The organism is Kitasatospora sp. NPDC004723 (assembly GCF_040609255.1).
Classification (GTDB): Bacteria; Actinomycetota; Actinomycetes; order Streptomycetales; family Streptomycetaceae; genus Kitasatospora.
Genome location: NZ_JBEXJT010000013.1, coordinates 114,369 through 172,039, shown reverse-complemented (window position 1 = coordinate 172,039; position 57,671 = coordinate 114,369). Strand labels below are relative to the sequence as shown.

The following is a 57,671-nucleotide window of genomic DNA, read 5'->3' as shown; positions in this document are numbered from 1 at the left end:
GCTCCAGGACCTCCTGACGGAACCGCACGCCGGCCGCGGTGCCGAGGGCGAGCAGGCCGATCACCCGGTTGCGGGCGGTCAGCGGCAGGACGACGGTCTCGCCGAGCAGGCCGGTGAGGCCGGGGTCGTCGGTGAAGCCGTTGCCGTCGGCGGTGTCGGACGGGGCGTCCCAGAAACGGGTGCCGTGGGTGGGGCCGGACTCCGGGGCGGGCGTCTTGTCCAGCAGGGCGCGCAGCGGGTCGATGAGGTCCTCGTCCTCGTGCAGGACGAAGGCGAGCGAGGCGGGGGCGCCGTGGTCGCCGTTGGTGTAGACGGCGCACCAGGAGGCGAGGGTGGGGACGGCCATCTGGGCCATCAGGGCGAGCGTCTGCTCGTGTTCGAGGGTGCCGGCCAGCAGGTCGGAGGCCTCGACGAGGAAGGAGAGCGAGCCCCGGCGCAGTCGTTCGAGTTCGGCGAGCCGGGTGGACTCGACGGCCAGGGCGAGCCGGTCGGCGGCGAACTGGAGGCGCAGCGCGTCCTCGTTGTCGTAGCGGCCGGGGGCGCCGGTGGCGATGCCGAGCGAGCCGATCAGCCGGCCCTCGACCTTGAGCGGCACGGTGAGCAGCGAGCGCAGTCCGCTGTTGTCGAGGACGGGCAGGCCGGTGGGCCGGGTGGCGAGGTCCTCGTGGACGGAGGGGAGGCGGGGTGAGTCGTAGCGGTTGCCGGTGTCGACCGGGAAGCGGCTGTGCGGGCGCGGCGCGGTGGGCAGGCCGGTGCTGGCGCGCAGTTCGAACTCGGCCTCGTCCTCGGTGGTGAGCAGCAGGTAGGCGGCGTCGGCGTCGAGCAGGTCGCGGGCGCGTTCGACGGTGTGCTGCAGCAGGGTGTCGAGGTCCTCGCCGGCACCGAGGCCGGCCAGCAGGTCGAGCCGGGTGCCGGGTTCGCCGCGGTCGCCGGGAAGGGCGCGGGCGGGGGAGCGCAGGACGGCGCGGTCCTCGTCGAGGACGAGCAGGCAGAGCGTGCTGGGGGTGCCGTCGGTGTCGCGCAGGCGGACCTGGACGCCGTAGACGTCGACGGTGGTGCCGTCGGCGCGGCGCAGCGCGTAGCCGCCCTCCCAGCGGGCGAGCCGCAGGACGGCGGAGAGGCCGAGGCCGCCGTCGGCGGGCTGCGGCCAGAGGGCGAGGCCGGCCCAGGGGCGGCCGAGCACGGTGTCGGCGGGGTGCTGGAAGAGGGCTTCGGCGTCGGGGTTCCAGGCGAGCACCCGGCCGTCGTCGTCGAGCTGGACGACGGCGACGTGGACCGGGCCGTTGCTGCGCGGCAGTTCGCCGCCGGGGGCGGCGGGCAGGGCGTAGCGGGTGCCGGCGGTGTGTGCGGGCAGGGCGAGCCGGAACCAGACGGTCTTGCGGCCGGAGCCGTACTCGACGCCCCAGCGTTCGGCGAGCGCGGCGCACATCAGCAGGCCGCGGCCGCCCTCGCCGTCGGCGTCGGCGTAGTGGTCGGAGGCGGTGGCGGGGACGTCGGCGAAGCTGGGCAGGCCGCGTTCGGGGTGGTGGTCGGTGACCTCGATCCGGACGGTGCCGTCCTCGCGCAGGCAGCAGACCTCGGCGGCGGTTCCGGCGTGCACGACCGCGTTGGTGACGAGTTCGCTGACCAGGACCACGGCGTCGTCGACGACCTCGGGCAGGCCCCACCCCAGCAGGGCGTCCCGGACGAAGGATCGGGCGGCACCGGCCGACCGACCCACGGGTTCGAAGGTGGCGGCTGCGCGCGCGGTGACCACGTTGCCACGTCTCCTCTGCTCTGGCCCTGGCTGTCCGGGGGTGTGGCGCCGCGTCCCTGGTGCGCGCCGACGGCGTGGGCGGCGGCGCCGGGGGCGGTTGTGGCCCGGTGCAGCGCTCCACCCTACTTTCCGCTTGGTTCCCCGTGGGGGCGGGGAGTCGAAACAGGCACCGGAGGGTGATTCTGCCCACCCGTTTCGGACGGGCCGGTACCAACCGAGTGCAACCGCGCTTGTACCGGGCGCGAGTGCTGTCAGACTGGGGGGTCCGCGATGTCCGGTCCGAGCAGTACCGTCGTCGTGGGTCCCGGTGGGCCGGACCGGCCGTCGGGACGGTAGCGCCGGGACGGTGCTGCGCGGCGGGCTCCGATGGGCTGCCGCGGGCGCCGGACAGTTCACGATCTGGGAGGGGCCCGTTGAGTTCGGCCACCAAGGACGCAACCGGTACGACGCCGCCCACTCAGCGTGGCGGGCGCCCCGGGGCCGCGCCGCGGAGCGCGGCCGGCCGGCGTGTCAACCACAGCCGCGGCGCCGAGCCGGCCGAGCTGCGCAAGCTGCTGGCCGCGTTGACGGCGATGCGGGACGGAAACTTCCGGCGCCGCCTGACGGTGCCCGGGGACGGTCCGCTGGCGGAGATCGCCGCGGTGTTCAACGAGGTGGCCGAGCGCAACCAGCACCTCACGGGTGAGCTGGCCCGGGTGCGGCGGGCGGTGGGCCGCGAGGGGCGGTTGAACGAGCGGCTGGAGACGGGTGCCGGTGAGGGCGCCTGGATGGCGGCGGTCGACAACTGCAACGCGCTGATCGACGACCTGGCGCGGCCGATGGCCGAGGTGGGCCGGGTGCTGACGTCGATCGCCGAGGGCGACCTCGACCAGAAGATGGAGCTGCGCTCGCTGCACAGCAACGGGGTGAGCCACCCGCTGCGCGGCGAGTACCTGAAGATCGGCCGGACCGTCAACGGGCTGGTGGACCAGCTGTCGGAGTTCACCGACGAGGTGACCCGGGTGGCCCGCGAGGTCGGCACCGAGGGCAAGCTGGGCGGCCAGGCGAAGGTCCGCAGCGTGTCCGGCAGCTGGAAGGACCTCGGGGACTCGGTCAACACCATGGCCGGCCGGCTGACCGCGCAGGTGCGCAACATCGCGCAGGTGACCACCGCGGTGGCCAAGGGCGACCTGTCCCGCAAGGTGACGGTCGAGGTGGCCGGCGAGATGCTGGAGCTGAAGAACACCGTCAACACGATGGTGGACCAGCTGAACGGCTTCGCGGCGCAGGTGACCAGCGTGGCCAGGGACGTGGGCACCGAGGGCCGGCTGGGCGGTCAGGCGCAGGTGCCGGGCGTCGCCGGTGTCTGGCGCGACCTCACCGATTCGGTGAACTTCATGGCGGACAACCTGACGGGCCAGGTCCGCAGCATCGCCCAGGTGACCACGGCGGTGGCGCGCGGCGACCTCTCGCAGAAGATCGAGGTGGACGCCCGCGGGGAGATCCTGGAGCTGAAGAACACCATCAACACGATGGTCGACCAGCTCTCCGGCTTCGCCGAGCAGGTGACCCGGGTGGCCCGTCAGGTGGGCACCGAGGGACGGCTCGGCGGGCAGGCGCAGGTGCCGTGGGCGGCCGGCGTCTGGCGGGACCTCACCGACAACGTCAACTTCATGGCGAACAATCTCACCGATCAGGTACGCAACATCGCCCAGGTGACCACCGCCGTCGCCCGCGGCGACCTCTCGCAGAAGATCCAGGTCGACGCGCTCGGGGAGATCCTGGAGCTGAAGAACACCATCAATACGATGGTCGACCAGCTGGGCGCCTTCGCGGACGAGGTGACCCGGGTGGCCCGGGACGTCGGTACCGAGGGCATCCTCGGCGGCCAGGCGAGCGTGCCGGGGGTGTCCGGCACCTGGAAGGACCTGACCAACAGCGTCAACCTGATGGCCAACAACCTGACCAGTCAGGTCCGCAGCATCGCCGAGGTGACCACGGCGGTGGCCCGGGGCGACGTCTCGAAGAAGATCACCGTCGACGCCCGGGGCGAGATCCTGGAGCTGGTCACCACCGTGAACACCATGGTGGACCAGCTGTCGGCGTTCGCCGACGAGGTCACCCGGGTGGCGCGCGAGGTGGGCACCGAGGGGAACCTGGGCGGTCAGGCCCGGGTGCGCGGGGTGTCGGGCATCTGGAAGGACCTGACCGACAACGTCAACTTCATGGCGTCGAACCTGACCAGCCAGGTGCGGAACATCGCCGAGGTGGCGGCCGCGGTGGCCTCCGGCGATCTCTCCAAGAAGATCACCATCGAGGCCCAGGGCGAGGTCGCGGGGCTGGCCGGGACGCTCAACACCATGGTCGACCAGCTGTCGGCGTTCGCGGTCGAGGTGACCAGGGTGGCCCGCGAGGTGGGTACCGACGGCACCCTGGGCGGCCAGGCGAGCGTGCCGGGCGTGGCCGGGATCTGGAAGGACCTGACCGACAACGTCAACCTGATGGCCAACAACCTCACCGGTCAGGTGCGGAACATCGCGCTGGTGATCACGGCGGTGGCCCGCGGTGATCTGTCGCAGAAGATCGACGTCGACGCGCGCGGCGAGTTCCTGGAGCTCAAGACCAGCATCAACACCATGGTGGACCAGCTGTCGGCGTTCGCCGACGAGGTCACCCGGGTCGCCCGTGAGGTGGGCACCGACGGGCGGCTCGGCGGTCAGGCGCGGGTGCCCGGCGTGGACGGCACCTGGCAGGACCTCACCGAGTCCGTCAACGAGCTGGCCAACAACCTCACCCGGCAGGTGCGTGCGATCGCGCAGGTCGCCACCGCCGTGACCAGGGGCGACCTGTCGCTGCGGATCGACGTGGACGCCGCCGGCGAGCTCGACGAGCTCAAGGACAACATCAACCAGATGATCGCCAACCTGCGCGAGACCACCCGCACCAACCAGGAGCAGGACTGGCTGAAGACGAACCTGGCGCGGATCTCCGGCCTGCTGCAGGGCCGGCGCGACCTGGAGGCGGTGGCCTCGCTGATCATGACCGAGCTCACCCCGGTGGTCTCGGCGCAGCACGGTGCCTTCTTCCTCGCCCAGCCGGCCGGCCGCACCGCCGAGCTGATCACCGAGGACGACGACGAGAACGACACCGTGCTGCGGCTGATCGGCAGCTACGGCTACCAGCGGCGGGCGATGCCGACCACCTTCCGGCCCGGCGAGTCGCTGATCGGCCAGGCGGCGGTGGAGAAGCGGGCGATCATCCTCAAGGAGGCGCCGCCCGGGTACCTGAAGATCGCCTCCGGGCTGGGCGAGGCCTCGCCGGCCCACATCGTGGTGCTGCCGGTGCTGTTCGAGGGCCGGCTGCTGGGCGTGATCGAGCTGGCCACCTTCAGCTCGTTCACCACCGTCGCGCTGGACTTCCTCAACCAGATCGCCGACCTGATCGGCGTCACCGTCAACACCATCAGCGTCAACACCAAGACCGAGGGCCTGCTGCTGGAGTCCCAGCGGCTGACCGCCGAGCTCTCGATGCGGTCGGCCGAGCTGGAGGCGCGCCAGGAGGAACTGGAGCGCACCAACGAGGAGTTGCAGGAGAAGGCCGAGCAACTCGCGCAGCAGAACCGGGACATCGAGATCAAGAACAGCGAGATCGAGGAGGCCCGGCAGGTCCTGGAGGAGCGCGCCGAGCAACTCGCGCTGGCCTCCCGGTACAAGAGCGAGTTCCTGGCCAACATGTCGCACGAGCTGCGCACCCCGCTGAACTCGCTGCTGATCCTGGCCAAGCTGCTGTCCGACAACAACGAGGGCAACCTGTCGCCCAAGCAGGTCGAGTTCGCCGACACCATCCACGGCGCCGGTTCCGACCTGCTCCAGCTGATCAACGACATCCTGGACCTGTCCAAGGTCGAGGCGGGCAAGATGGACGTCCGGCCGGCCCGGATCGCCCTGGTCCAGCTGGTCGACTACGTCGAGGCGACCTTCCAGCCGGTCGCGCTGGACAAGAACCTGGAGTTCGGCGTGCGGGTCTCGCCGGCCCTGCCGGTCACCCTGCACACCGACGAGCAGCGGCTCCAGCAGGTGCTGCGCAACCTCATCTCCAACGCGGTGAAGTTCACCGACACCGGCGCCGTCGACTTCTCGATCAGCCCGGCCGGGAAGGGCGCGCCGCAGCACGTGCGCGAGCAGCTGCTGGAGGCGGGCGCGATCCAGGACCCGGACGACCCGCTGATCGCGTTCACGGTCTCCGACACCGGGATCGGCATCCCCGGCAACAAGCTGCGGGAGATCTTCGAACCGTTCCGGCAGGCCGACGGCACCACCAGCCGCAAGTACGGAGGCACCGGCCTCGGGCTGTCGATCAGCCGGGAGATCGCCCGGCTGCTCGGCGGCGAGATCCATGCCGAGAGCGAGCTGGGCAAGGGCTCGACCTTCACCCTGTACCTGCCGCTGCGCGCCGAGGCGCCGGACGCCGCCGGGCAGGCCGCGGCCGCGCTGCGCGCCTCGGTCGGGGTCACCCCGGCCGGGACCCCGGTGCCGGTGGGCGAGAGCCCGGCCGACCACTGGGCCCAGGAGGTGCGCGAGCTGGTCGAGGTCCGCCGCCGGGGCGCGGTCGAGCGCCGCCGCACGGCGGCCCTGGACGCGGCGGCGGACGACCGCGCGGCCGGGGCCCGCGGGGCCGTCGGCGGCCCCGCCGAGGGGCGCGTGGCCGGGGGCCGGGCGGTGGAGGGGCGGATGCCCGAGGCGGCCCCGGCGGCCCGCCCGTCCGGGCGCACCGACACCCGCTTCGGCGGCGAGCAGGTGCTGATCGTCGACGACGACGTCCGCAACGTGTTCGCCCTCACCAGCGTGCTGGAGCAGCACGGCCTGACCGTGCTGTACGCCGAGAACGGCCGCGAGGGCATCGAGATGCTGGAGCAGCACGAGAACGTCGCGCTGGTCCTGATGGACATCATGATGCCGGAGATGGACGGCTACGCGACCACCGAGGCGATCCGCCGGATGCCCCAGTTCGCCGGGCTGCCGATCATCGCGCTGACCGCCAAGGCGATGAAGGGCGACAAGGAGAAGTCCCTGGAGGCCGGCGCCACCGACCACATCACCAAGCCGGTGGAGACCGATCACCTGCTGTCGGTGATGCACGAATGGCTCACCGTCCGGAGGTCCTGAGGGGCCGGAACCGGCGTCCAGCGGGCCCCGGACCTGCCCGAGTTGGGACCGATCGGATGACGGGGGCGTGAATCCCGGAGTACGCTCCAGGATTCACGCCGGTGGGGCGCGCGGTTTGCTGGCGGGGAGGGCCGGGAACCGGGTAGGGTCACCGATCGTTGCGAACAGTGACCGAGTGACAACTCGCTGGTGAGCGTACGCCGGGGCACTGACTGCGCGCCGCTCCGGATCCGGACGCGACGGAGCGATGTGCCGGGCGAGGGGGTGCGGCTAGCATGACCGGGGTAGTGGTGGGCAGTACGCGGGTGCCTTCCCCAGGTAGGCAGGCGACAGGAGGGCGCGTCGTGATGCAGAAGGCGAAGATCCTCCTGGTCGACGACCGGCCGGAGAACCTGCTCGCGCTGGAGGCGATCCTCTCGGCGCTGGACCAGACCCTGGTCCGGGCGGCGTCCGGCGAGGAGGCGCTCAAGGCGCTGCTCACGGACGACTTCGCGGTGATCCTGCTGGACGTCCAGATGCCCGGGATGGACGGCTTCGAGACCGCCGCCCACATCAAGCGCCGTGAGCGCACCCGGGACATCCCGATCATCTTCCTCACCGCGATCAACCACGGCCCGCACCACACCTTCCGCGGCTACGCGGCCGGTGCGGTGGACTACATCTCCAAGCCGTTCGACCCCTGGGTGCTGCGCGCCAAGGTCTCGGTCTTCGTCGACCTCTACATGAAGAACTGCCAGCTGAAGGAGCAGGCCGCGCTGCTGCGGCTGCAGCTGGAGGCGAGCGGTGCCGAGCCGGCCATCGGCGGCGCGCTGCTCGGCGAGCTGTCGGCCCGGCTGGCGGCGGTCGAGGAGCAGGCCGAGTCGCTCACCAAGCAGCTGGACGGCACCGAGGACGGCGGGGTGGCGGCCACCGCGGCGCACCTGGAGCGCAAGCTGGCGGGCCTGCGGCGCGCACTGGACGCGCTGCGCCCCGGCACGGACTGAGCGCGGTCCCACTCGCCCGTCCGGGTGAAACCGGACGGGGTGACGGTGTGTCGGCGACACGTCCCGGGGCCCGGGCGCACGACGTGGGCACAGGTCGTGCGCCCCGGTAGGCTGCTGACCCATGGCCACACGTACGCCCGGAAGCGCGGCACGCAACTCGAGTCCGGGACCGTCCAAGAAGGCCGCGGCGAAGGCTCCGGCCAAGCCGCCCGCCAAGAAGGCGGCCGCGAAGAAGGCCGCCCCGGCGAAGAAGACGGCGGCCAAGGCGCCCGCCCCGCCCCCCGCTCCCGCGCCCCGGCCGATACTCTTCCGCGCCGTGCGCGCCGTCTGGCTCGGCATGGCGCACGGCATCGGCGCGGTCTTCCGGGGCTTCGGCGACGGCGCCAAGAACATGGACCCGGCGCACCGCAAGGACGGCATCGGCCTGCTGCTGCTCGCGCTGGCGCTGGTCACCGCCGCCGGCACCTGGTTCAGCCCGCAGGGCTGGCTGGGCGAGGCGGCCACCAACGTGGTCTCCGGCCTGTTCGGCCGGCTCGACGTGCTGGTCCCGTTCCTGCTGGCCGCCGTCGCGGTCCGGCTGATGCGCCACCCGGAGCTGCCGGAGGCCAACGGCCGGATCATGATCGGCCTGACCACCCTGCTGGTCGGTGTGCTCGGCCTGGTCCACATCGGCTGCGGCGCGCCCGTGATGGGCAGCGGCGCGACCCGGATAAGGACGGCCGGCGGGATCATCGGCTGGGCCGCCTCCACGCCGATGATGGCCGCCGCCGGGCCGGCCCTCGCGGTGCCGCTGCTCCTGCTGCTGGCCTTCTTCGGCCTGCTGGTCACCACCGCCACCCCGGTCAACCGGATCCCGGAGCGGATGCGCGCGGTGGGCGTCCGGCTGGGCGTGGTCGAACCCGGCCCGCTGGACGGGACCGGGGGGCGCACGCCGGAGCGCGAACTCTCCAACGAGCCTCCCGAGGACGCCGATCCCTCCGCGCTGCCCTTCACGGTGGACACGGACGGTGACGACCCCTCGGACGAGGTGGCCGCCCGCCGGCGCCGCCGCAAGCGCAAGGCGCCCGACGAGGAGCCCGCCGCCGAGCCGGACATGTTCGCCAAGGAGCCGCTGGACCCGTACACCACCCGCAACCTCGCCGCCGGCGCCGCCGCCGACCTGGACGGCGCGCTGGTCTACGGCGTGCCCGCCTCCTCGGCGGTGGCCGACATGATGCACCAGGTGCAGGACCGCACCGCCCCGCCGGAGGAGCCCGCCGTCCCGGCCGCCCGCACCGGCGGCTCGGACCCCGGCGCCCCGGACGAGCACGGCCCCGCGCCGGTCCGGATGGAGCAGCTCCAGCTCGCGGCGGGCCTCAGCTACGCGCTGCCCCCGCTCGACCTGCTGGAGCGCGGCGGCCCGGCCAAGGCCCGCAGCGCCCTCAACGACGAGGTGGTGGCCCAGCTCACCGGCACCTTCTCCGAGTTCAAGGTGGACGCCCGGGTGACCGGCTTCACCCGTGGCCCGACGGTCACCCGCTACGAGGTCGAGCTCGGCCCCGCGGTCAAGGTCGAGCGGATCACCGCGCTCGCGAAGAACATCGCGTACGCGGTGGCCAGCCCGGACGTGCGGATCATCAGCCCGATCCCGGGCAAGTCCGCGGTCGGCATCGAGATCCCGAACCGGGACCGCGAGATGGTCAACCTCGGCGACCTGCTGCGCTCGCGCACCGCCGCCGAGGACACCCATCCGATGGTCGTCGGCATGGGCAAGGACGTCGAGGGCCACACCGTGATGGCCAACCTCGCCAAGATGCCGCACATCCTGGTGGCCGGCGCGACCGGCGCGGGCAAGTCGTCCTGCATCAACTGCCTGATCACCTCGATCCTCGCCCGGTCCACCCCGGACGAGGTGCGGATGGTGCTGGTCGACCCCAAGCGGGTCGAGCTGACCGCCTACGAGGGCATCCCGCACCTCATCACGCCGATCATCACCAACCCGAAGAAGGCCGCCGAGGCCCTCCAGTGGGTGGTCCGCGAGATGGACATGCGCTACGACGACCTCGCCGCGTTCGGCTTCCGGCACGTCGACGACTTCAACGCGGCGGTCCGGGCCGGCACCGTCACCCCGCCGCTCGGCAGCGAGCGCGAGCTGACGCCCTACCCGTACCTGCTGGTGATCGTCGACGAGCTGGCCGACCTCATGATGGTCGCCCCGCGCGACGTCGAGGACTCGGTGGTCCGGATCACCCAGCTCGCCCGCGCGGCCGGCATCCACCTGGTGCTGGCCACCCAGCGGCCCTCGGTCGACGTGGTCACCGGTCTGATCAAGGCCAATGTGCCGTCCCGGCTCGCCTTCGCCACCTCCGCGATGGCCGACTCCCGGGTCATCCTGGACCAGCCCGGGGCCGAGAAGCTGATCGGCAAGGGCGACGCCCTGTTCCTGCCGATGGGCGCCAGCAAGCCGATCCGCATGCAGGGCGCGTTCGTCACCGAGGCCGAGATCGCCGCCGTGGTCAAGCACTGCAAGGAGCAGCTGTCCGCCGTCTACCGGGACGACGTGATGGTCGGCGGCGGGCCCAAGAAGGAGATCGACGAGGAGATCGGCGACGACCTGGAGCTGCTGATCCAGGCGGCCGAGCTGGTCGTCTCCACCCAGTTCGGCTCCACCTCGATGCTCCAGCGCAAGCTGCGGGTCGGCTTCGCCAAGGCCGGGCGGCTGATGGACCTCATGGAGTCGCGCGGCATCGTCGGACCGAGCGAGGGCTCCAAGGCCCGCGACGTCCTGGTGAAGCCGGACGAGCTGGACGCGGTGATCGTCACCATCCGTGGCTGAGAGCGGCCCGGCACTGATGGGTGTTCACCCGTTGGGACGGGGGTAGGCGGGCGGTGCGGAACCGATCGGATGGGCACCGCGTCCCACGATCGACACCGGACGCGCGGGCGGCGGTGCGGGGACCCCGGGGACGGCGGCCCCCGCACTGACGGGCGGTCAGTGCACGCCCGGCCCCGGGCCGGGGCGGCCGAGCGCATTCGGGCCTGTTCCGCTTGAGAAACGATCCGCCCACGCCCCTAGACTGTTCCCCAGCAGGTGGCCAACCGCTCGAAAGGCGTGCACCGTGACCATCGGCAAGTCCCCCGACCGCGAGAACGCCCCGTCCTCCGCCCAGCCCGCCGGCGCCGCGGAACAGGCGGCCGATGCTCCGAGCATCGGCCGGGTGCTGTCCGCCGCCCGGATCGAGGCCGGACTCACGGTGGACCAGGTGAGCAGTGCCACCCGGGTCCGGGTGCCGATCGTGCACTCCATCGAGGAGGACGACTTCGGCCGGTGCGGTGGCGACTTCTACGCCCGCGGCCACATCCGCGCGATCGCCCAGCTGGTCGGCGTCGACGGCGAGGCGCTGGTGGCCCGCTACGACGACGCGCACGGCGGCTCGCCGGCCTCCAAGCGGCCCACCGAGCTGATCGAGAGCGGCCCGATCAAGGTCCCCGGCCGGGGCCGGCCGAACTGGACGGTGGCGATGGTCGCGGCGATCGTCGCGGTGGTCGGGATCATCGGCTTCAACCTGGTGAACGGGAAGACCGTCCCCGGCACCACCGGCTCGGCCAGCGCCCCGCTGCCCTCCGGCTCCGGCACCGGCTCGGTCGCCCCGGTGGCCCCCGCGTCCACCCCGGCCGTGCAGCCGCCCGCGCCGGCGCCCAGTGCCCCCGCGATCGCCGCCGCCCCCGCCGACAAGGTCACCGTGAAGCTGGTCGCCGAGAAGGACACCAGCTGGGTCTCGGCGGTGGACGGCACCGGGAAGTCGCTGTTCCAGAACAACATCGAGGAAGGCCAGGACCAGACCTTCACCGACCCCAAGCAGATCAAGCTGGTGATCGGCAACGCGGGCGCCGTGCACGTGTACGTCAACGGCAAGGACCTCGGACCGGCGGGCAAGAACGGCCAGGTGGTGCACGTCACGTACACCCCCGGCGACCCGCAGGCGGGCTGATCGCGGGGGCCGGCCGCCCCGGGCGGAACCGGCCGAACGGGGCGCGCGGCCTCCGGGGCGAACGGCTCCGGCGGTCGCGCGTTAATCTTGGCCCTATGCCTGAACGCCGTACTGTCGCCCTTGTCACGCTCGGATGCGCCCGCAACGAGGTGGACTCCGAGGAACTCGCCGGGCGACTGGAAGCCGACGGCTGGTTGCTCGTGGACGACGCCGCCGAAGCCGACGTCGCCGTCGTCAACACCTGCGGCTTCGTCGAAGCCGCCAAGAAGGACTCCGTCGACGCCCTGCTGGAGGCGAACGACCTCAAGGACCACGGCCGCACCCAGGCCGTGGTCGCGGTCGGCTGCATGGCCGAGCGCTACGGCAAGGAGCTGGCCGAGGCGCTGCCCGAGGCCGACGGAGTGCTCGGCTTCGACGACTACGCCGACATCTCCGACCGCCTGCAGACCATCCTGTCCGGCGGCCACCACGCGCCGCACATCCCCCGCGACCGCCGCAAGCTGCTGCCGCTGAGCCCCGTCGAGCGCCAGGCGGCCGCCGCCGAGGTCGCCGTGCCGGGCCACGGCGCCCCCGAGGACCTGCCGGAGGGCGTCGCGCCCGCCTCCGGGCCGCGCACCCTGCGCAAGCGCCTGGACGACAGCCCGGTCGCCTCCGTCAAGCTCGCCTCCGGCTGCGACCGGCGCTGCTCGTTCTGCGCCATCCCGGCCTTCCGCGGCTCGTTCATCTCCCGCCGCCCCTCCGACGTGCTGCACGAGGCCCAGTGGCTGGCCGAGCAAGGCGTCCGCGAGGTCGTGCTGGTCAGCGAGAACAACACCTCGTACGGCAAGGACCTCGGCGACATCCGGCTGCTGGAGACCCTGCTCGGCGAGATCGCCGCGATCGACGGCGTCGAGCGGGTCCGGGTCTCCTACCTGCAGCCCGCCGAGATGCGCCCCGGGCTGATCGAGGCGATGACCGGCACCGAGGGCGTGCTGCCCTACTTCGACCTGTCGTTCCAGCACTCCGCCCCGGCCGTGCTGCGCCGGATGCGCCGCTTCGGCTCCACCGACCAGTTCCTGGAACTGCTCGGCACCATCCGCGGCAAGGCCCCGCAGGCCGGCGCCCGGTCCAACTTCATCGTGGGCTTCCCCGGCGAGACCGAGGAGGACTTCGCCGAGCTGGAACGGTTCGTCACGCACGCCGGGCTGGACGCGATCGGCGTCTTCGGCTACTCCGACGAGGAGGGCACCGAGGCCGCCACCTACGGCGACAAGCTGCCCGAGGACGTGGTCGCCGACCGGCTGGCCCGGCTCAGCCGGCTCGCCGAGGAGATGACCGCCCAGCGGGCCGAGCAGCGGATCGGCACCGAGGTCGAGGTGCTGGTCGAGTCGGTCGACGGCGACCTGGTGGAGGGCCGCGCCGCCCACCAGGCGCCCGAGACGGACGGCCTCACCACGCTCGTCGGCGTCGAGGACCCCGAGGTCGGGCGGTTCTACCGGGCCAAGGTCGTCGCCAGCGAGGGCGTCGACCTGGTCGCCGAGGCGCTGGAGCAGGTGCGGGTCCTCCGGGCACCGGGAGCCGGGGAATGACCCAGGGGCCCGGCGCCCCGACCGCGGCCCACCCGGGCAGGCCGGCGGCCGCGGTGCCCCCGGCGCCGGGGATCTGGAACATCGCGAACGTGCTGACCATGGTCCGGCTGCTGCTGGTCCCGGTCTTCGTCGCGCTGCTCTTCGCCGAGGGCGGGCACGACCCCAAGTGGCGCTCGGTGGCCTGGGCCTCCTTCGCGATCGCGATGATCACCGACCTGTTCGACGGCGAGCTGGCCCGGCGCAAGGGCCTGGTCACCGACTTCGGCAAGATCGCCGACCCGATCGCCGACAAGGCGATCATGGGCGCGGCGCTGATCGGCCTCTCGGTGCTGGGCGACCTGCCGTGGTGGATCACCGTGGTGATCCTGGCCCGCGAGCTCGGCATCACGCTGATGCGGTTCTGGGTGATCCGCTTCGGGGTGATCCCGGCCAGCCGGGGCGGCAAGCTCAAGACGCTCACCCAGGGCATCGCGGTCGGCATGTACGTCCTGGAGCTGACCGGCTGGATGGCCACCGCCCGGGCCGTGCTGATGGGCGTCGCGGTGCTGCTGACCGTCGGCACCGCGCTGGACTACGTGGGGCAGGCCGTGCGGCTGCGCCGGGAGGGCCTGGCGGCGCAACGCCCGCGCGGGTGACACGGCGCGGATCCGGGCCCCGGCCGCTCCCCGGGCCCCAGAATGGCGGGTACTCCGGGACGGGCCCGGGGGAGCGCGAGGGAGGGACGTCGGGATGAGTGGTGCAGCCGAGGCCGCGGGGACCGGGGCCGCCGACTACCGGCTGGCAGAGCGGGCGCACACCGCGCTGCGGGCCCGGGGCGGCACGGTGGCCGTCGCGGAGTCGCTGACCGGCGGGCTGCTGGCGGCCGCGCTGGTGGACGTCCCCGGGGCGTCGGCGACCTTCCGGGGCTCGGTGACCGCCTACGCGACCGAACTGAAGGCCTCGGTGCTGGGCGTCGACGAGGGGCTGCTGGACGTCCACGGCCCGGTCCACCCGGTGGTGGCCCGGCAGATGGCCGAGGGCGTGCGCAAGCTGCTCGGGGCGACCTACGGGGTCGCGACGACCGGGGTGGCCGGCCCGGAGCCGCAGGACGGCCGGCCGGTCGGCACGGTACACCTCGCGGTCGCCGGTCCGGGGGGAACTCTGGTCAGTTCGCCACGGTTGTCCGGAGGGCGTGCCACAATCCGTCACAGGGCGGTGACCGCCGCTCTGGAGCTGCTCGTCGGGCGGCTCCCGTCCGGTACGCCCGCGCACTGAACCGTCGTCCGCACCTCCGTCACCGTCCTTCCCGCCGGTCACCCGTCACCCCCGTCCCCGGTCCTCGCCGGGGGCCGTCCGCCGGGATCCCGGCCGAACCGGGATCCGCCGAACCGGCGTGCGGGCATCGCACATCTGGAGGATCGTGTTACATCGGAGTGCCTGGTTGGGCAGAAACCAGGTGGCGAGCGAGTGGCGTAGCGGTGGCCGAGTGCCGCCCGGAGGGTACGACGACGTGCCCGCCGACCCGGGTGCGACACCGAAACAGGGGAGGGGACAGCCTTGCAGCCCAGAGTGAACACGACCATGGTCCCCGCACGCGAAGCGGGCAAGGCGGTACGGTGGGGGCGTGACATCTCGATCCGCAGTCCGAGGAGGGAGGCACCGATGATCCTGCTCCGTCGCCTACTGGGCGATGTACTGCGTCGGCAGCGCCAGCGCCAGGGCCGCACACTCCGCGAGGTGTCGGCGGCCGCCAGGGTTTCGCTCGGATACCTCTCCGAGGTCGAGCGGGGACAGAAGGAGGCCTCCTCGGAGCTGCTCTCCGCCATCTGCGACGCGCTCGACGTCCGGATGTCCGAGGTCATGCGCGAGGTCAGCGACGAACTGTCGCTCGCCGAACTTGCGGCGATGGCCACCCTCTCCGAAGGTGAACTGCTGAGGCCGGTGCTCGAACCGGTTCCGCTGCCGGCTCCCGGCACCGACCGGGCGAACATGTCGCCCAAGGCCGCCGCGATGGACGTGGTCGCCGCCTGACCTGGCCTCGGTACGGGCCCCATCCGGCCCGGGTTGAGCGAAGGAGGCGGTCGTGCGCAGTGCGGCGGTGACGTGTGCCGGGGCCCGAATACGGTCCCGGCGGGTGCGGTTCCGGCCGGTCCGCTCGGGCCTGGCGCTGCTGGCGGTCCTGGCCGGCGGGTTCGGTTGGTGGCTGGCGGACGGCTCCGGGCACCTGCCCGGCGGTGCGGCGCTCGGCCTGCTGGCGGCCGGCGGCTGGGGGCTCGGACTGATCCCGGTCCACGCCGACTGGCGGTCCACCGGGCCGTCGCGGCAGCGGACGGACGAGCCGGACGCCCTGGCGGAGACACGGTGGGAGGCGCCCCGGACGGGGTGAACAAGACGCGGACGAGGGCCGTGGGACCGATCGGTCCCACGGCCCTCGTCGTCCTTCCGGCCCCCGGTTGCCTTCCGGCCTCCGGGAGTTCCTGGCTCAGGGGCGCAGCCGCAGGCCTCGTGGAGTGGCGTGGAAGCCCGCCTGCTCCAGGGCGGCGCCGAGCGCCGACCCGAGGGCCGGTTCGCCGTTGGCCCGCTCGACGGTGACGCTGCCCAGCGCCCCGGCCCGGGCCGCCCCGGCCAGCGCCTGCGCCGCCGCGGCCAGGAGGGCCTCCTCCTGCGCCCAGGCCAGCAGCGACTTCCCGCCGCGCTCCACGTACAGGCACAGCTCGCCGTCGACCAGCACCACCAGGGCACCGGCCTTCCGGCCCGGCCGGTGCGCCTTGCCCGTCGCCTCGGCGGACCCGGCGGGCGGTTCGGGCCAGGGCAGCGCGGCGCCGTAGGCGTTGGCCGGGTCGGCGGCGGCCAGCACCAGGGCCTGCGGGGGCTCGGCGGACGGGGCGGCCGGCCACTCGGTGCCCCGGGCCCGGTCCAGCCGGCCGCTGACCGAACGCAGCCGGTCGGCCGCGCCCTCCATGGCGAACTGGGCGCCGCCCAGCCCCTCCACGAAGTAGCCCCGGCGGGTCCGGCCGCGCTCCTCCATGGCCGCGAGCACCCGGTAGACCCCGGCGAAGCCGCCCGGGATCCGCTCGGCGGCGACCGTGCCCCGGGTGAGCAGGCCGTGCCGGTCCAGCAGGTTCTGCGCCTGGGCGGTGGCCCGGACGGTCGGGTCGGCGGCGAACGCGGGCAGCAGCGACCACCGGCCGCCGACCGTCGAGGGGCCGCTGCGCAGCGCGCCGCCGACCCGGCCGAAGGGGCGCCCGGCGCCGCCGAAGCGGCCGCGCGGGGTGGCCCGGGGCGCCCGGTGGGCGGTGGCTCCGGCCGTCCGGCCGGAGCCGAGCAGGGCGCGCAGCGGGGCCAGGGTGTCGTTGCTGACGTAGCCGGCCCAGACGAGGTCCCACAGGGCCTCGACGACCTCCGGCTCGGGTGTCTCCGGGAGGTGGGCGGTCAGTTGGCGGAAGAACAGTCCGTAGCCGCCGGTCAGTGCCTCCAGCAGGGCGGTGTGCACCGGGGTGACGGTGGGCGGCACCGGTTCGGGGCGCAGCAGGTGGGCGTTCTCGGCCAGGTGCAGGCTGATCCAGCCGTCCTTGCCGGGCAGCGCGCCGGCGCCGGCCCAGCCGATCTCGCCGGCCGCCATCAGTTCGTCGAGCAGGCCGGGGGAGTAGTCGGCGAGCCGGGCCGGGAGGATCAGCTTCTCCAGGGCGGAGGCGGGCAGGGCGGTGCCCTGGAGCTGTTCGACCACCCGGAGCAGGCCGTCCGGGCCGCGCAGCCGGTGGCCGGCCAGGTGCTGCCACTGGGGCAGGAAGGCGGCCAGGGCGCGCGGCGGGACGGGTTCGACCTCCTGGCGCAGCGCGGCCAGTGAGCGGCGGCGCAGGCGGCGCAGGACCTCGGCGTCGCACCACTCGACCGTGGCGGTGTGGCTCTCCACCGGGGTGAACTCGCCCTGGACCAGGCGGCCGGTGGCGGTCAGGCGGTGCAGGGTGCCGGTGACCACGGCGGTGCCCAGGCCGTAGCGGGCGGCGGCCCCGGCGGCGGTGAACGGGCCGTGGGTGCGGGCGTGCCGGGCGAGCAGGTCGCCCAGCGGGTCCTTGACCGGTTCGGTGAACGCCTCGGGCACGCCGACCGGCAGCGGGGTGCCGAGGGCGTCGCGCAGCCGGCCGGCGTCCTCGATGGCGGCCCAGCGCTGCTCGCCGCCGATCCGGACCTGGATCACCCGGCGGGCGGCCTCCAGTTCGAGGGCCCAGAGCGGCTCGGCGCCGCGGGCGGTCAGTTCGGCCTCGCTGAGCGGGCCGAGCAGGCGCAGCGCGTCGGCGACGCCCTCGGCGTCCTTGATCCGGCGTTCGGGGGTGAGCCGCTGGAGTTCGGCCTCCAGCTCGGCGAGGACCTGCGGGTCGAGCAGTTCGCGCAGCTCGGCCTGGCCGAGGAGTTCGGACAGCAGCCGGGAGTCCAGCGAGAGGGCGGCGGCGCGGCGTTCGGCGAGCGGGGAGTCGCCCTCGTAGAGGAACTGGGCGACGTAGCCGAAGAGCAGTGAGCGGGCGAACGGGGAGGGTTCGGGGGTGGTGACCTCGACCAGCCGGACGGCGCGGGATTCGAGGTCCCCCATCAGCTCGACCAGGCCGGGCACGTCGAAGACGTCCTGGAGGCACTCGCGGACGGCCTCCAGCACGATCGGGAAGGAGCCGTACTCGGCGGCGACCTCCAGCAGTTGGGCGGCGCGCCGGCGCTGCTGCCAGAGCGGGGTGCGCTTGCCGGGGTTGCGGCGCGGGAGCAGCAGGGCGCGGCCGGCGCACTCGCGGAAGCGGGAGGCGAACAGGGCGGAGCCGCCGACCTGGTCGGTGACCAGCTGTTCGATCTCCTGCGGGTCGAACAGGGCGGCGTCGGCGCCGACCGGGGCGTCGTCGGTGACCGGCTCGTCGGGCTTGGCGGAGGGGAAGTCGAGGAGGTCGGCGTCCGGGAGCCGGAGCACGATGCCGTCGTCGGCGTGCATGACCTGCGGGTCGAGGCCGTGCTTCTCGCGCAGCCGGGCGGCGAGGGCGAGCGCCCAGGGGGCGTGCACCTGGGCGCCGAAGGGGGAGTGCACGACGATCCGCCAGTCGCCGAGCTCGTCGCGGAAGCGCTCGACCACGATGGTGCGGTCGTCGGGGAGGTGGCCGCAGGCGGCGCGCTGCTCGGCGAGGTAGTCGAGGAGGTTGCCGGCGGCCCAGTCGTCCAGGCCGGCCTGCTTCAGCCGGGCGGTGGCGGTCTGCGGGTCGAGCGCGCCGAGTTCGCGGGTGAAGGCGCCGAGGGCGCGGCCGAGTTCGAGCGGGCGGCCGAGGCTGTCGCCCTTCCAGAACGGGAGCCGGCCGGGGATGCCGGGGGCCGGGGTGACCATCACCTTGTCGTGGGTGATCTCCTCGATCCGCCAGGAGGTGGTGCCGAGGGTGAAGACGTCGCCGACCCGGGACTCGTAGACCATCTCCTCGTCCAGCTCTCCCACCCGTCGCCCGCCACCACCCTTCGTGGAGTCCGTGCCGGCGATGAAGACGCCGAACAGGCCCCGGTCGGGGATGGTTCCGCCGGAGGTGACGGCGAGCCGCTGGGCGCCGGGGCGTCCGCTGACGGTGCCGGCCACCCGGTCCCAGACCAGGCGGGGGCGCAGCTCGGCGAAGGCGTCCGAGGGGTAGCGGCCGGCCAGCATGTCGAGCACCGCGTCGAAGGCGGACTGCGGGAGGGTGGCGAACGGCGCGGCCCGGCGGACGGCGGTGAGCAGCTCGTCGACCTGCCAGGTGTCCATCGCGGTCATCGCGACCAGTTGCTGGGCGAGCACGTCGAGCGGGTTGCGCGGGATGCGCAGCGCCTCGATCCGCCCGGCCCGCATCCGCTCGGTGACCACCGCCGACTGCACCAGGTCGCCCCGGTACTTGGGGAAGACCACGCCGGTGGAGACCGCGCCGACCTGGTGGCCGGCCCGGCCGACCCGCTGGAGGCCGGAGGCGACCGAGGGCGGGGACTCGACCTGGACCACCAGTTCGACGGCGCCCATGTCGATGCCGAGCTCCAGGCTGGAGGTGGCGACCACGGCGGGCAGCCGGCCGGCCTTGAGCTCCTCCTCGACCAGGGCCCGCTGTTCCTTGGAGACCGAGCCGTGGTGGGCGCGGGCGATCACCGCCGGGGCGCCCTTGGTGGCGCCGGAGCCGCCCATCAGCTGGGCGGGGGCGTGCGCCTCGGGCAGCGCGGTGCCGGTGGCGCGTTCGTGGGCGATCTCGTTCAGCCGGTTGCAGAGCCGCTCGGCGAGGCGCCGGGAGTTGGCGAAGACGATGGTCGAGCGGTGGGCCTGGACGAGGTCGACGATCCGTTCCTCGACGTGCGGCCAGATCGACGCGCCCCCGGCCTGGCGGCCGGGAGGTGCCCCCGGGCCCTGCGGGTCGCTCTCGGCCGCGCCGCCGAGTGCGGGGGCGGCGGGCAGGTCGTCGAGGTCGGGGACGGGGACGACCACGGAGAGGTCGAACTCCTTGGCGGCGGGCGGCTGGACCACCTCGGCGCCGCGTCCGGGGCTGAGGAAACGGGCCACCTCCTCGACCGGCCGGACGGTGGCGGACAGGCCGATCCGGCGGGCCGGGCGGTCGAGCAGCTCGTCCAGCCGCTCCAGGGAGAGCGCGAGGTGGGCGCCGCGCTTGGTGCCGGCGACCGCGTGCACCTCGTCCAGGATCACCGTGTCGATGCCGCGCAGGGCGTCCCGGGAGGCGGAGGTGAGCAGCAGGAAGAGCGACTCGGGGGTGGTGATGAGGATGTCCGGCGGGTGGGTGGCGAAGCGGCGGCGGTCGGCGGCGGGTGTGTCGCCGGAGCGGATGGCGACCTGGACGTCGGGTTCGGGCAGGCCGAGCCGGACGGCGGCCTGGCGCAGGCCGGCCAGCGGGGCGCGGAGGTTGCGCTCGACGTCGACCGCGAGGGCCTTGAGCGGGGAGATGTAGAGGACCCGGCAGCGGCGTCTGGACTCGGCGGGGGGCGGGGTGCTGCTGAGCCGGTCCAGGGCGGACAGGAAGGCCGCGAGGGTCTTGCCGGAGCCGGTGGGGGCGACCACCAGGACGTCGGTGTCCCGGGCGATGGCGCGCCAGGCCTCGGCCTGGGCGGTGGTGGGCGCGGAGAAGGCGCCGCCGAACCAGGCCCGGGTGGCGGGGGCGAAGCCGGCCAGCGGGTCGGCCGGGGGCGGGGTCGGGTGCGCGGTCGCCATGTCCCCATGGTGCCCGGTGGCACCGACAAGGGGGCGGGTCCGACGGTGCCGGTGGCCGGTCCGGGGTCGTGGCCGCCGGGGACGGTGGCCGTTCGGGGCAACCGGGAAGGCGGAGCGGACAATCGGCTCATATCGTGATGATTCAGTCGTTGTGATGCTCCTGTGAAGACCAGCCCTCCGGTGGCCGGCCGCCCCGGTGCGGCCGCCGGGACCGACGAGCGGAGGCCGTGCCATGGCGCAGGCGGACCCGTCCGGCTCCCGTCCCGCCCCGGTCCCCGTCCGGGTGGCCGGGCCGGCCGGGGGCGCCCGGCGGCGGGGCCGGGGCCGGGGGCCGCTGCGGGTCCTGCTCGTGATGCTGCTCACCGCGCTGGTCGCCGGCGGCGCCGTGCCGTACGTCGCCGGGCCGGGGCGGGCCTACCTCAGCTACCTGGTCCTCGCCGAGCGGGCGGACGCCGAGGGGGCCGGCCGGGCGGCGGAGCAGGCCCGGGCGGCCGGCGGGCAGGTCGTCCAGGAGTACCCGCAGATCGGGGTGGTGCTGGCGTACGCCGCCGGGGGCTTCGCCGAGAAGGTGCGCGGGCGGCCCGGGGTGGCCGCCGTCGGGGCCACCCGCACCGCGCCGGTGCCCGGCCCGCCCCGGTCGGTGGACGGCGCGGGCGACTTCCGGACCGGCGGCGGCGCGGGACGCGGTGCGGGCGACGGCGTCGAGGGCGGGGCCGGCGAGGCCGACACCACCGTCACGGTCCCCGACCCCGGCGAGCGCGACGCCTGGAACCTCGCACTGCTCGGCGCCGCCCCCGGCGCGGCCGCGGACACCACCCGCCCGCCGCGCGGCCCGGACACCCCCGGCGCCGACGCCCTGCGGAAGGTGCTGGTCGCCGTCCTCGACTCCGGCGTCGACGACACCCACCCCGACCTGCGCGCCGCCGTCGACCCGAAGAGCTCCGCCTCCTGCACCGACGGTCGTCCCGACGCCCGCACCGGCTCCTGGCGACCCGACGCCGGGGTCGGCGAGAGCGGCCACGGCACCCACGTCGCCGGGATCGTCGGCGCCGCCCGGGACGGCCGCGGCGTCAGCGGGGTCGCGCCCGGCGTGCGGATCGCCGCCGTCCGGCTGCTCGGCCCGCTCGGCCAGTACTACGCCGAGAACATCGTCTGCGGCATGCTCTGGGCCGCCGACCACGGCGCCCGGGCGATCAACAACAGCTACTTCGCCGACCCGTGGAAGTACAACTGCCCCGACGACCCCGACCAGGCGGCGCTGACCGCCGCCGTCGGCCGGGCCGTCGACTACGCCCGCCGGCGGGGCGCGGTGGTGGTCGCCTCGGCCGGCAACGACGCGCAGGACCTCGGCGCCGGCCGCACCGACGAGCGCAGCCCCAACGACCGCACCGGCGGACCGCCGTTGTCCCGCTCCCTCGGCCCCGAGTGCGTCCGGCTGCCCGGCGAGCTGCCCGGGGTGGTGACCGTGACCGCCCTCGACCGGGACGGCCGCCCGTCCGCCTACACCAACCACGGGCGCGGCCGGGTCTCGCTGGCCGCCCCCGGCGGGAACCCGGACGGCGGGGTCCAGGGCGCGGTGGTCTCCGACTGGCCCGGCGGCCGGTACGCCGCGCTGGCCGGCACCTCGATGGCCGCCGCACACGTCACCGGCGCGGTCGCGGTGGCCGCCGCGCTGCACCCGGACTGGGACTCCGACCGGCTCGCCGCCCTGCTGGCCGCCACCGCGGACGCCGCCTGCCCGCCCGGCCCGCACGCCTGCGGCGACCGCGAGTACTACGGCGCCGGGGCGCTGGTCCTGCCGCGCTGAGCCGGCGGCCCGGAAAACCGGGTGACGGACCGGGGCGGACGGGCGACGATCGGGGGATGGACGTCTTCCTCACCACCGAGCGGCTGGTGCTGCGCCGCTTCACCGCCGCCGACGTGGACGCGCTGGTCGACCTGGACGCCGACCCGGAGGTCACCCGCTACCTCACCGGCGGGCGGCCCACCCCGCGCGAGGTGGTCGAGTCCACGCTGCTCCCGCTCTACCTCGAGCACTACCGCCGCGACGGCGACCTCGGCTGGTGGGCGGCCGAGGAGCGGGAGGGCGGGGCCTTCCTCGGCTGGTTCGAGTTCCGGCCGCTGGACGGCCGCACCGAGGTCGAGCTGGGCTACCGGCTGCGCCGCCCGGCCTGGGGGCGGGGCTACGCCACCGAGGGCGCCCGGGCGCTGATCCGCCGGGGCTTCACCGGGCTCGGCGTGGAACGGGTGGTGGCGTACACCATGGCGGTCAACCGCGGCTCGCGGCGGGTGATGGAGAAGGCCGGGCTCTCGTACGTGCGGACCTTCCACGAGGACTACCCGGAGGCGATCCCGGGCAGCGAGCACGGCGAGGTCGAGTACGCCCTGACCGCGGCCGACTGGCACCCGTAGGAGGGGCGGCGGGGCCGTCCGGCGGTCCGGGATACTGGTGGGCATGAGGCTGACGGAGTTCTGGCGGCGGATGTACGCGCACTTCGGCGAGGCGTACGCGGAGTCCTTCGCGAGCGACCACGTGATGAGCGAGCTCGGCGGGCGGACGGTCCGCCAGGCGCTGGAGGCGGGCTGGGAGGCCAAGGACGTCTGGCGGGTGGTCTGCGACACCCAGGGCGTCTCCTCTGTGCTCCGCTGACCCGGTCCGGCCCCGGACACCGCCCGCGGTTCGCGTCCGATGCTCGAACACGCGTCGGGCATGGGTCAGACTGTGCGGGTGGCAAGCAGTGCAGAACAGCAGAATTCGGACAGGTCGGCGCAGGTCGTCGACGAGGTAGCGGGCCCTACGCCCGCCTCCCCGCCTCCCGGGCCGGCCCCCGCCCGCACCCCGGGGGACGGCCTCTGGGGTTCCGGGATGCCGCGGTGGCTGCCCCGGGCGATGGTGCTGGCGCTGGTCATGGTCGGGCTCTTCCAGCTCGCCGACTGGGCCTTCCACGAGCTGATCGACCTCTTCGTGATGCTGCTGGTCTCCTTCTTCCTGTCGCTGGCGCTGGAGCCGGCGGTGGACCGGATGGCCGCGCGCGGGGTGCGCCGCGGGGTGGGCACCTTCCTGGTCTTCGTCGCGGTGGCGATCGCCGTCGGCGGCTTCCTGACCGCGCTCGGCACCCTGCTGGTCGACCAGGTGGCGAAGATCGCGAGCGACCTCCCGCACCTGCTCGACAACCTGATCGCCTGGATCAACAGCACCTTCCACCAGGACCTCTCGCTGGACGAGCTGCAGAAGAAGCTGCTCAAGGACTCCGGCGCGATCGAGAACTACGCGCAGCAGGCCGCGGACAACGTCTGGGGCGTCTCCTCGACCCTGATCGGCGGACTGTTCCAGGCGTTCACGGTCGGTCTGTTCACCTTCTACTTCACCGCCGACGGCCCCCGGGTGCGGCGGACCGTCTGCTCGATGCTGCCGCCCGCCAAGCAGGCCGAGGTGCTGCGCGCCTGGGAGATCGCGCTGGCCAAGACCGGCGGCTACCTCTACTCCCGGGCCCTGCTCGCGGTCGCGTCGGCGCTCGCGCACTGGGTGATGTTCGCGCTGCTGGACCTGCCGTACGCGGCGGCGCAGGCGGTCTGGGTCGGCGTCATGTCGCAGTTCGTGCCGACCATCGGCACCTACCTGGCGGGGGCGCTGCCGGTCCTGGTGGCGCTCACCACCGACCAGCCGGTGGACGCGGTCTGGGTGCTGGTGTTCGTGGTGGTCTACCAGCAGATCGAGAACTACCTGCTGCACCCGCGGATCACCGCGAAGACGGTGGACGTGCACCCGGCGGTGGCGTTCGGCGCGGTGATCGCGGGCGCGGCGCTGCTGGGCGGGGTCGGCGCGCTGATCGCCATCCCGGCGGCGGCCACCCTGCAGGGCTTCGTCGGCACGTACGTGCGGCGGTACGAGGTGACCGACCCGCGGATCGACCGCGGCGAGCAGCGCCGGCAGCGGCGGGAGCTGCGCCGGGAGGCGGCGCGCAGGCTGCGTCGGATGGTCGGCGCGGACTCCGGGGACTCCGGCGACTCCGGGGGCGCGGAGCGGCCGTAGGGCTCGAACGGGCTCGAACGGGTCAGGATCGGGGCCGGAGTGGGGCCGGAGTGGGGCCGGAGTGGGGCCGGAGTGGGGCCGGACCGACGGCTCGAACGGCCCCGGCTTGATTCGAACACTTGTTCTTTGTACTCTCCGGCGCAGAGTTCTCCCCAGGCTGAGCCCGGTCGGAGCCGATTGTCGGTGGGACGCGCTAGCGTCGAGGACGATGAAGCGCACAGCACAGAACCCGAGGGTGGAAGCCATGGCAGGTACGGACCGCGAGAAGGCCCTTGAGACGGCGCTCGCCCAGATCGAGCGGCAGTTCGGCAAGGGCTCGGTGATGCGCCTCGGCGAGAAGGCCAACGAGCCCGTCGAGGTGATCTCCACCGGGTCCACCGCCCTGGACGTCGCCCTCGGGGTCGGCGGCATCCCGCGCGGCCGAGTGATCGAGATCTACGGCCCCGAGTCCTCCGGAAAGACCACGCTGACCCTGCACCTGGCGGCCAACGCCCAGAAGGCCGGCGGCACGGTCGCCTTCGTCGACGCGGAGCACGCGCTCGACCCGGAGTACGCCAAGAAGCTCGGCGTGGACACCGACGCCCTGCTGGTCAGCCAGCCGGACACCGGTGAGCAGGCCCTGGAGATCACCGACATGCTGATCCGCTCCGGCGCGATCGACCTGGTGATCATCGACTCCGTGGCGGCGCTGGTCCCGCGCGCGGAGATCGAGGGCGAGATGGGCGACTCGCACGTCGGTCTGCAGGCCCGTCTGATGAGCCAGGCGCTGCGGAAGATCGCCGGTGCGCTGAACCAGTCGAACACCACCGCGATCTTCATCAACCAGCTGCGCGAGAAGATCGGCGTGATGTTCGGCTCGCCGGAGACCACGACCGGTGGCCGGGCGCTGAAGTTCTACGCCTCGGTGCGTCTGGACATCCGCCGGATCGAGACCCTGAAGGACGGCACCGAGGCGGTCGGCAACCGCACCCGCGTCAAGGTCGTCAAGAACAAGGTCGCCGCGCCGTTCAAGCAGGCCGAGTTCGACATCCTCTACGGCGTGGGCATCAGCCGCGAGGGCGGCCTGATCGACATGGGCGTCGAGCACGGCTTCATCCGCAAGTCGGGCGCCTGGTACACCTACGAGGGCGACCAGCTCGGCCAGGGCAAGGAGAACGCCCGCAACTTCCTGCGGGACAACCCGCAGCTGGCCGACGAGATCGAGCGCAAGATCAAGGGCAAGCTGGGCATCGGCCCGAAGGTCGAGGAGCCGGCCGGGGCCGAGGCCGCGGATGCCGCCGAGGGCGCGGCCAAGCCGATCACCGCGACCGCCGCCAAGACGGCCGCGGCGAAGAAGACGGCGGCGGCCGCCAAGGCTTGAGTCGTTGACGCAGCACAGTGGGCCGATCGGCCCGGAGGACGACGACTACGGGCCGCCGGACTGGTTCGCGGCCGTGGCCGAACCGGAACCCGCTCCGGAACCCGCTCCGGAGCCCGCGCCCGAGCGCGCGGCGGGGCGTGTCCGGTCCGCGCGGCGGCCTGCGGCGCGTCCGGCGGACGTCGGCGAGCTCGGGCTCGTCTCCGCCTCCGAGCTGCCGGCCGGACGGCGTCGGCGCCGCTCGGCGCTGGTGGCGGAGCAGCCCCCCGGCCGGTCGGCCGGTGAGGGCGAGGGGGCCGACGGGGGCGACGGAGCGGGGGCGGCCGGTCACGGGGGTGCGGCCGCCCCCGCCCCGGCGTTCCCCGCGGAACGGCCGAGACGGCGCTCCGGCCGTACCCGGCGCGGGGGGACCGGGGAGGGCGCTGGAGGCGACGACGACGGCGCGGGCGCGGACGAGCGATCCGGCGGTGGGTCCCGGCGCGGCCGGGCCGAGGAGCCGGCCGATCCCGAGTCCCGGGCCCGGGACATCTGCCTGCGGCTGCTCACCGGCGCGGCCAAGACCCGCAAGCAGCTCGCCGACGCCCTGCGCAAGCGGGAGATCCCGGACGAGGTCGCCGAGGAGGTGCTGACCCGGCTGGAGGAGGTCGGGCTGATCGACGACGCGGCCTTCGCCCGGGCCTGGGTGGAGTCCCGGCACAGCGTGCGGGGCCTGTCCCGGCGCGCGCTGGCCCAGGAGCTGCGGACCAAGGGGGTTTCCGGCGAGCTCGCCGAGCAGGCCCTCGCCCAGCTCGACCCGGACGACGAGACCGAGGCGGCCCGCGCCCTGGTCGAGCGCCGGCTGCGGACCACCCGGGGCCTGGAGCGGCAGACCCGCACCCGCCGGCTGGTCGGCGTGCTCGCCCGGCGCGGCTACTCCGAAGGGCTGGCGTTCCGGGTCGTCCGGGAGGCGCTGGACGAGGAGGAGAGCGGTGCGGGGGAGTGGGACGGGGCGTACGGGGACACGGCGTACGAGGACTGAGGCCCGGGTCGCCCGGGGTTACCCGAGGGTTGGTCAACTGCCTGGCCAGTCTTGACCGTTTCGTAACCCGCGCCTAGCCTCGCACTCAGTGCGGGAGCACATCGATCATCCCTCGGCCACCCCCGGCCGCGCTCCCGGCCGTGCCTGCACCCGTGTGGTTCCGGGCCGGTCGCGCGACGGTCCCGGGCGGCGTGCCGCGACGGGACGGGGAGTGGGCAGCATGAGGACCGCGGTGAGCGCCGGATCGGCCGCCTCCCTGCTGGCGGTGGCCGTGCTGGCGGCCCTGGTGACGGCCTGGCTGCTGGCCCGGCGGTTCCGCGGCGCGCAGCGCCGGGCCGCCGCCGAGACCGAGCGGGCGCGGCGGAAGGCCGAGCGGCAGGCGGACCGGCTGCGCGCCGAACTCGACCGGCGCGAGGAGTGGTTGGCCGGGGAGCTGGACCGGCTGCGGGTCCGCGAGGGCGAACTGGCCGAGCGGACGGCCGAGGTGACGCGTTCCAGGGTCGAGGCGGAGGAGCTGGTCCGGCACCGGGCGGCCGAGTTGGAGCGGGCCGCCGGGCTCTCCGCGGCGCAGGCCCGCGCCGAAGTCGTCCGCGAGGCCGAGGCGCAGGCCCGCCGGGAGGCGGCGGTCACCGTCCGGGAGATCGAGCGCGCCGCCCGCGAGGAGGGCGAGCAGCGGGCCCGGGGCATCGTGGCCGGGGCGGTCCAGCGCCTGGCGGCCGAGCAGACCGCCGAGACCGCGGTGTCGGTGTTCCGGCTGCCCACCGAGGAGATGAAGGGCCGGGTGATCGGGCGCGAGGGCCGCAACATCAAGACCTTCGAGGCCGTCACCGGCGTCAATCTGATCATCGATGACACCCCGGCGGTGGTGCAGCTCTCCTGCTTCGACCCGGTCCGCCGGGAGACCGCCCGGCTCACCCTGGAACAGCTGGTCGAGGACGGCCGGATCCACCCGCTGCGGATCGAGCACGTCCACGGCCGCAGCCGTGCGGAGGTCGAACGCCGCTGCGTGCGGGCCGGTGAGGACGCGCTGCTCGCCGTCCGGGTCGGCGGCATGCACCCGGAGCTGGTCCGCACCCTGGGCACCCTGCGCTACCGGGCCTCGTACGGGCAGAACGTGCTTGGGCACCTGGTGGAGTCGGCGCACCTGGCCGGGATGATGGCCGCCGAGCTCGGAGTGGACCCGGAGCCGGTGCGGCGCGCGGCGCTGCTGCACGACATCGGCAAGGCGCTGACCCACGAGGTCGAGGGCAGCCACGCGGCGGTCGGCGCGGACTTCGCCCGGCGGCACGACGAGTCGGCGGACGTGGTGCACGCGATCGCCGCGCACCACGGCGAGGTGGAGCCGCGGACCGTGGAGGCGGTGCTGGTGCAGGCCGCCGACGCCTGCTCGGGCGGCCGGCCGGGCGCGCGCAAGGAGTCGCTGGAGGCGTACGTGCGCAGGCTGGAGCGGCTGGAGGAGATCGCCCGGGCGCACGACGGCGTGGCCGACGTCTACGCGATGCAGGCCGGCCGGGAGGTCCGGGTGATGGTCCGCCCGGAGGTGGTGGACGACCTCGGGGCGCAGGTGATCGCCCGCGAGGTCGCCAAGCAGGTCGCCGAGGAGCTGACCTACCCGGGCCAGATCCGGGTCACGGTGGTCCGGGAGAGCCGGGTCACCGAGGTGGCCCGCTAGCGGCATCCGGCCCTGCGACGCGTCGGGCCCCGCGACGCGTCGGGCCCTACGGAGCGTCGGCGCCCTGGGCGCCTGCCGGCCGGCCGGCCGACCGGGCGGCCGGGGGCTCCGGCTCGGGCCCGCCGGTGAGCGAGGCCGGTCCGCCGCGGGCCCGGTCGGCCAGCGCCTGGAGGTCCTCGGTGTCCGCGCCCTGGGTGACCCCGACCAGGTGGCCGTCGGGCCGGATCAGCAGCACGGTGTGCGGGCCGGCGCCGGGGTAGGCCTCGGTGACCAGGACCTCGGCCGGAACCGGCAGCGCGGCCGCGACCTCGGCCAGCCGGGGCATCAGCCCGGCGCCCAGCCAGTGCTCCGCGGACCAGACGGCGGTGCCGGGAGCGACCAGCAGCAGCAGGAAGCCCGCGCCGAGCCGGGCGTGCAGCTGGTCCGGGGTGCCGTCGGCGGCCAGCACCGGCAGGTCCGGGACGAGCACGCCGGCCGCGGTGGCGGGCAGCAGTTCGCTGAGCGAGGTGGCGCTGCGCGTCCCGCGCTGGACCGGCACCCGCCCGGGCCCGCCGGAAGGGGCGGCCGGGTACGCTGGGGCGCCGCCGAACCGTCCGGTGCCGAGGTGGCCGTCGGCGAGCAGCGGCGCGTGCTTGCGGAAGGAGCCGGTGAACAGCGAGCGCCGGGTCTGCGCCCAGCCGCGCAGCGGGCGCAGCAGCGGCATGGACTGGTCGACGGCGCGCAGCCGGGCGCCGACCGCGCCGCGCCGCTCGGCCTCGTAGCCGTCGAGCAGGGAGCCGCCGGGCTGCGGGCCGCCGGAGCGGAAGTGCCAGGCGAGGGCGAGCCGCCAGGCGAGGTTGTCGGCGTCGCGCAGGCCGTCGGTGAGGTTCTGCATGCCGAGGGCGCCGTGCAGATGGGCGGCGTCGCCGGCCAGGAAGCAGCGGCCGCTGCGGAACCGGGCGGCCAGTCGCTGTTGGGCGGTGTGGTCGGCGGCGGCGAGCAGGTCGAACCTCGGCAGTTCCCCGCACCAGCCGGTGAGGGTGGCGGTGACCCGGGTGAGCAGGGTGTCGCCGGTGACGATGCCGGGCCAGGTGGCGTGCGGGTCGACCGGCTCGGTGACCGCCGGCCGGCCCGGGGGCAGCCGCCAGTCGAGCCGCCAGACGCCGTGCGGCAGCGGGCGGGCGGTGGCCTCGCGGTCACCGCGCCACGGCGGCTCGCGGTGCAGCCGGGCCTCGGTGAACGGCAGGTCGACCCGGACGGTGGCGACGGCGCTGCGGTCGACGGCCGGCCGGCCGGGGAAACGGATCTTCAGCAGTTTGCGGACCGCCGAGCGGGCGCCGTCGCAGCCGACCAGGTGGCTTCCGCGCCACCGGGTCTCGGTGCCGTCCTTGGGGTTGCGGGTGAGCACGCTGACGCCGTCGCGGTCCTGGTCGAGCCCGGTGACCCGGCTGAGCGGCACCAGCCTGACCAGCGGGGTGCCGCTGAGGGCGTCCTGCAGTCCGCGCTGCAGACGGTGCTGGGGCAGGTGCAGGACGGGGGCGTCGGCGAGGTCGATCCGGAGCACCTCCTGGCGGCGGCGCCAGACGGTGAAGGCGTCCCAGCGGGCGGCGTCGGCGACGGCCCGGGGGTAGCCGATCCGGGCCAGGAAGGCAGCGGTGTCGGCGCCGAGGACGACGCTGCGCGGGCTCTCGGGGCAGAGCCCGGAGCCCTCGTCGAGGACGACGGTCGGCACCTCGTGCCGGGCGAGCGCGAGGGCCAGGGCGAGGCCGACCGGCCCGGCCCCGACCACGATCACCGGGTCCATGCCGGTCCCTCCGGGCACGGACGGGTGCCGTGGATCTCGGAGCCCGGGTCGGCCCTCAGGCTGCCGTCATATGCCGCGTGCTTGCTCCCGGGTGGTGTCACGAACAGCAATGCAACAGTTCACCTGCGTGTCCGTCAAGCAGCAGGTGAAGTGCGCCGGTTCGCGCCGCCTCGTCCACGTGCCTCGATCCACCGGGCGAGCGCGGTGAGCAGCAGGCACATCGCGATGTACAGGGGGCCGATCACCAGGACGACGGGGATGTAGGGGAAACCCGCGGCGTTCAGCGGCTGGCTGGCGATGGCCTTACCGACGAAGAGCAGCTCGTGGTAGGTGATGACGAAGCCGAGCGAGGTGTCCTTGAGCGTGACGACCAGCTGGCCGATCATCGAGGGCAGCATCGAGCGGACCGCCTGCGGGACCAGGACGGTGGTCATCACCTGGGTCTTGCGCAGGCCGAGCGCGTACGCCGCCTCGCCCTGGCCGCGCGGGACCGCGTTGACACCGCTGCGGATGATCTCCGCCTGGACCGAGCCGTTGTAGAGGGTGAGGCCGAGGACCAGCGCCCACATCGGCTGCTTGGCGAAGAACGCGTAGTAGAGGGCGACGATCAGGATCAGCAGCGGCATCGCCCGGAAGAACTGGACGAAGGAGGCCGCCGCCCAGCGCACCGGACGGTGGTCGGAGAGCTGACCGGCCGCCAGCAGCGCGCCGAGGGCGAGCGAGAGGACGGCCGCCAGCCCGAAGGCCTGGAGGGTGGAGACCAGGCCGTCGACGATCCGCTGCTGGATGGCCGTGTACTGGAAGGCGTCCCAGAGCTCGGCGTCGAACTGGCCGTTGTCGCTGAGCGTGCTGAAGACGTACCAGAGCAGCCCGGCGATCCCGAGCAGCGACAGCACGCCGAGGATCCGGTAGCGGGCGCGGGCCCGCGGGCCGGGGGCGTCGTAGAGGACGCCGGCCGTGGTCGAGCGGGTGAACAGCGAACTCATCGGGCCACCGCCAGTCGGTCTTCCAGGAAGCGGAACAGCAGGGCGACGGTCGCGCTGATCACCAGATAGGCGCAGGCCACCCAGAAGAAGATCGCGAAGATCGAGTAACCGCGCTCGGAGAAGGTCTGCTGAGCGCTGTACAGCTCGCTGACGCTGAACGCGCCGGCGATCGCCGAGTTCCTCGGCAGGGCGATGAAGACGCTGCTCATCGGCGCCATCACGGTCCGGGCCGCCTGCGGCAGGACGACCTGGGTGAGGGTCTGGCCGAAGGTCATGCCGAGGCTGCGGGCGGCCTCCGCCTGACCGAGCGGCACCGTGTTGATGCCGGAGCGCAGCACCTCGCAGACGAACGCCGCGGTGTAGCCGCCGAGCGCCAGCACCGCGAAGACGAGGTGGCTGAAGTGCACGCCGAGCGGCGGCAGGCCGAAGGTCACGGCGAAGAACAGCACGGTCAGCGGGGTGTTGCGGAAGAGCGTGACCCAGCCGGTGCCGAAGGCGCGCAGGACCGGGATCGGGGAGACCCGGAAGGCCGCCAGCAGGGTGCCCAGCAGCAGGGCGAGCAGCGCGCTGAGCGCGCTCAGCTCGATCGTCTGCAGGAAGCCGTCGCGGAACAGCGCGAAGTTGCCGTCCTCGAACAGGAAGCCCATCCGGCGGCCCTCCTCTCAGGGGTTCGTCGACTCGGGAGCGGGCGGATCAGTAGCGGTCGAGGGCCGGCGGCTGCGGCGCGGAGGAGCCGGAGAGGCCGAGGGTGGCGTCGTAGGCCTTCTTCCAGTCGCCGTTGTCCTGGTGGGCCTTGAGCGCGTCGTTGATCGCGTCGCGCAGCGCCTTGTCGTCCTTGTTCAGGCCGACGCCGTAGTTCTCCTTGGTGAAGGGCTGGCCGACGACCTTGAGCTTGGGCGCGTACTTGGAGGCGTAGCCCTTGAGGATGGCGTCGTCGGTGGTGACCGCGTCGACCTCGCCCGAGCTCAGCTTCTCGACGCAGGCCGAGTAGGTGTCGAACTGGGTGATCTTCGGCGAGTACTTCTCGATGTTCTTGATCGAGGTCGAGCCGGTGGCGGTGCAGACGTTCTTGCCGTTGAGCGAGTCCGGGCCGGTGATCGCGGTGTTGTCGGCCTTGACCAGCAGGTCCTGGCCGGCGACGTAGTACGGGCCGGCGAAGGAGACGGTCTTCTTGCGCTCGTCGTTGATGCTGTAGGTGCCGACGTAGAAGTCGATCTGGCCCTTGGAGATGGCCGGCTCGCGCTGCGAGGAGACCAGGGTCTGCCACTTGATCTGCTGCGGGGTGAAGCCGAGGTCGGCCGCGACCATCTTGGCGATCTCGATGTCGAAGCCGCTGCGGTCGTTGCTGGCGAGGTCCTCCCAGCCGAGGAACGGCTGGTCGGCCTTGGCGCCGATGATCAGCTGGCCGCGCTTCTTGGCCTCGGCCAGGACCGGCGAGTCCACCTTGACGTCGGTCTTCACGGTGTAGGTCGGCAGCGCCGGGGCGGCGGTGCCGCCGGACGAGGCGCTGCCGCCGGGCGTGCCGTCCTTGCCGCAGGCGGCGGTGGCGGTGAGCGCGACGGCACAGAGCGCGACGGCGAAGGTGCGACGGGTCCTCATGAGGGTCTCCTCGGGCTGGGCCACGGGTCAACCGGGCTGTGGCGAAGGCAGGGGGGGCGGACGGGCACACGGGTGTACGGCGGCGTCCTTGCCGCCGCGGCCGGGGACCGGCCCGGGGATCAGTGGTGCAGGATCTTGGAGAGGAAGTCCTTGGCGCGGTCGGAGCGCGGCGCGGTGAAGAAGGCCTCCGGGGTGTTCTGCTCGACGATCCGGCCGTCGGCCATGAACAGCACCCGGTTGGCGGCGGAGCGGGCGAAGCCCATCTCGTGGGTGACGACCACCATCGTCATGCCGTCGGCGGCCAGCCGGCGCATGACCTCCAGCACTTCGTTGATCATCTCGGGGTCGAGCGCCGAGGTGGGCTCGTCGAAGAGCATCACCTTCGGGTTCATCGCCAGCGCCCGGGCGATCGCCACGCGCTGCTGCTGGCCGCCGGACAGCTGGGCGGGGTACTTCGCGGCCTGGGCGCCGACACCGACCCGGTCCAGGAGCTCCTCGGCGGTCGCCACCGCCTTGTCCTTGGCGATGCCGCGGACCTTCACCTGGCCGAGGACCACGTTCTCCAGCACGGTCTTGTGCGCGAAGAGGTTGAAGCTCTGGAACACCATGCCGACCTCGGCCCGCAGCCGGGCCAGCTCCCGGCCCTCGGCGGGCAGCGGGCGGCCGTCGATGGTGATCGTTCCGGAGTCGACGGTCTCCAGCCGGTTGATCGTCCGGCACAGCGTGGACTTGCCCGAGCCGGACGGGCCGATCAGGACGACCACCTCGCCCTGGTGGATCTCCAGGTCGATGTCCTGGAGCACGTGCAGCGCACCGAAGTGCTTGTTCACATTGCGCAGGACGACCAGCGGAGCGGCGTCGGCGCGGGAGTCCTTGTCGAGGCTCGTGGTCATCGCGCCGGCTCCCTCTGGTCGGCCCCCGGGAGTGAACTCCCTTGGGCGGCAATGGTGGTAGGAATACGAGGGCCGCGACCGGCGGAGTCGCGACCCTCGGTGGGGCGACCATAGGAGGCCTGACGATGCCACGTCAGCCGATCTGAGCGGAACTTGAGGATCACGATCCGGCCACACGATCGGCGGGTGCTGTTCACCGAGGGCCGATCCGGGCACAGTGGCAGCGTCCGCGGCCGCGGCGGTCGCCGTCGCGGAACCCCCGGCGGAACCCCGGCGGGGTACCGGCGCGGGCCGGAAGCCCCCGCCGCCGGCACCGGCCGAGCCTGGCGTCCGGGTCGTCCCTGGCCCATACTGCGCAGAACCGGGGCCTGCCCGGCAGGGGGAGCCGGCGCGACCGCAGGACGGCCGCGCGAGAGACCCCCGGAGAACCGTCCGGGAGAGGAGGAGACAGATGCGACTGCTGCTCGTCGAGGACGACGAACGCGTGGCCGCCGCGCTGGTCGCGGTCCTGGGCCGGCACGGATTCCAGGTCCGGCACGCCCGCAGCGGCCACGAGGCACTGGACGCCCTGGTGCCGGACGGCAGCGATCCCTACCGGGTGGTGCTGCTCGACCTCGGCCTGCCCGACCGGGACGGCTTCGAGGTCTGCAGCCGGATCCGGGCCGGCAGCGGCGTGCCGGTGATCATGGTGACCGCCCGCGCCGACATACGCTCCCGGATCCACGGCCTCAACCTCGGTGCCGACGACTACGTCACCAAGCCCTACGACATGGGCGAGCTGCTCGCCCGGATCCACGCGGTGGCCCGCCGCGGCGCCGCGCCCGCCGCCGTCGCCCTGCCCGCGCCGGACACCGTCCCGCAGCAGCGCGGCCCGCTGGAGTCCCGCGGCATCGTGATCGACCGCGAGCGCCGCCGGGTCAGCGTCGACGGCCGGGACGTGCCGCTCACCCGCAAGGAGTTCGACCTGCTGGCGCTGCTCGCCCAGAGCCCCGGCGTGGTCTACCGCCGCGAGCAGATCTTCAGCGAGGTCTGGCGCAGCGGCTGGGAGGGCAACGGCCGCACCCTGGAGGTGCACATCGGCTCGCTGCGCACCAAGCTCGCCCTGCCCGGCCTGGTCGAGGCCGTCCGGGGCGTCGGCTACCGGCTGATACCCGAGTGCCCCGCCGCCGACACCCCGCCCCCGGCCCGCGCGGAGCACTGACCGCACGTGCGCACCCGCCTGCTCGGCATCCTGCTCGCGCTGATGCTCTGCGTCCTCGCCGCGCTCGGACTGCCGCTCGCGGCGGCCTTCGCGGCCGCCGAGCAGAGTCGGGTGGTCGTCGACCGGCTCGACGACGCGGCCCGGTTCGCCCAGGACCTGCCGACCTCCGGCCTCTCCGGCCTGGAGTCGGCGCTCAAGGGCGACCCGCGGCCCGCCCCCGGCGAGCTCAGTCGACGGCACGCGCTGGACGCCGAGGTGGCGCGCTACCACGAGCTCTATGGGGTGCGGATCGGCATCTTCCAGCGCGACGGTCTGCCGATCGCGGTGGCCCCGGCCGACTGGCGGGTGCCTGTCGACGGCTGGGCCGACCAGGCCTTCCAGGAGGCGCTGGACGGCCGGCGCAGCCACAACCCGCCGCAGGTCTGGCCGTGGACCCCGGACCGCACGCTCACCGTCGCCACCCCGGTGGTCCGCGACGGCGACGTGGTCGCCGTGGTGCTCAGCGAGTCCCCGACCGGCGCGCTGCGCGCCCGGGTGGTGCGCAAGTGGCTGGTGATCGGGGCCGGCGAGGCCGCCGCGATGATCGTCGCGGTGCTGCTCGCCGCCCGGCTAACCGAGTGGGTGCTGCGCCCGGTCCGCACCCTGGACCGGGCCACCCACGACATCGCCACCGGCCGGATGAACGCCCGGGTGGCGCCCGGCGGCGGGCCGCCCGAGCTGCAGCGGCTCGCCCACTCGTTCAACGAGATGGCCGACCACGTGGTGCTCGCCCTGGACCAGCAGAAGGCCTTCGTCGCCGACGCCTCGCACCAGCTGCGCAATCCGCTGGCCGCGCTGCTGCTGCGGGTCGAGCTGCTGGGCCTGGAACTGCCGGAGGGGCACGAGGAGGAGCTCGGCGGGGTCCGCGAGGAGGGTGCCCGGCTGGCCCGGGTGCTGGACGACCTGCTCGGGCTGGCCACCGCCGAGCACGCCCGCCCCGAACCCGAGCCCACCGACCTGGCCGCGCTCAGCCTGGAGCGGGTGGACGCCTGGCGCCCGCTGGCCGGCAGCCGCGGGATCGAGCTGGCCTGGGAGGGGCCGGCGCTGGCCCTCGGCCTGGCCGACCCGATCGGCTTCGGCAGCGCGCTGGACGCGGTGCTCGACAACGCGCTGAAGTTCGGTCCCGAGGGGAGCCGGGTGCGGGTGCTGGTCGCCGCGCGGCGCGAGGAGGCCGCGGTGACCGTCTCGGACCAGGGCCCCGGCCTCACCGAGGAGGAACTGGCCCGGGCCGGTGACCGCTTCTGGCGCAGCACGCGCCACCAGAACGTGGACGGATCGGGCCTCGGCCTGTCCATCGCCCGCACCCTGCTCCAGGCCGCCGGCGGCTCGCTCACCTTCGGCACCGCCACCCCGTCCGGCCTCGCGGTCACCCTCGCGGTGCCCCGGGCGGACCGCAAGAAGCCCTAGCGGCCGGGCTCCTCCTGGCGGCCGGGCCTCAGGGCTTCACCGAGCGGTAGTAGCGGGCCGCGCCCTCGTGGAGCGGGAGCGGGTCGGTGTAGACGGCCGTGCGCAGGTCGACCAGCTGGGCGGCGTGCACCTGGGCGCCGATCTGGTCGCGGCTGTCGATCACCGCCCGGGTCATGCCCTGGACCAGGTCGTCGTTCACATCGGACCGGGTGATCAGCAGATTGGGCACGGCGACGGTGGCGACCGCGTCCTGCGGTACGGCGTCGGGGTAGGTGCCCTTCGGCATGGTGGCCGCCCGGTAGGCGTCCGTTCCGCCGCCCTCGACCAGGTGGATCGACTCGGTGAGGTCGCCCAGCGGCACGATCCGGATCCGGACCTGCTCGGACAGCGTGGTGAGCGCGCTGGTCGGCAGCCCACCGGACCAGAAGAAGGCGTCCAGCTTCCCGGCCCGCAGCTCGTTCGCCGCGTCGCCGATGCCCAGGAACGCCGGCTTGATGTCGCGGTCCGGATCCAGCCCGGCCGCCGCCAGCAGCCTGCGGGTCACCAGGTTCACGCCGGAGAGCGACTGGCCGACGCCCACCCGCAGGCCCTTGAGGTCGGCGGCGCGGAGCACCGGGGAGCCGGCCGGCACGATCAGCTGCAGGTAGTCGTCGTAGAGCCGGGCGATGGCCCGCAGCTTCTCCCGGCCGGGGCCGGTGTACTGGGCCACGGCGTCGGCGGTGGCGATGGCGAAGTCGTCCCGGCCGGTGGTGACCCGGGCCAGGTTGTCGAGCGAGCCCTCGGAGTTGTCCAGCTCCAGCCGCACCCCGGGCATGGTCCCGGCGAGGTGGGGGACCAGCAGCTGCCCGTAGCGGTCGTAGACGCCCTGCTGGACGCCGGTGGCCAGCCTGGTCGTACCGCGCGGGTAGCGGGCCGAGCCGCCCGCCGACAGCCACCAGCCGCCCAGGCCGCTGAGCACCAGCACCAGGGCCAGCACGATCCGCCACAGCGGCCGGCGGGCCGCGGCGCGCAGACGGGAGGGAGTGCCGGGATCCATGGAAGGGATAGTGCCAGGCGCACCGGTGGAACGGGAGGGAAAAGTCGTTCGCGGCTGCCCGTACCCTGGTTGGGTGAGCGGTGACAGCGGATCGAAGAGCTACAAGGTCGTCACGTACGGCTGCCAGATGAACGTCCACGACTCCGAGCGGCTCTCCGGGCTGCTGGAGGACGCGGGGTACGTCAAGGCGGGGCAGGACGGCGACCCCGACCTGGTGGTGTTCAACACCTGCGCGGTGCGGGAGAACGCCGACAACAAGCTGTACGGGAACCTCGGCCAGCTGGCCCCGGTCAAGGGCCGCCACCAGGGCATGCAGATCGCCGTCGGCGGCTGCCTGGCGCAGAAGGACCGCGACACCATCGTCCGCAAGGCGCCCTGGGTCGACGTGGTCTTCGGCACCCACAACATCGGCCACCTGCCGGCCCTGCTGGAGCGCGCCGCGGTCGAGCGGAAGGCCCAGGTCGAGATCCTGGAGTCGCTGGAGACCTTCCCCTCCACGCTGCCCACCCGCCGCGAGTCCGCCTACGCCGCCTGGGTCGCGATCTCGGTCGGCTGCAACAACACCTGTACCTTCTGCATCGTCCCCGCGCTGCGCGGCAAGGAGGAGGACCGCCGCCCGGGCGACGTCCTCGCCGAGATCGAGGCGCTGGTCGACGAGGGCGTCATCGAGGTCACCCTGCTCGGCCAGAACGTCAACGCCTACGGCTCCGACCTGGGCGACCGCGAGGCCTTCTCCAAGCTGCTGCGCGCCGCCGGGCAGGTCGAGGGCCTGGAGCGGATCCGCTTCACCTCGCCGCACCCGCGCGACTTCACCGACGACGTGATCGCCGCGATGGCCGAGACCCCGAGCGTGATGCACCAGCTGCACATGCCGCTGCAGTCCGGCTCCGACCGCGTCCTCAAGGCGATGCGCCGCTCCTACCGGCAGGAGCGTTTCCTCGGCATCATCCGCAAGGTGCGGGAGGCGATGCCCGACGCGGCCATCTCCACCGACATCATCGTGGGCTTCCCGGGCGAGACCGAGGAGGACTTCGAGGAGACCATGAAGGTCGTCCGCGAGGCCCGCTTCACCAACGCCTTCACCTTCCAGTACTCCAAGCGCCCCGGCACCCCGGCCGCCGAGATGGACGACCAGATCCCGAAGGCGGTCGTCCAGGCCCGCTACGACCGGCTGATCGCCCTCCAGGAGGAGATCTCCTGGGAGGAGAACAAGAAGCAGGTCGGCCGCACCCTGGAGATCCTGGTCGCCGAGGGCGAGGGCAAGAAGGACGACCGGACCGACCGGCTCTCCGGCCGCGCCCCGGACAACCGCCTGGTGCACTTCAGCCGGCCCGCCGAGCCGGTCCGCCCGGGCGACATGGTCACGGTGGAGATCACCTACGCCGCCCCGCACCACCTGCTGGCCGAGGGCCCGGCTCTCGCGGTGCGCCGCACCCGGGCGGGCGACGCCTGGGAGAAGCGCCAGGCCAAGCCCGCCGCCAAGCCGGCCGGCGTGATGCTGGGCCTGCCGTCGATCGGCGCCCCGGCGGCGCTCGCGCCGGCCGCCCCGGCCGGCGGCGCCTGCTGCGGGGACTGACCCGCCGCGGGGAGCGACCCGCTCGTCCGTGAACGGCCCGGTGGGACTCCGCAGTCCTGCCGGGCCGTTCCGCGTTCTTGGTTAGAGTGATCCACATGCTGGTTGCCGCCGCCGTGTGCCCCTGTCCGCCGCTGCTCGTCCCGGAGGTCGCCGCCGGGGCGGCGGCCGAGCTGGAGCCCTTGCGCGCGGCCTGCGACGAGGCGCTCGGGGTGGTGCTCGCGGCCGGGCCGGAGCTGCTCGTGGTGGTCGGCACCGGGCCGGAGGCCGAGGTGTGGACCGAGGGCGGGGCCGGTTCGTTCCACCGCTTCGGCGTGCCGCTGGTGGCCGCGCTGCCGGGCGGGCGGGCCGAGGGGCCGGAGCTGGCGCCCTCGCTGACCGTCGGCGCCTGGCTGCTCGGCCGGGCCGGGGTGACGCTGCCGACGCACGCCTGCGCGGTGCCGGCCGACGCGCCCGCCGACCGGATGCTCGGGCTGGGCCAGGGCCTGGCCGGGCTGGCCGACCGGGTCGGACTGCTGGTGATGGGGGACGGCAGCGCCTGCCGGTCGCTGAAGGCGCCGGGCTACCTGGACGAGCGCGCCGAGGGCTTCGACGCCGGGCTCGCGCGGGCGCTGGGCTCGGCGGACACCGCGGCGCTGGCCGCCCTGGACGTGGCACTGGCCGCCGAGCTGCGGGCGGAGGGCCGGGCGCCCTGGCAGGTGCTGGCCGGCGCCGCCGAGGGCGCCGGCCTCACCGCGAGGCTGGGCTACCAGGACGCGCCGTACGGCGTGGGGTACCTGGTCGCCTCCTGGAGCTGAGCCCTCCCTGAGCCCTTCCCGAGCCTTCCCGAAGCCGGATCGGGCGGGCCGGGCCGGGCGGGCCGGGTCAGGCGGGCGGGGTGGTGCCCGAACCGGTGCCGGCGTCCGTGCCGGGGGCCGAACCGGGGTCCGTGCCGGGCTCCTGGGGCTTGTGGGCGAAGTCGTCCACGGCGCCCTTGGCCTTGCTGGTGCCGTGCTCGATCTTCTCCGTGTACTTGCCCTTGGTGGCCTTGTCGATCGCGCCGCCGGCCTTCTCCACCGCGCTCCCGATCTGGTCGCTGTGCTTGCCGGCGAACTCGCTGGCCTTGTCCTTGAGCTCTTCGGCCTTGCCCTTGAGGTTGTCCATCAGACCCATGGCGCCTCACCTTTCCTCTGCTGTCTCTCTCACAACGTCCGTCAGGGCGGAACCGTTCGCAACGGGACGGTCCGGTGGAAACCGGGTGCGACCGGCCGGGCGGACCGGCCGGTCCGCGTTCCCTGGCAGACTTGACCGGTGAGCAGCTCCACCACCGCCCAGTCCCCCCGCGTCGTCTCGGTCGTCGGCGCGACCGCCGCCGGGAAGTCCGACCTGGCCGTCGCCCTGGCCCGCGCCCTCGGCGGCGAGGTGATCAACACCGACTCGATGCAGCTCTACCGGGGCATGGACATCGGGACGGCCAAGCTCACCGAGGAGGAGCGCGGCGGTGTCCCGCACCACCTCATGGACATCTGGGACGTCACCGAGGCCGCCAGCGTGGCCGAGTACCAGCGGCTGGCCCGGGCCGAGATCGACCGGCTGCTCGCCGCCGGCCGCACCGCCGTCCTGGTCGGCGGCTCCGGCCTGTACGTCCGGGCGGCGATCGACGAGATGGAGTTCCCGGGCACCGACCCGGCGGTCCGCGCCCGGCTGGAGGAGGAGCTGGAGCGGGTCGGCCCGTACGTGCTGCACGGGCGGCTGGCCGGGCTGGACCCGGCCGCGGCGGAGGCGATCCTGACGAGCAACGGCCGGCGGATCGTCCGGGCGCTGGAGGTCATCGAGATCACCGGGCGGCCGTTCACCGCCAGCCTGCCGAGCAACACCGCCGTGTACGACGCGGTGCAGATCGGCGTCGCCGTGCCGCGCCCCGAGCTGGACGAGCGGATCACCCTGCGGGTGGACCGGATGTGGCGGGCCGGGCTGCTGGACGAGGTGCGGGAGCTGGAGGCGGTGGGGCTGCGCGAGGGGCGGACGGCCTCCCGGGCGCTCGGCTACCAGCAGGTGCTGGACCACTTCGCCGGCGAGTGCACGGAGGACGAGGCGCGCGCCGAGACCGTCCGGGCCACCAAGCGCTTCGCCCGCCGGCAGGAGTCCTGGTTCCGCCGGGACGACCGGATCCACTGGCTCGCGCGGCCGGCCGGAACCGACCCGGTGGAGCTGCTGGACCGCTCGCTGGAGCTGATCGACCGTCAGGAACTCGCCGTCCGGTAGGCGCTTTCCGGCCATCGGGTGGTGCAGTTGCGCGCGCAGACGGGCGTGCAGGACGGCATGGCGGTCACGGCCGGATCACGTGATGGCCACGGATCACCCGTCGGCCCCGGTCAGGCCCGGAACGCCCCTCTGGACATGCCATCATCGATGTCATAAGGGTCGGCCCGGGCGGGTCGACCGTGCCCGGCCGCGAGTCCGCACTCGTGTCGAACTGTCAGGGGAGGCCGCGTGTCCACGGGTACCGGCCCCGAAACCGGCCAGAGCGCCAGGCCCGCCAACGGCGCGCCCGGCAGCAGCGGTGGCGGCAGCGCCACGGCACAGGCCGGCGGTCTCGACGCCTCGACGCTGCCCGACCTGCCGGTGCTGCCCGGCCTCGACGTGCCCACCTCCTACGCGGTCGCGCTGCCGGCCCTGGACACCCGCGCCCCGGCCGGCGCGGTGCACGAGCGGGAGATCCGGCCGCGCCGCCGGCTCCGCTGGTGGCAGATCCTGCCGATCGCCCTGGTGGCCACCGCCGGCTCGCTGATGTTCGCCTTCCCGCTGGCCTTCGGCTCGGCCGGGACCGGCTCGGCGATGGTCGGGATGCTCGGCCTGCTGCTCACCGCGGCCTCGCTCGGCTGGGGCGCGATGGCGGCCCGGCACGCGGGGTACAAGTGGCCCGGCCTGCCGCGCCGCGGCACCGGCGAGCGGGCCGGCTGGAAGGCGATCGTGGTCTACACGCTGATCGTGCTGGCCGCCGCGGCGCTGGCCCTGTACCGGGTCGTCCGGCTCTCCGGGAGATAGCCCTCCGGGACGGGGGCCGGGAGGGCCCGGGGCCGGAACCGGAAGGCGGCGGTCCACCGCGCCTCGGTACCATCGGGAGGGTGACCGCATCCTCCGCGCAGCCCGTCGGCCTCCCCTTCCTCAAGGGGCACGGCACCCAGAACGACTTCGTGATCGTCCCCGACCCCGACGGCCGGCTGGCCATCGGCCCCGAGGCCGTGGCCGCGCTGTGCGACCGCCGGGCGGGCATCGGCGGTGACGGGCTGCTGCGCGTGGTGCGCTCCGCCGCCGACCCGGTGGCGGCCGACCAGGCCGACCGCGCCGAGTGGTTCATGGACTACCGCAACTCCGACGGCTCGATCGGTGAGATGTGCGGCAACGGCATCCGGGTCTTCGCCCGCTACCTGGTCGAGGCCGGGCTGGCGAAGCCGGGCGAGCTGCCTGTGGCCACCCGGGCCGGCCTGCGGACCGTGCGGGTCGCCGAGGACGCCGAGGACGGCACGCCCGGCGAGATCACCGTCGACATGGGGCAGGCGAAGCTGCCCGGTCCGGACGCGATCGAGGTGACGGTCGGCGGGCGCAGCTGGCCGGCCCTGAACGTCAACATGGGCAATCCGCACGCGGTCGCGTTCGTCGAGAGCCTGGACCACGCCGGCGATCTGCTGAGCGCGCCGCCGGTGAGCCCCGAGGGCGTCTACCCGGAGGGCGTCAACGTCGAGTTCGTGGTGGACCGGGGTCCGCGGCACGTCGCGATGCGGGTGCACGAGCGCGGCTCCGGCGAGACCCGCTCCTGCGGCACCGGCGCGTGCGCCGTCGCGGTGGCCGCCGCCCGTCGGGACGGTGTGGACCCGGCGGTCACCGGCGAGGCGGTGACGTACACGGTGGACGTGCTGGGCGGCCGGCTGACGATCACCGAGTACCCGGACGGCCGGGTGGAGAAGACCGGGCCGGCGGTCGTCGTCGCCCGCGGCGAGCTGGCCCCGGCCTGGTCGGCGCTGATCCGGGAGGCCTGACCCGCCGTCATTCGCCGTTGCCCGCCCGGCTGGGCGGGCCGGTGGTGCGACAGCCCCGCGTTTCCCCAATTCGTACGGGATCGAATCCCCCCGTTCGGGTGATACCACTGACGGACGGGAAGCGGGGCCTCGCGGAACGTGCTCTGCTCGGTAGCATGGACCACCGGGTCGGCCCACGCCCCCGGTACTGCTGCCGGAGGTGCCGATGACCATCGAAGCCGGGCAGCCCCTGGCGGGGCAGCCGACGTCCGCACGGCAAGCCGGGCCCAGACGCCCGCTCGGCGGGTTGGGCCGGGCCGCGCTCGGCCGGGCCGGCCGGGCCGCGCTGCTGGCCACCGGCCGCCCGCCGGTGCCGGACGCCCTCGAACCGCTGGTCCAGGCGCACCGCCGGCACCATCCGCAGGCCGACCTCGGCCTGCTCGGCCGCGCCTACCGGCTGGCCGAGGCGAGCCACCGCGGCCAGAAGCGCAAGAGCGGCGAGCCGTACATCACCCACCCGCTGGCCGTCACCGTGATCCTGGCCCAACTCGGCGCCGGGACGACCACCTTGGTCGCCTCGCTGCTCCACGACACGGTCGAGGACACCGAGTTGACGCTGGAGCAGGTGGCCGAGGAGTTCGGTCCCGAAGTCGCCTACCTGGTCGACGGGGTGACGAAGCTGGAGAAGGTCGACTTCGGCGCGGCGGCCGAGGCGGAGACCTTCCGCAAGATGCTGGTCGCCACCGGGGACGACGTCCGGGTGATGGTCATCAAGCTCGCCGACCGGCTGCACAACATGCGCACCATCCGGCACATGAAGCCGGCCAGCCAGGTCCGGATCGCCAAGGTCACCCGGGACGTGCTGATCCCGCTGGCCGAGCGGCTGGGGATCCAGGTGCTCAAGGCGGAGCTGGAGGACATCGTCTTCGCCACCCTGCACCCCGAGGAGCACGCCCGCACCCGCGCCCTGCTGGGCCGGCACGAGGCCGGTCCGGACACCCTGCTGGCCCCGTTCGCCCACAGCCTGGCCCGTCAGCTCGCCGAGGCCGGGGTCGCCGCCGAGGTCACCGTCCGTCCCCGGCACTGCGTCTCGCTGCACCGGGTGCTGCTCAAGCGGGCCGCCGCCCCCGGGCCGGACGGCAAGCCGCAGGGGCCGCAGCCGGCCGACTTCGGGCGGCTTCTGGTCGTGGTCGAGGAGAACGCCGACTGCTACGCGGTGCTCGGCGAGCTGCACACCTGCTGGACGCCGCTGCCCGGGGAGTTCAAGGACTTCGTGGCCGCGCCGAAGTTCAACCTCTACCAGTCGCTGCACACGGCGGTGGCGCTGGCCGGCGGCGAGGTGGTCGAGGTGCTGGTGCGCACCCGGCGGATGCACGAGGTCGCCGAGACCGGGGTGGTCGCGCTCGGCGACCCCCGGCAGCCCGGGACCGGTGGCGAGCAGGGCCGGGACGAGCTGGACCGCACCGACCCGGCCCGGCCCGGCTGGCTCTCCCGGCTGCTGGAGTGGCAGCAGGAGACCCCGGACCCGGACGCCTTCTGGTCCGCGCTCACCGCCGACCTGGCCGGGGACCGCGAGATCACAGTGGTCACCGAACGCGGCGAAACGCTTCAGCTCCGGGCCGGCGCCACCTGTGTGGACGCCGCCTACCTGCTCGGCGAGGAGACCGGCCACCGCTGCATCGGGGCCCGGGTGAACGGCCGGCTCGCCGCGCTCTCCACCGTGCTCCACGACGGCGACCGGGTGGCCGTCCTCACCGAGGAGGCCGCGGGCCCGGCGCCCGAGTGGCTCGCGCACGCCCGCACCCCGGGCGCCCGGCTCGCCATCGAGCGCTGGCTGGCCGACCACGCGCCCCGCCGCCCGGTGGTGCGCACCGGCCCGTCCGCCGGGCAGCCCGCGCCGCCCGACCGCCCGGTCGCCGCCGGCCGCCGGGCCGCCCCGGTCACCGTGGCCGGCCGACCCGGGGCGCCCGTCCGGCTGGCCCGCTGCTGCACCCCGGTACCGCCGGACGAGATCGTCGGCTACCCGATCCGCGCCGGCGCGGTCGCCGTGCACCGGGCCGGCTGTCCGGCGGGGGAGCGGATGCGGGCCGACGGACGCGGCGCCCTGGAGGTCCGCTGGCGGCCCGGCGGCGCCCCGGCGGCGGGCTTCCGGGCCACCCTGCGGGCCGAGGCGCTGAACCGGCCCCGGCTGCTGGCCGACCTGACGGCCGCGATCTCGGCGGAGGGCGTCGGGATCGCCTCGGCGGAGGTGGAGCCGCCGCAGGAGCTGCGGGTGCGGCACACCTACACCGTCGAGCTGCCGGACCCGGCCGCGCTGGCCGCCGTGCTGCGGGCCATGCTGCGGGTCTCCGGGGTGTACGACGTGGAACGCCCGTACGCCCCGGCGGGCGGTGGTCCGGGCCGCGCCCCCGTCGCCCCGGCGGGCGACCCGGCGGAGGCGCCCGGGCCCCGGCGGAAATCCGGGTGACCCGCACGACCCCGGCGTGCGACCATCATGGGGAATTCACGGCCGGACCGCGGCGTTGACCGGGCGGAGGAGTCTCAGCCCGTCCCGCGGCCCCGAGGGGTAGCTCACACCTCGCCCGAGTGCTAGACGGGGCGGCAGCTGGGCAGACTCCGGGCACGACCGTCCGTACGGTCGCGCACAGGCCACCCGTTCCAGCAGCCAAAGGACAGAATGACCTCCACGTCCGACACCCGCGACCACGCCGACGCCCCGCGCCGCTTCGACGGTCTGCGGGCGGAAGCCCTCATGGACGAGGACCTCGCGGCCATCGACGAGGACCTCGGCCACCACTACGACGGCGACCAGTACGACCGCAGCGAGCGCGCAGCGCTCCGTCGTGTCGCCGGCCTCTCCACCGAACTCCAGGACGTCACCGAGGTCGAGTACCGCCAGCTCCGGCTGGAGCGCGTGGTGCTCGTCGGCGTCTGGACGGACGGCACCCTGGAGGAGGCGGAGAACTCGATGGCCGAGCTCGCCGCGCTGGCCGAGACGGCCGGCTCCGAGGTGCTGGACGGCGTCATCCAGCGCCGCGACAAGCCCGACGCGGCCACCTACATCGGCTCCGGCAAGGCGCAGGAGCTGCGCGACATCGTCTCCTCCACCGGGGCGGACACCGTGGTCTGCGACGGTGAGCTCACCCCGGGCCAGCTGATCCACCTGGAGGACGTGGTCAAGGTCAAGGTCGTCGACCGGACGGCCCTGATCCTGGACATCTTCGCCCAGCACGCCAAGTCCCGCGAGGGCAAGGCGCAGGTCTCGCTCGCGCAGATGCAGTACATGCTGCCGCGGCTGCGCGGCTGGGGCCAGTCGCTCTCCCGGCAGATGGGTGGTGGCGGCTCCGGCTCGTCCGGCGGCGGCATGGCGACCCGTGGTCCCGGTGAGACCAAGATCGAGACCGACCGGCGCCGGATCCGCGAGAAGATGGCGAAGCTCCGCAGGGAGATCGCCGACATGAAGAAGGGCCGCGACACCAAGCGCCAGGAGCGCCGGCGCCACCAGGTGCCGTCCGTGGCCATCGCCGGTTACACCAACGCCGGCAAGTCCTCCCTGCTCAACCGGCTCACCGGCGCGGGCGTGCTGGTGGAGAACGCGCTGTTCGCCACCCTCGACCCGACCGTGCGCCGGGCGCAGACCCCGAGCGGCCGGGTCTACACCCTGGCCGACACCGTCGGCTTCGTCCGGCACCTGCCGCACCACCTGGTCGAGGCGTTCCGCTCCACCATGGAGGAGGTCGGCGACGCGGACCTCATCCTGCACGTGGTGGACGGCTCGCACCCCGAGCCGGAGACGCAGCTGGCCGCCGTCCGCGAGGTCGTGGTCTCGGTCGACGCGCAGAACGTGCCGGAGATCGTGGTGATCAACAAGGCCGACGCGGCCGACCCGCACGTGCTGCAGCGCCTGCTGCGCCGCGAGCCGCACGCCATCGTGGTGTCGGCCCGCACCGGCGAGGGCATCGACGAGCTGCTCAAGCTCATCGACGACGAGCTGCCGCGCCCGGCGGTCGAGGTGCACGTGCTGGTCCCGTACACCCAGGGCGCGCTGGTGTCCCGGGTGCACGCCGAGGGCGAGCTGCTGGGCACCGAGCACACCGGCGAGGGCACCCTGCTGCACGCCAAGGTGCCGGCCGAGCTGGCCGCCGAGCTGGAGCACTTCGCGGTGGCGCTGACGCCGCAGGGCTGAGCCGCCGCCGTACGGTCACGGGCCCCGGTCCCCTCGTGAGGGGGAACCGGGGCCCGTTCGCGTGCCCGGTGCCGGGAGTCCCGGGGGAGGCCCGGGGCCGGGGCTACTTCTTCTTCGAGATCCAGTCCAGCGCCTGCTTGGCGACCGTCTCCAGGTACGGCCCGCTCAGCGAGGTGTGGTCCTGGGTGCCGATCGAGGTGTTGGAGACCAGCGCGAGCTTCCCGTCCGGCATCGGCGCGAACCAGCCGCCGCCGCTGGAGCCCTGGGTCATGTTGCAGCCGATGGTGAGCATCGACGGGCGCTTCGGGTCGAAGGAGAGCCTGGTCGGCTTCCCGCCCTCGCACTTGTAGAGCTCCTGGCCGTCGAACGGCTTGTAGAGCGGGTAGCCGATCGCGGCGACCGCGAGCTTGTCGCGCGGGGCGTCGAACCAGACCGGGACGGCCCCGCCGACCGTCTCCTCCAGCGACTTGCCGCTGTCGTTCTGGTTGCTCACCCGCATGATCGCGAAGTCGTACTGGTTCGCGGCGTCACCGGTGCCACCGCCCTCGACCAGCCACTGCGGTGAGGTCACCACGTCCTTGGCCCACCAGGTGCCGAGCGGCGCCAGCTCGGACAGCGGGGCCTTCTTGCCGCCGCTGGAGGCACCCGAGTTGTTGTAGGCCGGGACGAAGACCAGGTCCTTGAAGTAGCTGCCGCCCTTGCCCGGGTGGACGCAGTGGCCGGCCGTCCAGACCAGGTTGCTCCGGCCCGGGTTCGCCGGGTCCTGGATCACGGTGGCCGAGCAGTTGCCGCGGCCGCCCTCGGCCGAGAAGAAGACCTTGCCGGAGGGCTGCTTGGTGTACGGGCGCGGCACCGGCACGGCCTTGACCACCGGCGGCTCGGGGTCGGTGACCCCGGCGTCGTCGGCGGGCTTGGCGGTGGGCGGCGCCGGGTCGGCCGGCTTGGAGTCGCCCATCTTGTCCGGGTTCCAGAAGTCCTTGACGATCGGGTTGTTGAAGACGTGCTTGGACGCCCAGTTGTCCCAGTCCTCGAACTTCCACTTCGTCAGGTCGTCCCAGCTCTTGGGCAGGCCTTCCAGCAGGCCGGTCGGCAGGCCCGAGGGCAGGGTGATGCCGCCGATCACGCCACTGCCGCCCCCCGCGGCGGTGGCGGAGGCGGACGCGGTGGGGCCGCCGGAGGGCGGCGTTGCGACGGCGTCCCCGCCCGCGGGCCCGTCCGGGCCGCAGGCGGTGACGGCGAGCAGGGTCCCCGCGGCGAGGAGCGCCGCCGCGGCTGACCGGTGGATCGCTGGCATGGTGCTGTCCCCCTGGTAGTTCGGTGTCGGCGGCGGACCGCCGTCCTGGAGTCTGCCACTGGCCACCAGGACGGGCCCGGGCGGCCCCCGGGTTCCGGTTCCGGGCGAAGGTCACCGATCCGTGACGCGCGGACCGACGGCCCGGCCGCGCGACGGACCCGCTTTCCCTCCCGGGCGGGACAATCACCGATCTTCACCCGGACGAGTGAGTGGTCCTTGTGATCACCCCTCAGGGATAGGTAACCCTTACCTGACGCGAGGGTGCGAGCGCCCGCCAGTTCCCTCCACCCCCTTGCGCGTCGGCACGCCACGCGCTTCAAGGAGCAGCATTGAGCACCGCCCTGACCGGAGCCCCGCCCCGACTCCCGGCCCGCCGCCCCGCCACCACCGCGGCCCCGGCCCCCTGCGACCGGCTGCTCCACCCCGACCCGGTCGTCGCCGCCGAACAGGCCGCCCTGGAGGCCCTGCTGCGCTGCTGGACCCGGGAGACCGGCGCCGTCCCCGGCCCCGACGGCCACCTGCGGATCGCCGTCCTCGGCGGCGCCGCCCGGCTCTCCGCCCCGGTCCGGCACTGGTCGCCGGCCGGCTGGCACCGGTTCGGCCCGGCCACCCTCGCGGCCGGCGAGGCCAGCGCGGCGGGGGACTTCGCCGACGCCCCGGTGGACGCCGTCACCGCCGCCGCCCTGCTCGCCGCCGCGGCCGCCGACCGCCCCGACCCCGGTCAGGTCGCCGACCTCGCCGCCCGGGTCGCCGACTCGGTGGTCCGCACCGCCGACATCCTCGTCCACCACCGCTCCGCCACCGCCCCGGTGCCCGGCGGACCCGAGCGCTCGGAGTTCCTCGCCGCCGAGCAGTCCCTGCTGCTCGGCCACCCGATGCATCCCACCCCGAAGAGCCGCGACGGCCTCGGCCCCGCCCAGAGCGCCGCCTACTCGCCCGAACTGCACGGCTCCTTCCAACTGCACTGGTACGCCGTCGACCGCGAGCTGCTCGCCGCCGGCTCCGCCGTCGCCCGGAGCGCGGACCGGATCACCGCCGGGTTCCTCGACGACCCCGCCCTGCTGCCGCCCGGCACCGCAGCCCTGCCGCTGCACCCCTGGCAGGCCCGCGAACTCGCCCACCGCCCCGTCGTCGCCGAACTTCTCGCCGAGGGCCGGCTGCACGACCTCGGCCCGTCCGGCGCCCCCTGGTACCCCACCTCCTCGGTGCGCACCGTCTACCGGCCCGGCACCCCCTGGATGCTCAAGCTCTCACTGGGCCTGCGGATCACCAACTCCCGCCGGGAGAACCTCCGCAAGGAGCTCCACCGCGGCCTGGAGATGCACCGGCTGCTGGAGAGCGGCCTCGGCGCCGAGTGGCGGGCCGTGCACCCCGGCTTCGACATCGTCCGCGACCCCGCCTGGATCGGCGTCGACCACCCGGACCTCGGCGACCCGGGCGGCCTGGACACCGTGCTGCGCGCCCAGCCCTTCGCACCCACCGACCGCGTCTACTGCGTGGCCGGACTGGTCGCCGAACGGCCGCACGCCGCCCGCGCCGGCGACACCGTCCCGTCCCGGCTCGGCGACCTGCTGCGCACCCTCGCGGCCCGTACCGGCCGCCCGCTGCCCACGGTGACCGCCGAGTGGTTCCTCCGCTACCTGGACGCCGTCGTGCTGCCGGTCCTCTGGCTGGACGGCACGGCCGGCATCGCCCTGGAGGCCCACCAGCAGAACAGCCTGGTACTGCTGGACGCCGAGGGCTGGCCGAGCGGCGGCCGCTACCGGGACAACCAGGGCTACTACTACCGGCAGAGCGCCGCCGACCGGCTCACCGCCCGGCTGCCCGGCCTCGGCGCGCACAGCGACACCTTCCTCGATGACCCGGTGATCGACCACCACTTCGCCTACTACCTGGGCATCAACCATGTGCTCGGACTGGTCGGCGCGCTCGGCTCCCAGCAGCTCGCCGACGAGGCCCTGCTGCTGGCCGCGCTCCGCCGCTTCCTGGCCGGGCCCGCCGCCACCGCCACCGGCTCCGCGCTGCCCGGCCTGCTGCTGGACGCCCCGACCCTGCCCTGCAAGGCCAATCTGCTCACCCGGATCAACGGGCTGGACGAGCTGGTCGGCCCGGTCGCCACCCAGTCCGTGTACGTCGACATCCCCAACCCGGTGGCCGGCGCGTGAGCGGCCCCGCCGGCCCCGCCGGCCCCGCCAGCCCCGCCGGCCCCGCAGACCCGGCTGACCAGACCGGCCCGGCCCGGCCGGGCGCGGACGAGGACCCGGCCCGCTGGGGCGCCATGCCCACCGCCGCCGGCGAGTTCCGCCTGCGCCGCGCCCGGCTCCCGGCCGACCTCGGCCTGCTCACCGGCTGGATGAACGACCCGGAGGTCGCCGCCTTCTGGGAGCTCGCCGGACCGCCCGCCGTCACCGAACTGCACCTGCGCGGCCAACTCGACGGCGACGGAAGCAGCCTGCCCTGCCTCGGCCTGCTCGACGACACCCCGATGAGCTACTGGGAGGTCTACCGCGCCGACCTCGACCCGCTCGCCGCGCACTACCCGGCCCGGCCCCACGACACCGGCCTCCACCTGCTGCTCGGCCCGGCCACCAGCCGCGGCCGGGGCCTCGGCGCCACCCTGCTCGCCGCCCTGGCCGACCGCGTCCTGAGGGAACGGCCGCGCTGCGAACGGGTGGTCGCCGAGCCCGACGTCCGCAACCGGCGCTCCGTCCGCGCCTTCCTGCGGGCCGGCTTCCGGCTCGCCGCCGAACTCGACCTGCCCGGCAAACGGGCCGCCCTGATGGTCCGCGACCGGACCCCGCACGCCTAGGACTGCACCCGCCCCATGGACACCCCAGCACCCCCGCCCGGGCCGTACGACCTGCTCGGCGTCGGCATCGGCCCGTTCAACCTCTCGCTCGCCGCGCTCGCCGAGCCCGTCCCCGGCCTGCGCACCCTCTTCTGCGACCGGCGCCCGGAGTTCCGCTGGCACCCCGGGATGCTCGTCGACGGCGCGCGGATGCAGGTGCCGTTCCTCGCCGACCTGGTCTCCCTGGTCGACCCGACCAATCCCTGGTCCTTCCTCAACCACCTGCGCGAGCAGGACCGGCTGTTCCCCTTCTACTTCACCGAACGCTTCCAGCTCACCCGCCGCGAGTACGACCACTACTGCCGCTGGGCCGCCGAGCGGCTCGCCAACTGCCGCTTCGGCACCGAGGTCACCGCCCTGCGCTGGGCCGGCGACCGGTACCGCGCCGAGCTGCGCGACGGCGCCACCGGGCGCACCCGCACCGTCGAGGCGCGCAACGTCGTCCTCGGCGTCGGCACCCTGCCGGTGCGCCCTGCCGCCTTCGCCGCCCTGGACGGCCATCCGCGGGTCTTCCACTCCGCCGACTACCTCGACCGGCGCGACAGCCTGGCCGGCGCCCGCGACATCACCGTCGTCGGCAGCGGGCAGTCCGGCGCCGAGGTCTTCCTCGACCTGCTGCGCCGCCACGACGGCGACGGCGTCCGGCTGCGCTGGCTCACCCGCACCCGGGCGCTCGCGCCGATGGAGTACTCCAAGCTGGGCCTGGAGCACTTCACCCCCGACTACACCCGCTACTTCCACGGCCTGTCCAGGGAGGTGCGCGACAGCCTGGTCGAGGCCCAGTGGCAGCTGCACAAGGCCGCCTCCGCCGAGACCCTCGCCGAGATCCACGACCACCTCTACGCACGCACCGTCGGCCGGCCGGTCGGCGACGCCCCGGTCGAGATCACCCCCGGCACCGCCGTCACCGACACCCGCTCCGGCCCCTGCGGCGGGCTCGAACTCGACTGCCGGCACACCGACTCCGGCACCGCGCGGGTGCTGCGCACCGACGCCGTGGTGCTCGCCACCGGCTACCGGGCCGCCCGCCCGGCCGCCCTGGAACCGCTCGCCCACCTCGTCGACTGGGACGCCGCCGGCCGCTACCGGGTCGACCTCGACCACCGGGTGGCCACCCTGCCCGAGGTCACCGGCGGGCTCTACGTCCAGAACGGCGAGCTGCACACCCACGGGGTCGGCACCCCCGACCTGGGCCTCGGCGCCCACCGCGCCGCGGTGATCCTCAACGCCGTCACCGGGCGGACCGTCCACCGGCTGCCCGAGCGCACCGCCTGGACCGGCTTCGCGCCGCCGCCCGCCCCCGTCCCCGCACCAGCCCTTCCCCGACCCCAGGAGCCGACCCGTGCCGCAACCGCCGGCCGCTGAACCGCCGCTGTACCTGCCGCCGCAGCTCACCGCCGGGCACTGGCAGCGGGCCGGCCGCGCACTGCTGGCCAAGATGCTCGGCGAGTTCGCCTACGAGGAGCTCGTCACCCCCGTCGAGACCGGCGCCCCCGGCGGGTACGTGCTCAAGCTCCCCGGGGCCGAGTACCGCTTCACCGCCCGCCGCGGCGCCTACGACGGCTGGCTCGTCGACCCCGGCTCGGTGTGCTGCGACGCCCCCGAGGGCCCCGACCCGCTGCGCTTCCTCACCCACGCCCGGCACGCCCTCGGCCTGCGCGGCGACACCACCGGCCACCTGCTGCGCGAACTCACCGCCACGCTGACCGCCGACGCCCATCTGCTGGCCACCGGGCTCACCGCCGCCGAGCTCGCCGACCTCGGCCACACCGCGCTGGAGGGCCGCCAGGGCGGTCACCCGTGGATCGTCCCCAACAAGGGCCGGATCGGCTTCTCCGCCGCCGACGCCGCCCGCTGGGCGCCCGAGGCCCGCGCCCCGCGCCCGCTGCCCTGGATCGCCGTGCACCGCCGGCTGGCCGAGTACCGTGGCGTGGCCGGGCTCACCGACCCCGCGCAGCTGTACCGCCGCGAGCTGGACGACCCGGACGCGCTGCGCGCCCCGCTCGGCGCCGCCGCCGACGACTACCTGCTGCTGCCGGTGCACCCCTGGCAGTGGGACGAGACCGTGCTGCCGCTGTTCGCCCCGTGGATCGCCTCCGGCGAGATCGTCCCGCTCGGCACCGACGGCGACCTGCGGCTGCCCCAGCAGTCGATCCGCTCGTTCTTCAACGAGAGCCACCCGGAGCGCTGTACCGTCAAGCTGCCGCTGGCCATCCTCAACACCCTGGTCTGGCGGGGCCTGCCCACCGAGCGCACGCTCGCCGCGCCCGCCGTCACCGCCTGGATCCACGGGCTGCGCGACGCCGACCCGTTCCTGCGCGACGAGTGCCGGGTGGTGCTGCTGGGCGAGATCGCCTCCGTCACCGTCGACCACCCGCTCTACCGCGAGCTGCCCGAGGCCCCCTACCAGTACAAGGAGCTGCTGGGCGCGATCTGGCGCGAGCCGCTCGGCCCCGCGCTGGCCCCCGGCGAGCGCGCCCGCACCCTGGCCGCCCTGCTGCAGACCGGCAGCGACGGACGGCCGCTCGCCGCCGAGCTGATCGCCCGCTCCGGGCTCGCCCCCGCCGAGTGGACCGCCCGGCTGTTCGCCGCGATGCTGCCGCCCCTGCTGCACTTCCTCTACCGCTACGGGCTGGTGTTCTCCCCGCACGGCGAGAACGCCATCGTCGTCTTCGACGAGCGGGACGTGCCGGTGCGGCTGGCGGTCAAGGACTTCGTCGACGACGTCAACCTCAGCGACCAGGACCTGCCGGAGCTGCGCGGCCTGCCCGCGGAGGTGGACGCGGTGCTGCTGCGGGAGGACCCGCAGGGCCTGTGCCAGTTCCTGCACTCCGGGCTCTTCATCGGCGTGTACCGCTACCTGGCGCCGCTGCTGGAGGCGCGGACCGGCCTGGCCGAGGCGCGGTTCTGGGCGCTGCTGCGCGCCGAGGTGCTGCGCCACCAGGCACGTTTCCCGGAACTCGCCGACCGCTTCGCGCTGTTCGACCTGTTCCGGCCGCGGATCGACCGGCTCTGCCTGAACCGCAACCGGCTGCTGCTGGACGGCTACGGGGACCGCCCGCACCGCCCGCACGCCGCCCGGCACGGCACTGTGCCCAACCCGCTCGCCGCGGACGGGGCGGCGCCGCTGCCCGGACAACGGGACCGGATTGTCACCCCCGCCCCGTAGGGTGGGAGGGTCATGACGAACGACTCCGAATCCCAGCTCCCCGCCGAGGACGCCGACCCGGCCGGGAGCTCCGCGGACGCCCCGGTCGAGGCCGTCCCCCGCGCCCGCGTCCCCGAACTGCTGCACGCCGCGGTCGCGGCCGTCGGCGGCGTCGAACGCCCCGGCCAGCTCCGGATGGCCGAGGCCGTCGCCGACGCCGTCGACAACAACGAGCACCTGCTGGTGCAGGCTGGCACGGGCACCGGAAAGTCCCTCGCCTACCTGGTGCCGGCGCTCGCCCACGGGGACCGCGTGGTGGTCGCCACCGCCACCCTGGCGCTGCAACGCCAGCTCGTCGAGCGGGACTTGCCGCGCACCGTGGAGGCGCTGCATCCGGTGCTGCGGCGCCGGCCGCTGTTCGCGATGCTCAAGGGCCGCTCCAACTACCTGTGCCTGCACCGGGCCAACGAGGGCACCCCGAGCGACGAGGGCGAGGGCCTGTTCGACCCGGTCGAGGCGATGGGCGGGCCGGCCGGCAAGCTCGGCCAGGAGGTGCTCCGGCTGCGCGACTGGGCGGACGAGACGGAGACCGGCGACCGGGACGACATGACCCCCGGGGTCTCCGACAAGGCCTGGGCCCAGCTCTCGGTCACCTCCAAGGAGTGCCTGGGCGCCAGCCGCTGCGCGTACGGGCAGGAGTGCTTCGCCGAGAAGGCGCGCGAGCGGGCCAAGCTCGCGGACGTGGTGGTCACCAACCACGCGATGCTCGCGATCGACGCGATCGAGGGCGCGCCGGTGCTGCCCGAGCACGGGCTGCTGATCATCGACGAGGCCCACGAGCTGGTCAACCGGGTCACCGGCGCGGCCACCGCCGAGCTGACCGTCGGCGCCGTGAACCGGGCGGTGAAGCGGGCCGCGCGGCTCGCCAACGAGAAGGCCGTGGACGCGCTGCAGGCCGCCGCCGAGAACTACCACGGCCTGATGGAGACCGCCCAGCCCGGCCGGGTCGAGGAACTGCCCGAGTACCTCGGGTACGCCGTCACCTCGATCCGGGACGCCGCCCGGCAGGTGATCACCTCGCTCGGCGAGACCAGGGACAAGGGGCTCAGCGACGAGGACGCCGTCCGCAAGCAGGCGATGGCCTCCGCCGAGGCGCTGCACGAGACCGCCGACCGGCTGCTCCAGGACTCCGAGTACGACGTGGTCTGGATCGAGCGCAGCGACCGCTACGGGCTGGGCACCGCCTCGCTGCGGGTCGCCCCGCTGAGCGTCTCCGGGCTGCTGCGGGAGGGCCTGTACAAGGAGCGCTCGGTGGTGCTCACCTCGGCCACCCTCAAGCTCGGCGGGGACTTCAACGGCGTGGCGGCCTCGGTCGGCCTGCCGTCCGAGGCCCGGCTGCCGGACGTCCGCACCCCGGGGGACAATCCCGAGGCCGCGGGCGAGGGCTTCGGCGACGAGCCGGTGCCGCACTGGCGGGGGATCGACGTCGGCTCGCCGTTCAAGTACCCCAAGCAGGGCATCCTGTACGTCGCCAGGCACCTGGCCGATCCCGGGCGGGACCCGGAACGGCCGGACATGCTCGACGAGTTGGCCGAGCTGATCGGCGCGGCCGGCGGGCGCACGCTGGGCCTGTTCTCCTCGATGCGGGGCGCCCAGAAGGCCGCCGAGGCGATGCGGGAGCGGCTGGACCACCGGATCCTGCTCCAGGGGGAGGACACCCTGGGCGAGTTGATCCGCGAGTTCGCCTCGGACGCGACCACCTGCCTGTTCGGCACGCTGTCGCTCTGGCAGGGCGTGGACGTGCCCGGCTCGGCCTGCCAGTTGGTGGTGATGGACCGGATCCCGTTCCCGCGGCCGGACGACCCGCTGATGAGCGCCCGGCAGAAGGACGTCGAACAGCGCGGCGGGAACGGCTTCATGGCCGTCGCGGCGACCCATGCGGCGCTGCTGATGGCGCAGGGCGCGGGCCGGCTGGTGCGCGCGGCGGACGACCGGGGTGTGGTGGCGGTGCTCGACCCGCGGGTGGAGACCAAGCGGTACGGAGGCTTCTTCCGTTCCTCGATGCCGGAGTTCTGGTACACCACGGACCGCAATCAGGTGCGCCGCTCGCTGGCGGCGATCGACGCCTCGGCGGCGCCGGTGCGGCCGGTGGTGAAGCGGGGCTGAACCGGTCCGGAGGGGCTCCGCGCGGTCTGCGGGGAGCCCCTTCCTGTGGGCCGGGTTCCTGCGTGCGGGGGCGGGCGTCAGAGGCGGCGGAGGACCGCCACGACCTTGCCGAGGATGGTCGCGTTGTCGCCGTTGATCGGCTCGTAGGCCGGGTTGTGCGGCATCAGCCAGATCCGGCCGTCCTCGCGCTTGAGGCGCTTGACGGTGGCCTCGCCGTCGATCATCGCGGCCACGATGTCGCCGTTCTCGGCGACCGGCTGGCGGCGGACGGTGACCCAGTCGCCGTCGCAGATGGCCGCCTCGATCATCGAGTCGCCGCGCACGGTGAGCGCGAACAGCTCGCCCTCGCCGACCAGCTGGCGCGGCAGCGGGAAGACGTCCTCGACCGTCTGCTCGGCCAGGATCGGTCCGCCGGCGGCGATCCGGCCGACCAGCGGCACGTAGGAGGTGGAGGGGCGGCCGGCGGTCTCGGCGGTGTTCGGCCGGGCCACCTCGACGCCGCGGACCTCGTAGGCGCGCGGGCGGTGCGGGTCCCGGCGCAGGAAGCCCTTGCGCTCCAGCGCCATCAGCTGGTGGGCCACCGAGGAGGTGCTGGAGAGGCCGACGGCCTGGCCGATCTCGCGCATGGACGGCGGGTAGCCGCGCCGCTGCACCGAATCCCGGATGACCTCGATCACCCGGCGCTGGCGCTCGGTGAGGCCGGCCTCGTCGGTGCGGATGCCGGGCGGGCGGCCGGGCGCGGAGCGGGTCGGGGCGGGGTGGGCGTCGTCGAGCACGGGGGAGTGCTCGATGGGCTGGTCCGGAACGCGGCCGACGCCGGAAAGGCCCGGGCCCGGGG

General features: G+C 74.3%; 40 protein-coding genes and 1 pseudogene (1 of these 41 only partly in view). 30 read left to right on the top strand and 11 right to left on the bottom strand.

The window, feature by feature from the left end:
• Nucleotides 1–1,756, bottom strand: the 5' portion of a protein-coding gene (locus ABZW10_RS16425; RefSeq protein ID WP_355365233.1) for a SpoIIE family protein phosphatase. Its footprint begins 803 nt before the window's first position; the window shows 1,756 of its 2,559 coding nt (coding positions 1–1,756); it begins with the start codon at nucleotides 1,754–1,756; its stop codon lies beyond the left edge, outside the window.
• Between the two features lie 542 nt (nucleotides 1,757–2,298).
• Here ABZW10_RS16425 and ABZW10_RS16420 point away from each other — a divergent pair.
• From ABZW10_RS16420 to ABZW10_RS16380, 9 genes are all read left to right on the top strand, one after another.
• Nucleotides 2,299–6,900 (top strand): HAMP domain-containing protein, encoded by a 4,602-nt coding sequence (locus tag ABZW10_RS16420; protein WP_355365266.1) that lies wholly within the window; start codon nucleotides 2,299–2,301, stop codon nucleotides 6,898–6,900.
• A 344-nt stretch (nucleotides 6,901–7,244) separates the two neighbouring features.
• Nucleotides 7,245–7,883, top strand: coding sequence for a response regulator (locus ABZW10_RS16415; RefSeq protein ID WP_344332370.1), 639 nt, complete (start codon nucleotides 7,245–7,247; stop codon nucleotides 7,881–7,883).
• A 121-nt stretch (nucleotides 7,884–8,004) separates the two neighbouring features.
• The gene (locus ABZW10_RS16410; RefSeq protein ID WP_355365229.1) at nucleotides 8,005–10,698 is read left to right on the top strand and encodes a DNA translocase FtsK; all 2,694 of its coding nucleotides are present in this window, start codon (nucleotides 8,005–8,007) and stop codon (nucleotides 10,696–10,698) included.
• Between the two features lie 283 nt (nucleotides 10,699–10,981).
• Nucleotides 10,982–11,854: a RodZ domain-containing protein gene (locus ABZW10_RS16405; protein ID WP_355365226.1), complete on the top strand. Its 873-nt coding sequence runs from the start codon at nucleotides 10,982–10,984 to the stop codon at nucleotides 11,852–11,854.
• A gap of 95 nt (nucleotides 11,855–11,949) precedes the next feature.
• On the top strand, nucleotides 11,950–13,422 hold the full coding sequence (gene rimO / locus ABZW10_RS16400; protein WP_355365223.1) for a 30S ribosomal protein S12 methylthiotransferase RimO: 1,473 nt from the start codon (nucleotides 11,950–11,952) through the stop codon (nucleotides 13,420–13,422).
• The gene (pgsA, locus tag ABZW10_RS16395) at nucleotides 13,419–14,057 is read left to right on the top strand and encodes a CDP-diacylglycerol--glycerol-3-phosphate 3-phosphatidyltransferase (RefSeq protein ID WP_355365220.1); all 639 of its coding nucleotides are present in this window, start codon (nucleotides 13,419–13,421) and stop codon (nucleotides 14,055–14,057) included. The genes rimO and pgsA overlap by 4 nt, the downstream gene beginning before the upstream one ends.
• 94 nt (nucleotides 14,058–14,151) lie before the next feature.
• Nucleotides 14,152–14,676 carry a CinA family protein gene (locus ABZW10_RS16390; protein WP_355365217.1) on the top strand — a complete coding sequence of 175 codons (525 nt, stop codon included), beginning with the start codon at nucleotides 14,152–14,154 and terminating at the stop codon, nucleotides 14,674–14,676.
• A 387-nt stretch (nucleotides 14,677–15,063) separates the two neighbouring features.
• A complete protein-coding gene (locus ABZW10_RS16385) occupies nucleotides 15,064–15,432 on the top strand; it encodes a helix-turn-helix transcriptional regulator (protein WP_350551437.1) in 369 nt (122 codons plus the stop codon).
• A 103-nt stretch (nucleotides 15,433–15,535) separates the two neighbouring features.
• Nucleotides 15,536–15,787: a hypothetical protein gene (locus ABZW10_RS16380; RefSeq protein WP_355365213.1), complete on the top strand. Its 252-nt coding sequence runs from the start codon at nucleotides 15,536–15,538 to the stop codon at nucleotides 15,785–15,787.
• A 96-nt stretch (nucleotides 15,788–15,883) separates the two neighbouring features.
• Here ABZW10_RS16380 and ABZW10_RS16375 read toward each other — a convergent pair whose 3' ends face one another.
• Entirely contained in the window at nucleotides 15,884–20,596 is a 4,713-nt protein-coding gene (locus ABZW10_RS16375; RefSeq protein ID WP_355365210.1) for an ATP-dependent helicase, read from the bottom strand.
• Nucleotides 20,597–20,828: 232 nt separating this feature from the next.
• On the opposite strand from ABZW10_RS16375, the gene ABZW10_RS16370 reads away from it, so the two are divergent.
• The 7 genes from ABZW10_RS16370 to rny all read left to right on the top strand — a co-directional run bounded on the left by ABZW10_RS16370 (nucleotide 20,829) and on the right by rny (nucleotide 28,676).
• Entirely contained in the window at nucleotides 20,829–22,403 is a 1,575-nt protein-coding gene (locus tag ABZW10_RS16370) for a S8 family serine peptidase (protein WP_355365207.1), read from the top strand.
• Between the two features lie 56 nt (nucleotides 22,404–22,459).
• On the top strand, nucleotides 22,460–23,008 hold the full coding sequence (locus tag ABZW10_RS16365; protein ID WP_355365204.1) for a GNAT family N-acetyltransferase: 549 nt from the start codon (nucleotides 22,460–22,462) through the stop codon (nucleotides 23,006–23,008).
• A gap of 43 nt (nucleotides 23,009–23,051) precedes the next feature.
• Nucleotides 23,052–23,246 (top strand): DUF3046 domain-containing protein, encoded by a 195-nt coding sequence (locus ABZW10_RS16360; protein WP_350551423.1) that lies wholly within the window; start codon nucleotides 23,052–23,054, stop codon nucleotides 23,244–23,246.
• Nucleotides 23,247–23,462: 216 nt separating this feature from the next.
• Nucleotides 23,463–24,629: an AI-2E family transporter gene (locus tag ABZW10_RS16355; protein WP_355365200.1), complete on the top strand. Its 1,167-nt coding sequence runs from the start codon at nucleotides 23,463–23,465 to the stop codon at nucleotides 24,627–24,629.
• A gap of 244 nt (nucleotides 24,630–24,873) precedes the next feature.
• Nucleotides 24,874–25,989: a recombinase RecA gene (recA, locus tag ABZW10_RS16350; protein WP_355365197.1), complete on the top strand. Its 1,116-nt coding sequence runs from the start codon at nucleotides 24,874–24,876 to the stop codon at nucleotides 25,987–25,989.
• A gap of 247 nt (nucleotides 25,990–26,236) precedes the next feature.
• Nucleotides 26,237–27,004 (top strand): recombination regulator RecX, encoded by a 768-nt coding sequence (gene recX / locus ABZW10_RS16345; RefSeq protein WP_355365263.1) that lies wholly within the window; start codon nucleotides 26,237–26,239, stop codon nucleotides 27,002–27,004.
• Nucleotides 27,005–27,224: 220 nt separating this feature from the next.
• On the top strand, nucleotides 27,225–28,676 hold the full coding sequence (gene rny, locus ABZW10_RS16340; RefSeq protein WP_355365194.1) for a ribonuclease Y: 1,452 nt from the start codon (nucleotides 27,225–27,227) through the stop codon (nucleotides 28,674–28,676).
• Nucleotides 28,677–28,722: 46 nt separating this feature from the next.
• Here the strand turns inward: rny and ABZW10_RS16335 are convergent, their stop codons facing one another.
• From ABZW10_RS16335 to ABZW10_RS16315, 5 genes are all read right to left on the bottom strand, one after another.
• The gene (locus ABZW10_RS16335; protein ID WP_355365191.1) at nucleotides 28,723–30,459 is read right to left on the bottom strand and encodes an FAD-dependent monooxygenase; all 1,737 of its coding nucleotides are present in this window, start codon (nucleotides 30,457–30,459) and stop codon (nucleotides 28,723–28,725) included.
• Nucleotides 30,460–30,593: 134 nt separating this feature from the next.
• Entirely contained in the window at nucleotides 30,594–31,445 is an 852-nt protein-coding gene (locus ABZW10_RS16330; RefSeq protein ID WP_355365188.1) for an amino acid ABC transporter permease, read from the bottom strand.
• Nucleotides 31,442–32,092, bottom strand: a complete 651-nt coding sequence (locus ABZW10_RS16325) for an amino acid ABC transporter permease (protein WP_355365185.1) — start codon at nucleotides 32,090–32,092, stop codon at nucleotides 31,442–31,444. Before ABZW10_RS16325 ends, ABZW10_RS16330 begins: the two co-directional genes overlap by 4 nt.
• Nucleotides 32,093–32,138: 46 nt before the next feature.
• Complete coding sequence (locus tag ABZW10_RS16320) at nucleotides 32,139–33,044, bottom strand: glutamate ABC transporter substrate-binding protein (protein ID WP_355365182.1); 906 nt, start codon at nucleotides 33,042–33,044, stop codon at nucleotides 32,139–32,141.
• 119 nt (nucleotides 33,045–33,163) lie between these two features.
• Entirely contained in the window at nucleotides 33,164–33,937 is a 774-nt protein-coding gene (locus ABZW10_RS16315; protein ID WP_355365179.1) for an amino acid ABC transporter ATP-binding protein, read from the bottom strand.
• A gap of 451 nt (nucleotides 33,938–34,388) precedes the next feature.
• On the opposite strand from ABZW10_RS16315, the gene ABZW10_RS16310 reads away from it, so the two are divergent.
• The gene (locus ABZW10_RS16310; protein ID WP_355365176.1) at nucleotides 34,389–35,138 is read left to right on the top strand and encodes a response regulator transcription factor; all 750 of its coding nucleotides are present in this window, start codon (nucleotides 34,389–34,391) and stop codon (nucleotides 35,136–35,138) included.
• A gap of 6 nt (nucleotides 35,139–35,144) precedes the next feature.
• Complete coding sequence (locus tag ABZW10_RS16305; protein WP_355365173.1) at nucleotides 35,145–36,584, top strand: ATP-binding protein; 1,440 nt, start codon at nucleotides 35,145–35,147, stop codon at nucleotides 36,582–36,584.
• A 28-nt stretch (nucleotides 36,585–36,612) separates the two neighbouring features.
• Here the strand turns inward: ABZW10_RS16305 and ABZW10_RS16300 are convergent, their stop codons facing one another.
• Entirely contained in the window at nucleotides 36,613–37,620 is a 1,008-nt protein-coding gene (locus tag ABZW10_RS16300; protein WP_355365170.1) for a TAXI family TRAP transporter solute-binding subunit, read from the bottom strand.
• Between the two features lie 73 nt (nucleotides 37,621–37,693).
• Between ABZW10_RS16300 and miaB the strand changes: the two genes are divergently transcribed.
• On the top strand, nucleotides 37,694–39,196 hold the full coding sequence (gene miaB, locus ABZW10_RS16295) for a tRNA (N6-isopentenyl adenosine(37)-C2)-methylthiotransferase MiaB (RefSeq protein WP_355365167.1): 1,503 nt from the start codon (nucleotides 37,694–37,696) through the stop codon (nucleotides 39,194–39,196).
• Nucleotides 39,197–39,291: 95 nt separating this feature from the next.
• Nucleotides 39,292–39,990: a class III extradiol dioxygenase subunit B-like domain-containing protein gene (locus ABZW10_RS16290; RefSeq protein ID WP_355365165.1), complete on the top strand. Its 699-nt coding sequence runs from the start codon at nucleotides 39,292–39,294 to the stop codon at nucleotides 39,988–39,990.
• 67 nt (nucleotides 39,991–40,057) lie between these two features.
• On the opposite strand, the gene ABZW10_RS16285 is transcribed toward ABZW10_RS16290, so the two are convergent.
• The gene (locus ABZW10_RS16285; RefSeq protein WP_355365162.1) at nucleotides 40,058–40,345 is read right to left on the bottom strand and encodes an antitoxin; all 288 of its coding nucleotides are present in this window, start codon (nucleotides 40,343–40,345) and stop codon (nucleotides 40,058–40,060) included.
• A 138-nt stretch (nucleotides 40,346–40,483) separates the two neighbouring features.
• Here ABZW10_RS16285 and miaA point away from each other — a divergent pair, with 138 nt between their 5' ends.
• From miaA to hflX, 5 genes are all read left to right on the top strand, one after another.
• Nucleotides 40,484–41,437: a tRNA (adenosine(37)-N6)-dimethylallyltransferase MiaA gene (miaA, locus tag ABZW10_RS16280; protein ID WP_355365159.1), complete on the top strand. Its 954-nt coding sequence runs from the start codon at nucleotides 40,484–40,486 to the stop codon at nucleotides 41,435–41,437.
• A 228-nt stretch (nucleotides 41,438–41,665) separates the two neighbouring features.
• The gene (locus tag ABZW10_RS16275) at nucleotides 41,666–42,220 is read left to right on the top strand and encodes a hypothetical protein (protein ID WP_355365157.1); all 555 of its coding nucleotides are present in this window, start codon (nucleotides 41,666–41,668) and stop codon (nucleotides 42,218–42,220) included.
• 80 nt (nucleotides 42,221–42,300) lie between these two features.
• Nucleotides 42,301–43,212 (top strand): diaminopimelate epimerase, encoded by a 912-nt coding sequence (gene dapF, locus ABZW10_RS16270; RefSeq protein ID WP_355365154.1) that lies wholly within the window; start codon nucleotides 42,301–42,303, stop codon nucleotides 43,210–43,212.
• Between the two features lie 205 nt (nucleotides 43,213–43,417).
• Nucleotides 43,418–45,658 (top strand): HD domain-containing protein, encoded by a 2,241-nt coding sequence (locus ABZW10_RS16265; RefSeq protein ID WP_355365151.1) that lies wholly within the window; start codon nucleotides 43,418–43,420, stop codon nucleotides 45,656–45,658.
• Nucleotides 45,659–45,868: 210 nt separating this feature from the next.
• Nucleotides 45,869–47,377, top strand: coding sequence for a GTPase HflX (gene hflX, locus ABZW10_RS16260; protein ID WP_355365148.1), 1,509 nt, complete (start codon nucleotides 45,869–45,871; stop codon nucleotides 47,375–47,377).
• 103 nt (nucleotides 47,378–47,480) lie between these two features.
• Here the strand turns inward: hflX and ABZW10_RS16255 are convergent, their stop codons facing one another.
• Entirely contained in the window at nucleotides 47,481–48,671 is a 1,191-nt protein-coding gene (locus ABZW10_RS16255; RefSeq protein ID WP_355365145.1) for a hypothetical protein, read from the bottom strand.
• A gap of 329 nt (nucleotides 48,672–49,000) precedes the next feature.
• Here ABZW10_RS16255 and ABZW10_RS16250 point away from each other — a divergent pair, with 329 nt between their 5' ends.
• Genes ABZW10_RS16250 through ABZW10_RS16230 form a run of 5 tightly spaced genes read left to right on the top strand, consistent with a single transcriptional unit; the run spans nucleotide 49,001 to nucleotide 56,833 of the window.
• The gene (locus tag ABZW10_RS16250) at nucleotides 49,001–50,836 is read left to right on the top strand and encodes an IucA/IucC family protein (RefSeq protein ID WP_355365142.1); all 1,836 of its coding nucleotides are present in this window, start codon (nucleotides 49,001–49,003) and stop codon (nucleotides 50,834–50,836) included.
• Nucleotides 50,833–51,480 carry a GNAT family N-acetyltransferase gene (locus tag ABZW10_RS16245; RefSeq protein WP_355365139.1) on the top strand — a complete coding sequence of 216 codons (648 nt, stop codon included), beginning with the start codon at nucleotides 50,833–50,835 and terminating at the stop codon, nucleotides 51,478–51,480. Before ABZW10_RS16250 ends, ABZW10_RS16245 begins: the two co-directional genes overlap by 4 nt.
• A gap of 15 nt (nucleotides 51,481–51,495) precedes the next feature.
• Nucleotides 51,496–52,884: a SidA/IucD/PvdA family monooxygenase gene (locus ABZW10_RS16240; protein WP_355365136.1), complete on the top strand. Its 1,389-nt coding sequence runs from the start codon at nucleotides 51,496–51,498 to the stop codon at nucleotides 52,882–52,884.
• A complete protein-coding gene (locus ABZW10_RS16235; RefSeq protein ID WP_355365133.1) occupies nucleotides 52,862–54,688 on the top strand; it encodes an IucA/IucC family siderophore biosynthesis protein in 1,827 nt (608 codons plus the stop codon). The genes ABZW10_RS16240 and ABZW10_RS16235 overlap by 23 nt, the downstream gene beginning before the upstream one ends.
• A 12-nt stretch (nucleotides 54,689–54,700) precedes the next feature.
• Nucleotides 54,701–56,833 (top strand): ATP-dependent DNA helicase, encoded by a 2,133-nt coding sequence (locus ABZW10_RS16230; protein WP_355365130.1) that lies wholly within the window; start codon nucleotides 54,701–54,703, stop codon nucleotides 56,831–56,833.
• A gap of 77 nt (nucleotides 56,834–56,910) precedes the next feature.
• Here the strand turns inward: ABZW10_RS16230 and lexA are convergent.
• Nucleotides 56,911–57,579, bottom strand: a pseudogene (gene lexA / locus ABZW10_RS16225) (transcriptional repressor LexA); the annotation flags it as partial.
• Nucleotides 57,580–57,671: the final 92 nt, after the last annotated feature.

Excerpts from the sequence above, each read along its gene's own strand:
- ABZW10_RS16410 (WP_355365229.1), top strand. The coding sequence starts at position 8,005 with ATGGCCACACGTACGCCCGGAAGCGCGGCACGCAACTCGAGTCCGGGA.
- rimO (WP_355365223.1), top strand. The coding sequence starts at position 11,950 with ATGCCTGAACGCCGTACTGTCGCCCTTGTCACGCTCGGATGCGCCCGC.
- pgsA (WP_355365220.1), top strand. The coding sequence starts at position 13,419 with ATGACCCAGGGGCCCGGCGCCCCGACCGCGGCCCACCCGGGCAGGCCG.
- ABZW10_RS16390 (WP_355365217.1), top strand. The coding sequence starts at position 14,152 with ATGAGTGGTGCAGCCGAGGCCGCGGGGACCGGGGCCGCCGACTACCGG.
- ABZW10_RS16385 (WP_350551437.1), top strand. The coding sequence starts at position 15,064 with ATGATCCTGCTCCGTCGCCTACTGGGCGATGTACTGCGTCGGCAGCGC.
- ABZW10_RS16375 (WP_355365210.1), bottom strand. The coding sequence starts at position 20,596 with ATGGCGACCGCGCACCCGACCCCGCCCCCGGCCGACCCGCTGGCCGGC.
- ABZW10_RS16370 (WP_355365207.1), top strand. The coding sequence starts at position 20,829 with ATGGCGCAGGCGGACCCGTCCGGCTCCCGTCCCGCCCCGGTCCCCGTC.
- ABZW10_RS16365 (WP_355365204.1), top strand. The coding sequence starts at position 22,460 with ATGGACGTCTTCCTCACCACCGAGCGGCTGGTGCTGCGCCGCTTCACC.
- ABZW10_RS16360 (WP_350551423.1), top strand. The coding sequence starts at position 23,052 with ATGAGGCTGACGGAGTTCTGGCGGCGGATGTACGCGCACTTCGGCGAG.
- ABZW10_RS16355 (WP_355365200.1), top strand. The coding sequence starts at position 23,463 with ATGCCGCGGTGGCTGCCCCGGGCGATGGTGCTGGCGCTGGTCATGGTC.
- recA (WP_355365197.1), top strand. The coding sequence starts at position 24,874 with ATGGCAGGTACGGACCGCGAGAAGGCCCTTGAGACGGCGCTCGCCCAG.
- rny (WP_355365194.1), top strand. The coding sequence starts at position 27,225 with ATGAGGACCGCGGTGAGCGCCGGATCGGCCGCCTCCCTGCTGGCGGTG.
- ABZW10_RS16335 (WP_355365191.1), bottom strand. The coding sequence starts at position 30,459 with ATGGACCCGGTGATCGTGGTCGGGGCCGGGCCGGTCGGCCTCGCCCTG.
- ABZW10_RS16330 (WP_355365188.1), bottom strand. The coding sequence starts at position 31,445 with ATGAGTTCGCTGTTCACCCGCTCGACCACGGCCGGCGTCCTCTACGAC.
- ABZW10_RS16325 (WP_355365185.1), bottom strand. The coding sequence starts at position 32,092 with ATGGGCTTCCTGTTCGAGGACGGCAACTTCGCGCTGTTCCGCGACGGC.
- ABZW10_RS16320 (WP_355365182.1), bottom strand. The coding sequence starts at position 33,044 with ATGAGGACCCGTCGCACCTTCGCCGTCGCGCTCTGTGCCGTCGCGCTC.
- ABZW10_RS16315 (WP_355365179.1), bottom strand. The coding sequence starts at position 33,937 with ATGACCACGAGCCTCGACAAGGACTCCCGCGCCGACGCCGCTCCGCTG.
- ABZW10_RS16310 (WP_355365176.1), top strand. The coding sequence starts at position 34,389 with ATGCGACTGCTGCTCGTCGAGGACGACGAACGCGTGGCCGCCGCGCTG.
- ABZW10_RS16300 (WP_355365170.1), bottom strand. The coding sequence starts at position 37,620 with ATGGATCCCGGCACTCCCTCCCGTCTGCGCGCCGCGGCCCGCCGGCCG.
- ABZW10_RS16290 (WP_355365165.1), top strand. The coding sequence starts at position 39,292 with ATGCTGGTTGCCGCCGCCGTGTGCCCCTGTCCGCCGCTGCTCGTCCCG.
- ABZW10_RS16285 (WP_355365162.1), bottom strand. The coding sequence starts at position 40,345 with ATGGGTCTGATGGACAACCTCAAGGGCAAGGCCGAAGAGCTCAAGGAC.
- ABZW10_RS16265 (WP_355365151.1), top strand. The coding sequence starts at position 43,418 with ATGACCATCGAAGCCGGGCAGCCCCTGGCGGGGCAGCCGACGTCCGCA.
- hflX (WP_355365148.1), top strand. The coding sequence starts at position 45,869 with ATGACCTCCACGTCCGACACCCGCGACCACGCCGACGCCCCGCGCCGC.
- ABZW10_RS16255 (WP_355365145.1), bottom strand. The coding sequence starts at position 48,671 with ATGCCAGCGATCCACCGGTCAGCCGCGGCGGCGCTCCTCGCCGCGGGG.
- ABZW10_RS16240 (WP_355365136.1), top strand. The coding sequence starts at position 51,496 with ATGGACACCCCAGCACCCCCGCCCGGGCCGTACGACCTGCTCGGCGTC.
- ABZW10_RS16230 (WP_355365130.1), top strand. The coding sequence starts at position 54,701 with ATGACGAACGACTCCGAATCCCAGCTCCCCGCCGAGGACGCCGACCCG.